The organism is Streptomyces sp. NPDC005962, from assembly GCF_040629205.1.
In the GTDB taxonomy this organism is placed as follows: domain Bacteria; phylum Actinomycetota; class Actinomycetes; order Streptomycetales; family Streptomycetaceae; genus Streptomyces.
Window position 1 is genome coordinate 226,915 of record NZ_JBEXVE010000011.1, and the last position, 56,842, is coordinate 283,756.

At 72.3% G+C, this 56,842-nt stretch carries 52 protein-coding genes (2 of these 52 running past the window's edge); 10 read left to right on the forward strand and 42 right to left on the reverse strand.

All coding sequences use genetic code 11. The annotated features are described in order from the left end of the window. The 9 genes from ABZ370_RS20655 to infC all read right to left on the reverse strand — a co-directional run. A protein-coding gene (locus ABZ370_RS20655) for a transcriptional regulator (RefSeq protein ID WP_358622718.1) crosses the window boundary here: on the reverse strand, positions 1-476 show its 5' portion. Its footprint begins 862 nt before the window's first position; 476 of the gene's 1,338 nt are visible here — the first part of the coding sequence; it begins with the start codon at positions 474-476; the stop codon falls past the left edge of the window. Between the two features lie 28 nt (positions 477-504). Beyond that, positions 505-1,503 carry a PP2C family protein-serine/threonine phosphatase gene (locus ABZ370_RS20660; RefSeq protein ID WP_358622721.1) on the reverse strand — a complete coding sequence of 333 codons (999 nt, stop codon included), beginning with the start codon at positions 1,501-1,503 and terminating at the stop codon, positions 505-507. 244 nt (positions 1,504-1,747) lie between these two features. After that, on the reverse strand, positions 1,748-4,258 hold the full coding sequence (gene pheT, locus ABZ370_RS20665; protein WP_358622724.1) for a phenylalanine--tRNA ligase subunit beta: 2,511 nt from the start codon (positions 4,256-4,258) through the stop codon (positions 1,748-1,750). Continuing rightward, complete coding sequence (pheS, locus tag ABZ370_RS20670) at positions 4,258-5,388, reverse strand: phenylalanine--tRNA ligase subunit alpha (RefSeq protein ID WP_358622727.1); 1,131 nt, start codon at positions 5,386-5,388, stop codon at positions 4,258-4,260. The genes pheT and pheS overlap by 1 nt, the downstream gene beginning before the upstream one ends. A gap of 158 nt (positions 5,389-5,546) precedes the next feature. Further along, the gene (locus ABZ370_RS20675; RefSeq protein ID WP_358622729.1) at positions 5,547-6,755 is read right to left on the reverse strand and encodes a HAMP domain-containing sensor histidine kinase; all 1,209 of its coding nucleotides are present in this window, start codon (positions 6,753-6,755) and stop codon (positions 5,547-5,549) included. Positions 6,756-6,796: 41 nt separating this feature from the next. Beyond that, positions 6,797-7,636 (reverse strand): RNA methyltransferase, encoded by an 840-nt coding sequence (locus tag ABZ370_RS20680; RefSeq protein WP_358622732.1) that lies wholly within the window; start codon positions 7,634-7,636, stop codon positions 6,797-6,799. A 364-nt stretch (positions 7,637-8,000) separates the two neighbouring features. Continuing rightward, on the reverse strand, positions 8,001-8,384 hold the full coding sequence (gene rplT, locus ABZ370_RS20685; protein ID WP_358622734.1) for a 50S ribosomal protein L20: 384 nt from the start codon (positions 8,382-8,384) through the stop codon (positions 8,001-8,003). A 105-nt stretch (positions 8,385-8,489) separates the two neighbouring features. Next, positions 8,490-8,684, reverse strand: coding sequence for a 50S ribosomal protein L35 (gene rpmI / locus ABZ370_RS20690; protein ID WP_358622737.1), 195 nt, complete (start codon positions 8,682-8,684; stop codon positions 8,490-8,492). 154 nt (positions 8,685-8,838) lie between these two features. After that, positions 8,839-9,468 (reverse strand): translation initiation factor IF-3, encoded by a 630-nt coding sequence (gene infC, locus ABZ370_RS20695; RefSeq protein ID WP_358622866.1) that lies wholly within the window; start codon positions 9,466-9,468, stop codon positions 8,839-8,841. Between the two features lie 409 nt (positions 9,469-9,877). Here infC and ABZ370_RS20700 point away from each other — a divergent pair, with 409 nt between their 5' ends. After that, a complete protein-coding gene (locus ABZ370_RS20700) occupies positions 9,878-10,240 on the forward strand; it encodes a DUF1844 domain-containing protein (RefSeq protein WP_358622739.1) in 363 nt (120 codons plus the stop codon). An 87-nt stretch (positions 10,241-10,327) separates the two neighbouring features. Here ABZ370_RS20700 and ABZ370_RS20705 read toward each other — a convergent pair whose 3' ends face one another. After that, positions 10,328-11,122, reverse strand: coding sequence for an MIP family channel protein (locus ABZ370_RS20705; RefSeq protein WP_358622741.1), 795 nt, complete (start codon positions 11,120-11,122; stop codon positions 10,328-10,330). 93 nt (positions 11,123-11,215) lie between these two features. Beyond that, entirely contained in the window at positions 11,216-11,950 is a 735-nt protein-coding gene (locus ABZ370_RS20710; RefSeq protein ID WP_358622744.1) for an SseB family protein, read from the reverse strand. A gap of 138 nt (positions 11,951-12,088) precedes the next feature. Between ABZ370_RS20710 and ABZ370_RS20715 the strand changes: the two genes are divergently transcribed. Beyond that, positions 12,089-13,060, forward strand: coding sequence for a serine hydrolase (locus ABZ370_RS20715; protein ID WP_358622746.1), 972 nt, complete (start codon positions 12,089-12,091; stop codon positions 13,058-13,060). Positions 13,061-13,855: 795 nt separating this feature from the next. Here the strand turns inward: ABZ370_RS20715 and mycP are convergent. Then, positions 13,856-15,076 carry a type VII secretion-associated serine protease mycosin gene (gene mycP, locus ABZ370_RS20720; protein ID WP_358622749.1) on the reverse strand — a complete coding sequence of 407 codons (1,221 nt, stop codon included), beginning with the start codon at positions 15,074-15,076 and terminating at the stop codon, positions 13,856-13,858. Further along, positions 15,073-16,185 (reverse strand): hypothetical protein, encoded by a 1,113-nt coding sequence (locus ABZ370_RS20725; RefSeq protein WP_358622751.1) that lies wholly within the window; start codon positions 16,183-16,185, stop codon positions 15,073-15,075. The genes mycP and ABZ370_RS20725 overlap by 4 nt, the downstream gene beginning before the upstream one ends. A 271-nt stretch (positions 16,186-16,456) precedes the next feature. Here ABZ370_RS20725 and ABZ370_RS20730 point away from each other — a divergent pair, with 271 nt between their 5' ends. Continuing rightward, on the forward strand, positions 16,457-17,653 hold the full coding sequence (locus ABZ370_RS20730) for an amino acid deaminase/aldolase (protein ID WP_358622753.1): 1,197 nt from the start codon (positions 16,457-16,459) through the stop codon (positions 17,651-17,653). 44 nt (positions 17,654-17,697) lie between these two features. Here the strand turns inward: ABZ370_RS20730 and ABZ370_RS20735 are convergent, their stop codons facing one another. From ABZ370_RS20735 to ABZ370_RS20745, 3 genes are all read right to left on the reverse strand, one after another. Continuing rightward, complete coding sequence (locus ABZ370_RS20735) at positions 17,698-18,648, reverse strand: DUF2510 domain-containing protein (RefSeq protein ID WP_358622869.1); 951 nt, start codon at positions 18,646-18,648, stop codon at positions 17,698-17,700. A 68-nt stretch (positions 18,649-18,716) separates the two neighbouring features. Then, positions 18,717-21,572: an AAA family ATPase gene (locus ABZ370_RS20740; protein ID WP_358622755.1), complete on the reverse strand. Its 2,856-nt coding sequence runs from the start codon at positions 21,570-21,572 to the stop codon at positions 18,717-18,719. Between the two features lie 47 nt (positions 21,573-21,619). Beyond that, entirely contained in the window at positions 21,620-22,288 is a 669-nt protein-coding gene (locus tag ABZ370_RS20745; RefSeq protein ID WP_358622757.1) for a TetR/AcrR family transcriptional regulator, read from the reverse strand. A gap of 70 nt (positions 22,289-22,358) precedes the next feature. On the opposite strand from ABZ370_RS20745, the gene ABZ370_RS20750 reads away from it, so the two are divergent. Together ABZ370_RS20750 and ABZ370_RS20755 are read left to right on the forward strand one after the other, a co-directional pair. After that, positions 22,359-23,840 (forward strand): MFS transporter, encoded by a 1,482-nt coding sequence (locus tag ABZ370_RS20750; protein WP_358622759.1) that lies wholly within the window; start codon positions 22,359-22,361, stop codon positions 23,838-23,840. Positions 23,841-23,895: 55 nt separating this feature from the next. Continuing rightward, a complete protein-coding gene (locus tag ABZ370_RS20755; protein ID WP_358622761.1) occupies positions 23,896-24,498 on the forward strand; it encodes an NAD(P)H-dependent oxidoreductase in 603 nt (200 codons plus the stop codon). A gap of 73 nt (positions 24,499-24,571) precedes the next feature. Here the strand turns inward: ABZ370_RS20755 and ABZ370_RS20760 are convergent, their stop codons facing one another. From ABZ370_RS20760 to ABZ370_RS20805, 10 genes are all read right to left on the reverse strand, one after another. Continuing rightward, positions 24,572-25,309 (reverse strand): class I SAM-dependent methyltransferase, encoded by a 738-nt coding sequence (locus tag ABZ370_RS20760; protein WP_358622763.1) that lies wholly within the window; start codon positions 25,307-25,309, stop codon positions 24,572-24,574. After that, positions 25,290-26,531, reverse strand: a complete 1,242-nt coding sequence (locus ABZ370_RS20765; protein ID WP_358622765.1) for a flavodoxin family protein — start codon at positions 26,529-26,531, stop codon at positions 25,290-25,292. The genes ABZ370_RS20760 and ABZ370_RS20765 overlap by 20 nt, the downstream gene beginning before the upstream one ends. Next, positions 26,528-27,634: a bifunctional diaminohydroxyphosphoribosylaminopyrimidine deaminase/5-amino-6-(5-phosphoribosylamino)uracil reductase RibD gene (gene ribD / locus ABZ370_RS20770; RefSeq protein ID WP_358622872.1), complete on the reverse strand. Its 1,107-nt coding sequence runs from the start codon at positions 27,632-27,634 to the stop codon at positions 26,528-26,530. The genes ABZ370_RS20765 and ribD overlap by 4 nt, the downstream gene beginning before the upstream one ends. A 14-nt stretch (positions 27,635-27,648) precedes the next feature. Further along, positions 27,649-28,614: an SUMF1/EgtB/PvdO family nonheme iron enzyme gene (locus tag ABZ370_RS20775; protein ID WP_358622874.1), complete on the reverse strand. Its 966-nt coding sequence runs from the start codon at positions 28,612-28,614 to the stop codon at positions 27,649-27,651. 70 nt (positions 28,615-28,684) lie between these two features. Further along, positions 28,685-29,404, reverse strand: coding sequence for a methyltransferase domain-containing protein (locus tag ABZ370_RS20780; protein WP_358622767.1), 720 nt, complete (start codon positions 29,402-29,404; stop codon positions 28,685-28,687). 128 nt (positions 29,405-29,532) lie between these two features. Beyond that, on the reverse strand, positions 29,533-31,221 hold the full coding sequence (locus ABZ370_RS20785) for a WD40 repeat domain-containing protein (protein ID WP_358622769.1): 1,689 nt from the start codon (positions 31,219-31,221) through the stop codon (positions 29,533-29,535). Next, positions 31,218-31,880: a GTP cyclohydrolase II gene (ribA, locus tag ABZ370_RS20790; RefSeq protein ID WP_358622876.1), complete on the reverse strand. Its 663-nt coding sequence runs from the start codon at positions 31,878-31,880 to the stop codon at positions 31,218-31,220. Before ribA ends, ABZ370_RS20785 begins: the two co-directional genes overlap by 4 nt. Positions 31,881-32,321: 441 nt before the next feature. Further along, entirely contained in the window at positions 32,322-33,116 is a 795-nt protein-coding gene (locus tag ABZ370_RS20795) for a 3-oxoacyl-ACP reductase (RefSeq protein ID WP_358622879.1), read from the reverse strand. A 13-nt stretch (positions 33,117-33,129) separates the two neighbouring features. Continuing rightward, positions 33,130-34,542, reverse strand: coding sequence for an aldehyde dehydrogenase family protein (locus ABZ370_RS20800; protein WP_358622772.1), 1,413 nt, complete (start codon positions 34,540-34,542; stop codon positions 33,130-33,132). A 14-nt stretch (positions 34,543-34,556) separates the two neighbouring features. Beyond that, positions 34,557-35,924, reverse strand: a complete 1,368-nt coding sequence (locus ABZ370_RS20805; protein WP_358622774.1) for a glutamine synthetase family protein — start codon at positions 35,922-35,924, stop codon at positions 34,557-34,559. A 97-nt stretch (positions 35,925-36,021) separates the two neighbouring features. Here ABZ370_RS20805 and ABZ370_RS20810 point away from each other — a divergent pair, with 97 nt between their 5' ends. From ABZ370_RS20810 to ABZ370_RS20820, 3 genes are all read left to right on the forward strand, one after another. Further along, positions 36,022-36,786: an FCD domain-containing protein gene (locus ABZ370_RS20810; RefSeq protein ID WP_358622776.1), complete on the forward strand. Its 765-nt coding sequence runs from the start codon at positions 36,022-36,024 to the stop codon at positions 36,784-36,786. 120 nt (positions 36,787-36,906) lie between these two features. Next, the gene (gene eat, locus ABZ370_RS20815; RefSeq protein ID WP_358622881.1) at positions 36,907-38,385 is read left to right on the forward strand and encodes an ethanolamine permease; all 1,479 of its coding nucleotides are present in this window, start codon (positions 36,907-36,909) and stop codon (positions 38,383-38,385) included. Between the two features lie 25 nt (positions 38,386-38,410). Then, positions 38,411-39,100, forward strand: coding sequence for a gamma-glutamyl-gamma-aminobutyrate hydrolase family protein (locus tag ABZ370_RS20820; protein ID WP_358622779.1), 690 nt, complete (start codon positions 38,411-38,413; stop codon positions 39,098-39,100). A gap of 96 nt (positions 39,101-39,196) precedes the next feature. Here the strand turns inward: ABZ370_RS20820 and ABZ370_RS20825 are convergent, their stop codons facing one another. The 7 genes from ABZ370_RS20825 to ABZ370_RS20855 all read right to left on the reverse strand — a co-directional run bounded on the left by ABZ370_RS20825 (position 39,197) and on the right by ABZ370_RS20855 (position 45,617). Further along, on the reverse strand, positions 39,197-40,057 hold the full coding sequence (locus ABZ370_RS20825) for a chitosanase (protein ID WP_358622782.1): 861 nt from the start codon (positions 40,055-40,057) through the stop codon (positions 39,197-39,199). A 98-nt stretch (positions 40,058-40,155) separates the two neighbouring features. Beyond that, on the reverse strand, positions 40,156-41,373 hold the full coding sequence (locus ABZ370_RS20830; protein WP_358622785.1) for an MBL fold metallo-hydrolase: 1,218 nt from the start codon (positions 41,371-41,373) through the stop codon (positions 40,156-40,158). Between the two features lie 144 nt (positions 41,374-41,517). Then, positions 41,518-42,393 (reverse strand): GNAT family N-acetyltransferase, encoded by an 876-nt coding sequence (locus tag ABZ370_RS20835; RefSeq protein ID WP_358622788.1) that lies wholly within the window; start codon positions 42,391-42,393, stop codon positions 41,518-41,520. A 63-nt stretch (positions 42,394-42,456) separates the two neighbouring features. Continuing rightward, complete coding sequence (locus ABZ370_RS20840; RefSeq protein WP_358622884.1) at positions 42,457-43,305, reverse strand: glycoside hydrolase family 19 protein; 849 nt, start codon at positions 43,303-43,305, stop codon at positions 42,457-42,459. Positions 43,306-43,541: 236 nt separating this feature from the next. Beyond that, on the reverse strand, positions 43,542-44,345 hold the full coding sequence (locus tag ABZ370_RS20845) for an SAM-dependent methyltransferase (protein WP_358622887.1): 804 nt from the start codon (positions 44,343-44,345) through the stop codon (positions 43,542-43,544). A 150-nt stretch (positions 44,346-44,495) separates the two neighbouring features. Then, entirely contained in the window at positions 44,496-44,747 is a 252-nt protein-coding gene (locus ABZ370_RS20850; RefSeq protein ID WP_358622791.1) for a DUF397 domain-containing protein, read from the reverse strand. A gap of 3 nt (positions 44,748-44,750) precedes the next feature. After that, positions 44,751-45,617, reverse strand: coding sequence for a helix-turn-helix transcriptional regulator (locus ABZ370_RS20855; RefSeq protein WP_358622793.1), 867 nt, complete (start codon positions 45,615-45,617; stop codon positions 44,751-44,753). A gap of 137 nt (positions 45,618-45,754) precedes the next feature. Here ABZ370_RS20855 and ABZ370_RS20860 point away from each other — a divergent pair, with 137 nt between their 5' ends. Further along, a complete protein-coding gene (locus ABZ370_RS20860; RefSeq protein WP_358622796.1) occupies positions 45,755-46,198 on the forward strand; it encodes an ATP-binding protein in 444 nt (147 codons plus the stop codon). 62 nt (positions 46,199-46,260) lie between these two features. Here the strand turns inward: ABZ370_RS20860 and ABZ370_RS20865 are convergent, their stop codons facing one another. Further along, positions 46,261-47,058, reverse strand: a complete 798-nt coding sequence (locus tag ABZ370_RS20865; protein ID WP_358622798.1) for an SGNH/GDSL hydrolase family protein — start codon at positions 47,056-47,058, stop codon at positions 46,261-46,263. A gap of 66 nt (positions 47,059-47,124) precedes the next feature. Continuing rightward, positions 47,125-49,266, reverse strand: coding sequence for an alpha-galactosidase (locus tag ABZ370_RS20870; protein ID WP_358622800.1), 2,142 nt, complete (start codon positions 49,264-49,266; stop codon positions 47,125-47,127). A 174-nt stretch (positions 49,267-49,440) separates the two neighbouring features. Between ABZ370_RS20870 and ABZ370_RS20875 the strand changes: the two genes are divergently transcribed. Then, complete coding sequence (locus ABZ370_RS20875; RefSeq protein ID WP_358622802.1) at positions 49,441-50,259, forward strand: tyrosine-protein phosphatase; 819 nt, start codon at positions 49,441-49,443, stop codon at positions 50,257-50,259. A gap of 9 nt (positions 50,260-50,268) precedes the next feature. On the opposite strand, the gene ABZ370_RS20880 is transcribed toward ABZ370_RS20875, so the two are convergent. The 7 genes in view from ABZ370_RS20880 to shc are tightly spaced (at most 23 nt apart) and all read right to left on the reverse strand, a layout consistent with a single transcriptional unit that may run on beyond the window. Next, positions 50,269-51,150: a serpin family protein gene (locus ABZ370_RS20880; protein WP_358622804.1), complete on the reverse strand. Its 882-nt coding sequence runs from the start codon at positions 51,148-51,150 to the stop codon at positions 50,269-50,271. Positions 51,151-51,162: 12 nt separating this feature from the next. Next, positions 51,163-51,489, reverse strand: coding sequence for a hypothetical protein (locus tag ABZ370_RS20885; RefSeq protein WP_358622807.1), 327 nt, complete (start codon positions 51,487-51,489; stop codon positions 51,163-51,165). Positions 51,490-51,503: 14 nt separating this feature from the next. Next, entirely contained in the window at positions 51,504-52,904 is a 1,401-nt protein-coding gene (locus ABZ370_RS20890; RefSeq protein WP_358622809.1) for an aspartate aminotransferase family protein, read from the reverse strand. Next, positions 52,901-54,811, reverse strand: a complete 1,911-nt coding sequence (gene dxs, locus ABZ370_RS20895) for a 1-deoxy-D-xylulose-5-phosphate synthase (protein ID WP_358622811.1) — start codon at positions 54,809-54,811, stop codon at positions 52,901-52,903. Before dxs ends, ABZ370_RS20890 begins: the two co-directional genes overlap by 4 nt. 23 nt (positions 54,812-54,834) lie before the next feature. Next, the gene (gene hpnH, locus ABZ370_RS20900; protein WP_358622813.1) at positions 54,835-55,851 is read right to left on the reverse strand and encodes an adenosyl-hopene transferase HpnH; all 1,017 of its coding nucleotides are present in this window, start codon (positions 55,849-55,851) and stop codon (positions 54,835-54,837) included. Beyond that, positions 55,802-56,548, reverse strand: a complete 747-nt coding sequence (locus ABZ370_RS20905; protein ID WP_358622816.1) for a 1-hydroxy-2-methyl-2-butenyl 4-diphosphate reductase — start codon at positions 56,546-56,548, stop codon at positions 55,802-55,804. Before ABZ370_RS20905 ends, hpnH begins: the two co-directional genes overlap by 50 nt. Then, a protein-coding gene (gene shc, locus ABZ370_RS20910; RefSeq protein WP_358622819.1) for a squalene--hopene cyclase crosses the window boundary here: on the reverse strand, positions 56,548-56,842 show its end. It continues 1,649 nt past the right edge of the window; the window shows 295 of its 1,944 coding nt (coding positions 1,650-1,944); its start codon lies beyond the right edge, outside the window; the stop codon is at positions 56,548-56,550. The genes ABZ370_RS20905 and shc overlap by 1 nt, the downstream gene beginning before the upstream one ends.

The following is a 56,842-nucleotide window of genomic DNA, read 5'->3' on the forward strand; positions in this document are numbered from 1 at the left end:
GCGGCGCGCAGCATCTCGACGTCGGTCATGGACACGCGCGTGAGGCCGTAACGGGAGACGTCGGAGTCCTCGGGCGGGTTCTCCCATTCCCACACCGGGATCACGGCGGGCGTGCCGGTGACCGCGGCGGCTCCTATGATGTGCGGGCGCTGCTGTTCGTCGGAGCGCCACAGCGCGGTGGCGCGCTCGACGAAACCGGAGAGCGAGGTGGCGGGGGCGCGCGGGGTGCCGGGGGTGCCGAGACCGATGTCGTCGAGGGTGAGGGCGCGGTGCAGCCGCTCGCCGAGCACCTCGCAGATGAGGTCCGGCACTTGGCCGCGCGGCCGCTGTCCCTTCAGCCAGCGCGCCACCGCGGTGTGTTCGTACCGCAGCTTCATGCCGCGGGCCCGGCCCGCCTCGTTGATGTGCGCGGCCAGCCCGGCGTGGGAGATTCCGGCCTCGTCGAGTACGGAGTCGAGCAGTGTGTTGGGCTCCATGTCGCCCTCCCGGTGGACTCTGCGCCTATCAGCGTAGTGAAGTCCGCTTCACACGGGGTGTGAAGGTCGCGGGCAGCGGGCAGCGGTCGTTGCGCAGCGCCACCAGGGCGATGTCGTCGGCGAGCCGCCCGCCGGTGTGGCGCAGCACCGCCGCCCGCACCGCCGCGACGACCGCCGCGGGGATGATGGGGCCGCTGCCCGCGGCCTCGCCGAGGGCGTGGCGCAGCGGGAAGAACGTGCCGTGGGCGTCGCGCGCGTCCTCGGCCCCGTCGGTGTGCAGGACGAGCGCGTCCCCGGGGCGCAGCGCGGTGCAGCGCGCCAGGGGCAGTTCGGCGGGCAGCGGGAAGAGGCCGAGCGGGGGCAGGACGTCGCCGGGCGTGATCTGCCGGGCCAGCGCCGGGCCCACGGGCTGCTCGTAGAGCCGGTACGGCCAGGGGTGGCCGCAGTTGAGCGCGGTCACCTCGCCGCCGGGGCCGATCTCCAGCAGCAGGACGGTCACGAACTCCTCGCCGCCGTCCGCGCCGAGATGGCGCCGCAGCGCCCGGTCCAGCCGCCTGAGCACACCGGCGAGTTCGGCCTCCTCGTGCGCCGCCTCGCGGAAGCTGCCGAGCACGGCGGCGACGGTGCCGATGGCGGCGAGGCCGTGCCCGCGTACGTCCCCGATGACGGCGCGGAGCCCGTGCGCGGTGGCCAGCACCTCGTACAGATCGCCGCCGACCGCGGCGCCGCGGCTGGCCGACAGATAGCCGCGCGCCATCTCGATCCCCTCCAGCCGGGACGGCAGCGGCCGCAGCACCACCTCCTGTGCGGCGGCGGCCACTTCGCGGACCCGCTCCAGCTCGCGCACCAGCCGTGAGCGGCGCCCCCGATACGCGTACGCGAAAGCCAGGGCGGGGACGGCTGACAGCAGCGGGACCAGCAGCGGATGGTGGGGGCAGTACCGCTGCCAGACGACGGCGCAGAGCAGCCACACAGCCGAAAGCGCGAGGCCCACCCTCCGCCCGCACACCGCCCTGGTCTTGATCATGCGCAGCCCCCACTCCCAGCCAACCGCAACGATTCTCGCGACAGCGACTGCCAAAAGGACCAGGAGCTTCCGATTCTCACCCGATCAGGTGAAGTTGTGGGCAATCGTTCCGCCGGGGGGCACCTCCCAGCGGTAGCTGGGGGAGGAACGGGTGGGCACAACCCACCCACCGGCCCGCACCCGGCAACGAAACGCCAAGGGGGCGCACCCCAAAGGGCGCGCCCCCTAAGGGCGTACGTCAACGTCAGGCGCCGCGCAAGGTGGCGCCGGTGCGTTCCGTGGCCACGGCCACCGCCGCGTCGCGGGCGGCCGCGGCCTCTTCGGCGGTCAGGGTGCGGTCCGGGGCGCGGAAGCGGAGCGCGTAGGCCAGGGACTTCTTGCCCTCGCCCAGCTGCTCGCCGGTGAAGACGTCGAACAGCCGGAGGGATTCGAGCAGTTCGCCCGCGCCCTCGCGCAGCGCCTTCTCGACGTCGGCCGCGGCGGCCGAGTCGTCGACGACGAGGGCGACATCCTGGGTGGCCACCGGGAAGGTGGACACGTGGGGGGACGTCACGGGGCCGCCGCTCGCCCGCTCCAGGCGGTCGAGTTCGAGCTCCATCGCGCAGGTGCGCTCCGGGATGCCGAGCGCCTTGGTGACGCGCGGGTGCAGCTCGCCCGCGTTGCCGACGAGGATCTCCTCACCGTCGACGACGGCGAGGAGCGCGGCGCAGCGGCCCGGGTGCCAGGGGGCCTGCTGGTCCTGGCGGACGATCAGCTCGACGCCCGCCTCGCGCGCCACGGTGCGGCCCGCCTCGACGGCGTCGGACCAGCTGACCGGGGTGCCCTCGCCCCACCAGCCCGCCTGCTGCCGCTCGCCCGCGAGGACCGTGGCGACGCGCCGCGGCTGGCTCGGGAGGGCGGCGTCGAGCCGGGCGATCTCCTCGTCCGTCGGCCGGTGGTCGACGGGGAGGCGGACGGCCGGGGGCTCGTCGCCGGTGGCGCGGAAGACCAGGCCGGTCTCGAAGAGCGCGAGGTCGTGCTCACCGCGCCCGGCGTTGCGGCGCAGCGCGGCGAGCAGCCCGGGCAGCAGGGTGGTGCGCAGCGCGGGTTCGGCGTCGGAGAGCGGGTTGACCAGGCGGACCAGGTCGCGCCGCGGGTCGTCGGCGGCGAGACCGAACTGGTTCAGCACCTCTTCGCCGATGAACGGGTAGTTCAGCGCCTCGACGTAGCCCGCCCCGGCCAGTGCCCGGCCGACCCGGCGGTGCAGCCGCTGACGCTCGGTCAGCCCGCGGCCGGAGGGCGGCTGGGGCAGGGTGGCGGGCAGGTTCTCGTAGCCCTCCAGCCGGATGACCTCCTCGGCGAGGTCGTTCGGGTCGCGCAGGTCGGGCCGCCAGCTGGGCACGGTGACGGTGAGGTCGTCCGCGCCGTAGACGTCGCAGCCGATCTGCTGGAGGCGCCGGACCACGGTCTCGCGGCCGTACGCGACGCCCGCGACCCGGTCCGGGTGGTCGGCGCGCAGCGTGATGGTGTGCGGGGCGCTGGGCGAGATGATCTCGGTGACGCCCGCCTCGGCGGAGCCGCCCGCGAGCAGCACCAGCAGGTCGACGGTGCGCTGCGCGGCCGCGGAGGTGGCCTCCGGGTCGACGCCGCGCTCGAACCGCTTGGACGCCTCGGAGGACAGCTTGTGGCGGCGGGCGGTGCGGGCGATCGAGACCGGGGCGAAGTGCGCGGCCTCGATGACGACCTCGGTGGTGCCCGCCTCCTCGGTGACGTCGGCGATCTCGGTGTCGGCTCCGCCCATGACACCGGCGAGGCCGATCGGCCCGCTGTCGTCGGTGATGACCAGGTCCTCGGCGTCCAGGACGCGCTGGGTGCCGTCGAGGGTGGTGAGCTTCTCGCCCGGCTCGGCGCGGCGTACGCCGATCGCGCCGGTCACCCGGGAGCGGTCGTAGGCGTGCAGCGGCTGACCGATCTCCAGCATCACGTAGTTGGTGATGTCGACGGTGAGCGAGACGGGCCGCAGGCCCGCCTTCTGCAGCCGCCGCCGCATCCAGATCGGGGAGTGCGCCTCGGGGTCGAGCCCGGTGACCGTACGGGCGGTGAAGCGGTCGCAGCCGACCGGGTCGGCGACCTTGACCGGGTAGCCGTGGCTGTTGGGCGCGGGCACGTCCAGCAGGGCCGGGTCGCGCAGCGGCAGCCCGTAGGCGGTGCCCGCCTCGCGGGCGATGCCGCGCATCGACAGGCAGTAGCTGCGGTCGGGGGTGACCGCGATGTCCAGGACCTCGTCGACGAGCTGCAGCAGCTCGATCGCGTCGGTTCCGACCTCGTACTCCGGCGGCAGGACGATGATGCCGCCGCTGCCGTCGTCGCCCATGCCCAGCTCGTCGCCGGAGCAGATCATGCCGTGCGAGGTCTTGCCGTAGGTCTTGCGCGCGGAGATCGCGAAACCGCCGGGCAGTTCGGCACCGGGCAGCACGACGACGACCTTGTCGCCGACGGCGAAGTTCCGGGCGCCGCAGACGATGTTCTGCTGCTCACCGGTGCCGTTGGCCTGGCCGACGTCCACCTGGCAGTAGCGGATGGGCTTCTTGAACCCCTCCAGCTCCTCGATGGCCAGCACCTGGCCGACGACCAGCGGGCCCTTGAGACCGGCACCGAGCTGCTCGACCGCCTCGACCTCAAGACCCGCCGCGACGAGTTTGGCCTGTACGTCGCGTCCGGTCTCACCGGCCGGCAGGTCGACGTATTCCCGCAGCCACGAAAGCGGGACCCGCATCAGATCTCCATCCCGAAGGGCCTGGTGAAGCGCACGTCACCCTCGACCATGTCTCGCATGTCTTCCACGTTGTGCCGGAACATCAGCATCCGCTCGATGCCGAAGCCGAAGGCGAACCCGCTGTACTTCTCCGGGTCGACGCCGCAGGCGATGAGCACCCGCGGGTTGACCATGCCGCAGCCGCCCAGCTCGATCCAGCCCTCGCTGGAGCAGGTGCGGCAGGGGCGGTCCGGGTTGCCGACGGACTCGCCGCGGCACACGTAGCACCGCATGTCCATCTCGGCGGACGGCTCGGTGAACGGGAAGAAGTTCGGCCGCAGCCGGGTGGTCATGCCCTCGCCGAACAGCGTCCGCACCATGTGGTCGAGCGTGCCCTTGAGGTCGGCCATGGTCAGGCCCTCGTCGATGGCCAGCAGCTCGACCTGGCTGAAGACGGGGGTGTGGGTGGCGTCCAGCTCATCGGTGCGGAAGGTGCGCCCCGGGCAGATCACATAGATCGGCGGCTTCCGCTCGATCATCGACCGGATCTGCACCGGCGAGGTGTGGGTGCGCAGCACCACCCCGGACGGCTCAGCCTCCTTGCCGTCCTTTGTTCCTCGGACGAAGAACGTGTCCTGCATCTCCCGGGCCGGGTGGTCCGGCGGAAAGTTGAGCGCGTCGAAGTTGAACCACTCCGCCTCGACCTCCGGGCCCTCGGCCACCTCGTAGCCCATGGCCACGAAGACGTCCTCGATGCGCTCGGAGAGCGTGGTGATCGGGTGGCGGGCACCGGCCGGGGTGCGGTCGTACGGCAGTGTGACGTCCACCGCCTCCTCGACCAGCACCCGGGCGTCGCGCTCCGCCTCCAGCTCCGCCTGCCGGGCCTTGAGGGCCTGGGTCACCTGGCCACGGGCCTGGCCGACGCGCTTGCCCGCGTCCGCCTTGGCGTGCGGCGGCAGGGCGCCGATCTCGCGGTTGGCCAGGGCGAGCGGCGAGCGGTCGCCGGTGTGGGCGACCTTCACCTCGCGCAGCGCTTCGAGATCCCCCGCGGCGGCGAGGGCGTCCAGCGCCTCGTCCCGCATCCGGGCGATCTCTTCCGGTTTCAGTGCCTCGACCTCGACAGGGTCGTACGACTTATTGGGTGCCGACATCTCTTCCCGTGTTTCCGAGTTGGCTGGCTGCGCTGCCCCGCTCGACGGCTGCGACGCTTGCGACCAGTAGACGACCGCCAGGGGACGCCATAGGTGCCAAAGCCCGAGTCTAAGGGGCGCGGGGTATCCGCTGTTGCGCGGGAAGCCCGTGGGGACGGTCAGGCCAGATAGGCCGGGGTGCCCACGGGCAGCGTAAATCGGAACTCGGCGCCGCCCCCGGCGGCCCGTCCGACGGTGATCGTCCCGCCGTGCGCCTCGACGATGCCCTTGACGATGTAGAGCCCGAGGCCGGTGCCGCCGCGCTTGCTGCCCCGCCAGAAACGGGTGAAGACGCGGCTCATCGACTCCTCCGGGATACCCGCGCCTTCGTCGCTCACGGTGATGGCGGTCCTTTCGACGACGGGGCCGTCCGCCGCGGGCCGGTGCGGTGCGGGGGCCACCTCGATGGTGACGGTTCCCTCGCCGTGGCGCACCGCGTTTTCCAGCAGGTTGCCCAGCACCTGGTCGATCTTGTCCGGATCGGCCCACAGACCGGGCAGCGGACCCCGCACCCGGATCAGGAACCGCTCGGCGGTCTGCCCGGTCGCGCTGAGCGCCTGCACATGGCGGCGTACGGCGGCCGCGGCGTCCACCGGCTGACGGCGCACCTCCAGCCGTCCGGAGTCGATCCGGGAGATGTCCAGCAGCTCGGCGATCAGGCGGGTGACGCGGTTGGCGTCGGAGTCGACCGTCTCCAGCATCAGCCGCTTCTGGTCGTCGGTGAACCGCTCCCACTTCGCCAGCAGGGTCGCCGTGAAACCTTTCACGGAGGTCAGCGGCGAGCGCAGCTCATGCGCCACGGTCGCGATCAGCTCGGCGTGGCTGCGCTCGGTGCGCCGCCGGGCCTCGGTGCCGCGCAGCGACACGACGAGGCGGCGCACCGGTCCGGTCGGCCGCTCACGTACGTAGCGGGCCGACACCAGGACCTCGTGGCCGCCGGGCAGCAGCAGATTGCGCTCGGGCTGGCCGACGCGGGTGGCCAGCCCTCCGTACGGATCGGTCAGCGCCCACCAGCGCCTTCCGTCCAGGTCTTCTAAGGGGAGCGCGCGCTCCAGCCGCTGCCCGATGGCGTCCGCCGGGCGGATCGCGGTGATGCGGGCCGCCGCCGCGTTGAAGCAGGTGACGTGGCCCGTCTCGTCGGCCACGACCAGGCCGTCGGGCAGATCGTCCGGGTGCAGGCCGAGCGCGGCCAGCGCCTCGTACGGGTCGGGCCCGCCGCGCCCCGTGCCGTCTTCCCGGCGGTCGTGTCCGCCGGGGCTCGGCACGGTCCGTCCGGGCGCGTGGGCATCGGCAGCGGCCGTCCCGGCGCCGGAGGTCCTGACGTCCATCCCCACACCCCCTCCTGGGCCTCGTGTGGGGGCAAACCCTACTAGGTCCCGGTCACGGAACGGCACCCTGCGGGAGCGCGCTGCGCACGAGCGGAGGCGTAGAGGCACACGGCGGCGGCCGTCGCGAGATTGAGGCTTTCGGCTCTGCCGTGGATCGGAACGCGCACCACCTCGTCCGCGAGTGCGCGGGTAGCCTCCGGCAGGCCCCAGGCCTCGTTGCCGAAGATCCAGGCGGTGGGCGCGCCGAGCACCCCGTCGTCCAGCTCCGCGTCCAGGTCGCGCTCCCCCGCCCCGTCCGCGGCCAGCACCCGCGCCCCGGCCTCCCTGAGGCCGCCGACGGCCTCCTCGACGGGTACGCCGGTGGCCACCGGGAGGTGGAAGAGCGAGCCCACGGAGGCGCGTACCGCCTTCGGGTTGTACGGGTCCACGGAGGCGTCCGTGAACACGACGGCGTCCGCCCCGGCGGCGTCCGCGCACCGCAGCACGGTCCCGGCGTTGCCCGGGTCGCGGACGTTCGCCAGCACGGCGACCAGCCGGGGGCGGGCCCGCAGGATCTCCTCGAACGGCGAGTCCAGGAAGCGGCAGAGGCCCACGATGCCCTGGGGGGTGACCGTGTCGGACATCTCCGCGATCACCTCGTCGGTCGCGGTGAGGACCGGGATGCGGGCGGCGCGGGCGGCCTCGACGATGCCGGTGTGGCGGGCCGCCGCCTCGGGGGTCGCGTACACCTCGACCAGGTGCGCGATCGCCTCGCGGACGGCCTGCGGGCCCTCCACGAGGAACCGGCGCTCCTTGCCGCGGAAGCTGCGCTTGGCGAGCCGTCTGGCCGCGGTGACGCGTGGCGATCGCAGGGACGTCAGCTCGGGGGCGGGGGTCGCCATGGGGTGCGCCTTCTGTGTTGTGCGGTCGTTGGGTGCGGCCCGGTTTGTACCCCCACCCCGCCCCTTCCCGAAACCGTGGGCAAGCCCCCGGACCCCCGGAGAGGGGTGCCGGGCCCGTGGGCGGGCAGGCCCGCCGATTGAGCATGGTTGTGGGCAATCGTTCCGCGGGGCGGAACGGGTGGGCACAACCCGGCCACCGGACCGCACCCGGCAACGAAACCCCAGGGAGACACCGGCGGACGCCGACACCCGGCCACCGGGGCGCACCCGGCAACGAAACCCCGGGAGGGTCATCGGCGGCGGGGGCGCCTACACGCGCGGACCCGCAGGTGCCCGGGGCACCTGCGGGTCCGTCGGCGTGAGGTCAGGCCGCCTTCGGGGCGTTGACGTCACTCGGCAGCGCCTTCTGCGCCGCCTCGACCAGCGCGGCGAACGCGTTGGCGTCGTTGACCGCGAGGTCGGCGAGGATCTTGCGGTCCACCTCGATGTTGGCGGCCTTCAGACCCTGGATGAGGCGGTTGTACGTCATGCCGTTGGCGCGGGCAGCAGCGTTGATGCGCTGAATCCACAGCTGCCGGAAGTCGCCCTTGCGCTTCTTACGGTCGTTGTAGTTGTAGACCAGAGAGTGGGTGACCTGCTCCTTGGCCTTGCGGTACAGGCGGGAGCGCTGGCCGCGGTAGCCGCTGGCCTGCTCGAGGATCGCCCGGCGCTTCTTGTGGGCGTTGACTGCCCGCTTGACGCGTGCCACTTGTTTAACTCCTTGTACGGGGCCGCGGGTGACTCACACGGCCCGGAAACGAATAGGTCCCGGTCGGCCTGACGCGCGCCCCGCCGGTTGGGCGGGGCGGGTGCGTCACTTGCCGAGAAGCTTCTTGATCTTCTTGGCGTCGGCCGGAGCCATCTCGACCTTGCCGGCCAGGCGGCGCGTCAGCGTGGACGGCTTGTGCTCGAGAAGGTGGCGGCGACCGGCGCGCTGGCGCATGACCTTGCCGGAGCCGGTGACCTTGAAACGCTTGCTGGCACCGCTGTGCGTCTTGTTCTTCGGCATGTCGCCGTTCACTCCTCGTCGGGGGCGCTGTCCGGGCGGCCGAAGGCGCGGGGGGTACCGCGATCCGGCGTACGGAAGCGTCAGGTATTTCGGTTGGTGTCCGGGACCGGCGGGGGTCCCGGGCGGGTGGGCGGTCGAGGCTCGCGCCTCGTTGTCACGCCTCGGCGGGCTCCTCGGCGGGCTCCTCGGCGATCTCCTCCGCGTGGCCGACGCCCTGGCGCTCGGCCTTGCGGGCGGCCTGGGCCTCACGGGCTTCGGCCATCGCCTCGGTCTTCTTCTTGTGCGGACCGAGAACCATGATCATGTTTCGGCCGTCCTGCTTGGGGTTGGACTCCACGAAGCCCAGCTCCTCGACGTCCTCGGCGAGCCGCTGCAACAGCCGGAAGCCCAGCTCGGGCCGGGACTGCTCACGGCCACGGAACATGATCGTGATCTTGACCTTGTCGCCCTGCTTGAGGAACCGGACGACGTGACCCTTCTTGGTGTCATAGTCGTGCGGGTCGATCTTCGGCCGGAGCTTCATCTCCTTGATGACCGTGTGCGCCTGGTTCTTGCGCGCTTCACGGGCCTTCATGGCCGACTCGTACTTGAACTTTCCGTAGTCCATGAGCTTGCAGACCGGCGGGCGAGCGGTCGCCGCCACCTCGACGAGGTCGAGGTCGTACTCCTGCGCAAGCTCCAGGGCTTTGGCAAGCGGCACAATGCCGACCTGCTCGCCACTGGGACCGACGAGTCGCACCTCGGGGACGCGAATCCGGTCGTTGATGCGGGGCTCGGCGCTAATGAATCCTCCTCGGTTGCACCACGCGACCGCCTGGCGGACTGCCGCGTTACGTCTGTATAGAGACCACCGAGCCGAGAAACACAAAAAGCCCCGGACGGTACACAGGCGGGGCTCCTCACTGACCGGGAGCACCGCCGCGATATCACCGCGGGGCGCAGCCTGACCGATGACCTGCCGACCTGAGGTCGGGAGGTGGGAGTGCGGAGCCTCCACTTGTGGGCCGGACACGCGAGTGACCGGCCGGTCGTTTATCTACGATACCAGGACCCGCGAGGGATGCTCACCGGGCGGTCGCCGGGGACCCGTCGTCCATGTCACACACCCGGTTCCCCCGTCCGGTACGAGCGGCCGGTGGGCGGCGTCCTAGGGTGGAGGCCATCATCCACCAGGAAGCGAGCCTCCGACCACCATGAGCGACGCCAACAGCGGGCAGCCGACCCCGGACTTCGACCGTATGACCCGTGACATCGCGGACGTACCCGCGGTCGAGGTGATCACGACGGTCGCGGTGCACCTGATGAGCGCCGCGGCGGTGAACCTGGGGCTGGCCGAGGAGGGCCCGCAGCACAAGGACCTGGACGAGGCGCGCAAGCTGATCAGCGCGCTCGCCGGTCTGATCACGGCGAGCGCCACCGAGATCAGCTCCTTCCACGCGGCCCCGCTGCGGGACGGCCTCAAGTCGCTGCAGCTCGCCTTCCGTGAGGCGTCGGCCGTCCCGGACGAGCCGGGCCAGGGGCCGGGCGAGAAGTTCACCGGGCCGGTCTTTTCGTAGGCCCGGTCTCCCCGTAGGCCCGGTCTCCCCGTAGGCCCAGCCTTCCCGTAGACCCGGTCTTCCCGTACGCCCCCGGCGCCCTCAGGGTCACGCCGCCTCCGGGCCCTTCGCCTCGGGCCCGCCCGTCTCGGGGCGGTGCCCGCCGCGCATCCGCCCCCACGGGCCGGGCCGCGGCTCCGTGGCCCGCTCCTCCGCCTGGGCCGCCGGGTGGACGTGGGTGAACCGGTGGACGACGGCCGCCAGCACCCCGCCGACCAGTGGCGCGACCAGGAACAGCCACAGCTGGGAGAGCGCCCCGCCGCCCGCGAACAGCGCCGGGCCGAGGCTGCGCGCCGGGTTGACGGAGGTCCAGGTCAGCGGAATGCCGACCAGGTTGACGGCGGCGAGCGCGAGCCCGATCGGCACCGGTTCGATACCGGACAGCGTCACCTTCTGGGTCACCGTGAGGAAGACGAAGACCAGCAGGAACGTGAGCAGCACCTCGGCGAGGAAGGCACCGCCCGCGCCGATGCCCACCGGGGACCGGCCGCCGTAGCCGTTGCTGCCGAACGCCTCGTACGTGCGCAGCCTCGGCACCTGCTTGGCGAGCAGATAGAGCACGGCGGCGCCGACGATCCCGCCGACCAGCTGCGCGACCCAGTACTGGACGGCCCTGCGGATGTCCATCCGCCCGGCCAGCAGCATGCCCAGGGTGACCGCCGGGTTGATGTGGCAGCCCGAGATGCGGCCGAACGCGTAGGCGAGCGCGATGAGGATGAAGCCGAACGCGAGCGAGATGCCGAGGGCGTTGATGTAGTCGCCTGCCAGGACCAGGGAACCGACGCCGAAGAGGACCAGCAGCGCGGTTCCGGTGAACTCCGATACGACCGTTCTCGTCTCCATGGCGTTCTCCTCGCATCGCTCGGACCGCCAGTTGCCCTATGCATTGTGGGGCGTATCGGGTGATTTCGCCTGTAGTGAACGCATCGCCGCTGATCAGCGGCTGAAGAGGGGCTCCCCGGGCACCGTCGCGTCCGGCGGCAGCAGCGCCAGGGTCAGCCCACGCACCAGCCTGGCCCGCAGCGTCTCATCGGCGGCCAGCGCGCCCGCCACCCGCTGCGCCGTCTCGCGCGCCGGGGCGTGCGGGGCCAGGGCGAGCGCCAGCATGCCGTCGGCGTCCGCGGCGGGGGCCAGATGGGCGCGGACCACCTCCGGTTCGGCGGCCAGGACGGTCCGTACCGCCTCGGCGACCGCGGGGTCGGCCAGCGGATCGGCGCTGGTACGGCCCTCGGCGAGGGCGATCAGGGCGGGCCCGGTGACCTGGTACGGCACCGGTCCGGCGAGGTCCAGCACGAGGGTGTCGGCCTTCTCGTGCGCGGCCGCCTCCAGCGCCTGCCGCAGCGGTACGGCGACGGGCCGGGCGTCCGGGCGCCAGCGGGCCAGGGACTCCAGGGAGGTGAAGGCGGGCAGGGCGCGGCGGCCGCCGGGGGCCTCCAGCGTCGGCACGGCCATGTCACTCGTCTTCTCGCGGCGCAGCCCGTCGGGCCCTTCCTCGACCTCGCCGAGGAGCGCCACCACAGGGACGAGCAGCCGCGCCTCGGTGAGCGCGGCCAGCACCTCGGGTTCGGCGGTGCGGTCGTCGGCCCAGGCGGCGAGCGCCGCGGTCAGGCGGGCGTCGGCGGAGCCGTCGTCGCCGGAGAAGCCGGGGTCGGGAATGTTCTTGAGCGCCACTCCATGAGGGTATCGGGGCCGCCGTGAGGTCTTTCTCATGGGTTGTTCATCACCTTGGCCCCCGTCGCGTGGCGGGGCCGTCTAGCCTCGCCCTCCATGAAGACGAACACGTCTGGGGGGATATCAGGGGGGATGGGGATGGACCGGGGCCGCGGCCCCTGTCGCAGAGCGCGCCGCCCGGCCGTGGTCGTGACCGTGGCGGCGCTCGCGGCGACCCTGCTGGGGTGCGGGGCGGCCACCAGTTCACCGGTGCGGGCCCAGCTGCGGCCGAGCGCCGGGCCGCGGTGCGCGGCGGGCGACATCCAGGGAGGCGGCGTGGAGCGGGTGACCGGGGCCGGGGCGCCCTCGACGGCATCGGCGGCACCGCCCGCCGCATCGGCTCGTACGCTGCGCACGGCGCTCAGCCACGCGCTGGCCCCGGTGACGCGCGACTGCGACGGGGAGTTCGCGGTGGCCCTCCTGGACACCCGGTCGGGCGCGAGCGCGGCGTACGGGAGCCGTACGTATGACACGGCGAGCATCGTCAAGGTCGGCATCCTCGCGGCGCTGCTGCTCAAGGCGCAGGACGAGCGGCGCGGGCTGACCGCGAAGGAGCGCGACACCGCCACCGTGATGATCGAGCACAGCGACAATGACGCGGCCACCGCGCTGTGGAAGGCGATCGGCGGCGCCGACGGGCTCGACGCGGCGCAGCACCGGCTGGGTCTCACCCGCACCCGGGGCGGCCGGGCGGGGCTGTGGGGGCTGACCCGGACCACCGCCGCCGATCAGCTGAAGCTGCTGCGCGCGGTGTTCGGAGACGCCTCGGCGCTGAACGCAAGCTCGCAGACGTACGTCCGGAAGCTCATGGGCCAGGTCACCACCGGCCAGGACTGGGGCGTCTCGGCCGCCGCGGACGCGGGCGCGGGTACCCGGCTGAAGAACGGCTGGCTGCCGCGCAGCACCACCGGGCTGTGGGACGTCAACAGCATCGGCCAGGTCACCGCGAGCGGACGGACCTATCTGGTGGCGGTGCTCTCCGACGGCAGCAAGAACATGAACACCGGCGTGGCCCTGGTAGAACAGGCCGCCCGAGCCGCCGTGGGAGCGGCCACGGAGCTGCGGGCGTAGACGGCCCGGCGTCACGGATCTGCCCGACGCGGAGGGGCCGTGGGCCGTGGCTCACCCGGAGCCCCCTGACGCCGACGCGCACGAGCGGCCTCCAGACGTGCGGCCCGGCGGCGCCCAGCCCGTACGGGGCACCCGCCGCGCCCTGCGGCGGGTGCCCCGTACGGGTGCCCCAAGGGCGCACGGCTGGTGCTCAACGCGGAGGCGGCGGGCGGCTCGTACCCTGGCGCGCGCGACGCACGGCGCCCAGCACGCCGAAGCCGCCAGCGCGTACGGAGGACCCGGTGCGCACCGGCCGCCCAGCCCGTATAGCCGCCCGGCGCGTCGTACGCGCGCCAGCGAGAACGGGCACCCACCGGCAGATGGGTGTCGCTCGGCGCGGAGACGGCGTACGGGTGGCCAGCACATCGCACAAGCGCCCGGCGCGTACGGGGCACCCGGCGCGCGTGGACGCCCAAGCGCGCGTGGATCGCGACGCGTCGCACGGCGCCCAGCGCGGTGGGGTGGGGTGGGCGACCGGGTGCCCGTGCGGCGCCCGGCGCACCCGGCAGCTGCGGGGCGCGCTCAGCGCGCAGGGGACGTACGGGGCGTACCGGGGCTCCCAGCGCGGCCCGTGGCGGGCGGCGCGTACGGTGCCCAGCACGGCGGGGTCGGCCGGTGCCCGTACGGCGCCCGGCCCACCCGGCGCCTCCGGGGGGCTCAACCGCGCAGGGGACGCAGGGGACGTATGGGGCCTACCGGAACGCCCAGCACCTGCGGTGGCGCGCGCGGCGTACGGCGGACAGCGCGCCCGGTAGGTCAGGGCAGAGGGGGCGTGCGCGGGGTGGTGACGCGGCGTAGGGCGTGGGGGGTGCGTAGGGGGCCCTTGCCGCGCCACAGGGCGATCGCGGCGGCCACCAGGCCTGCCCCGGCGAGTGCGGCGAACAGGGCCGTCCCGTTGACGCCGCCCTCGCCGCCGGAGGTCGGGGGCCGGGTGGGGCCGGTGCCGAAGAAGCGCCGCGGCGCGGCCTCGGCGGCGGGCTGCTGGGGCTCGGGTTTCACCTTCGCCGCCGCCTTGACGGCCGCCGCCGCGTCCACCACGCCCGCGCCCAGCTCGTCGCTGTGGCCGCCGGACGGGCGGCTCCGGGCGGTCTGTTCCAGCAGCCGGCGGACCTGGCGCGGGCTCAGGTCGGGGTGGGCGGAGCGGACGAGGGCGGCGGCGCCGGAGACGAAGGCGGCGGCGGCGCTGGTCCCCCAGCCCTCGTAGTAGCGCTTGTCGGGGTCGGCTATGACGACGTCGACGCCGGGTGCGGCGACGGTGGCGTACCAGCGGCGGGTGGAGAAGGCGGCGCGGCTGCCGTAGCGGTCGACGGCGGTCACGGCGATCACGCCGGGGTAGGCGGCCGGGTAGGAGACGCGGTCGCCCTTGTCGCCGCCGTTGCCCGCGGAGGCGACCACGACGGAGCCCTTGCGCAGCGCGTACTGCACGGCGGCGTCCTCGGCGGGCTCGGGGTGGGCCGACGCGCTGTCGTCGCCCAGGGACAGGTTGATCACGTCGGCGCCGTGGTCGGCGGCCCAGCGGATGCCCTTCGCGAGCGCGCCGCCCCGGGTACCGCGCGCCTTGGCGCGCTGCGGGTCGCCGTCCTCCAGGATCACCCGCACCGGCAGGATCTGGGCCTTGGGCGCGACGCCCATGACGCCCTCGCCGCCGCCCGAGCCGTGTCCGCTGCCCGCGACGATGCCCGCCATCGCGGTGCCGTGCCGGGCCCAGGGGCGGTCGCCGCGCCCGGCGCCGAAGCCGATGAGGTCCTTGCCGGGCAGCACGTGTCCCTTGAGGTCGGGGTGCTGGTCGTCGACGCCGGTGTCCAGGACGGCGACGGTTGTCCCCGCGCCCTTGGTGGTCTGCCACGCCTGGCGGGTGTGGAGGGCGTCGAGCGCCCACTCCTGGGCCTGGATGCCGTCGGCCTGTGCGGGGGCGACGGGCACCAGGGTCAGCCCGGCGGCGGCGAGGCTCACGGCGATGCGCCGCGCGGTCTTCATGAGCCGTTCCCCAGCTCGGGGGCCTCGGAGAGGGCGCGGCGGAAGGCGGCCTCGGTCGCGTCGGCGATGCCGCGGGCGTCGTTGGCCAGGCCGGACTGGGCGGGGGCGGAGGTCGCGCCGCGCCGGGTCGCCTCGTCCGCCGACTGCGGGTCGGTGACCTCGCGGCCGTCGGCGAAGCCGGAGACTGAGAAGACGATGGCGGGCGCGTCGGTGAGGACGCTGATGTGCCAGCTCGCGCGCTGGTCGTCGCCGAAGCGGGCCGCGGCGGTGCCCTTCCCCGCGTACGGACGGGGCATCAGATCGGTGCGTTCGGCCAGCTTGTCGGCGGTGAAGCGCTCCCGCAGGGCCTTCATCCCGGCGGGGTCGGCCGAGGTGATCAGCAGGCCGACGGTGGTCACGCTGGTGCTGGTGGCGTCGGTGTAGGTGGCGCGCAGCAGGCGTTCGCAGCCCACCGGGGAGAGCGCCTTGGCGAGCAGCGGGTCGAAGCCGCCGCCGCAGCTGCTGTCGGGGGCGACGGCGATCCGGGTCCAGACGCGGTCGGCGCCGCCGGGGCCGTCGCCCTTGCCGTTCAGGGTGCGGGGGAAGAGGTCGTCCACCGGGGCGCTGTGCCAGGCGGCGCGTGCGGTGGCGTAGCGGTCGGCGGCGGAGGGCGCGGCGTCGGGGCTGTCGCCCAGCCAGCTGCCCGCCGCGGCGCCGCCGAGCAGCCCGAGTCCGAGGATGAGGGCGATGGCGGCGGCCACCGTACGGCTGCGCGGGCGGTGGTGGCCGGTTCCGGCGCCCGGCGCCGCGGTGGGGCGCGGCGGGGCGGTGGGGAGCGGCGGCAGGCGGGTCGGGTCGGCGGCGGAGGCGTTCCGGCCGCCGGTACGGCCGGTGTTGTGGCCGGTGTTGTGGCCGGTGTGCTGGCCGCCGCGGGCGGTGCCCCGGGGGAAGGGGACCTTCGGCGGGACGCCGAGCACGGGGGTGTCCGGGTCCGGTACGAAGCCGGGCGGGCCGAACCCGGGCGGGCCGACGCGGGGCGGTGGCCCGAAGCCGGGCGGGGCGCTCGGTGGGGTGACGTTGCGCGCCGGGGGCGCGGACCGGGGCAGGGGCGCGGTGCGCGGAGGGTGCACAGGGCGAGGTGGGGGCGTACGACGAGAGGAGTGCGCCTGTTCCGCGTCCGCGCTCACCGGCACCCCCTCGCGCCCTTCGAGACCTGGTTCACGTCGCTCCGTCCGGTTCCCCGCGCCGCCCCACCGCCTTTCGGGCAGGCGGGCCCGAATACGGACATCACGCCGCTGACCTGCCGGTCGTGGCGTGCGCGACACTCTACGGGGCGCCGGGTACCCTCCGCATCGGCTGCCCTCTACCCAGCGGTAATCGCGGTCTGGCAAGCTTCACCGCATGTCCGCTTCCGCCGCTGACCGGGCCCGTTACGACCGGGCCACCGCCCATCTCGACGCGCCTGTGGCGATTGTCGACCTGAGGGCCTTCGACGACAACGCACGCGACCTGGTACGCCGGGCGGGAGGCAAGCCGATCCGGGTGGCCAGCAAGTCGGTGCGCTGCCGGGCGCTGCTGGAACGCGTCCTGGCCCGGGACGGCTTCGCAGGGCTGATGAGCTTCACGCTCGCGGAGTCCCTGTGGCTGGCCCGCGAGGGGTTCGACGACGTCCTGCTCGCCTATCCGTCCACCGACCGGGACGGCTACGCCACCCTGACCAGCGACCCCAAGCTGGCCGCCGCCGTGACCGTGATGGTGGACGACATCGGCCAGCTCGACCTGATCGAGAGTGTGCGCGCCGGAACCGAAGTGGTCCGGGTCTGCCTGGAGTTGGACACGTCGCTACGGATGCTGGGCGGCCGGATACGCGTCGGCGCCCTGCGCTCCCCGCTGCGCACCCCCGAGCAGCTGGCCGCCCTGGCGCGGGCGGTCGAGCGCCGCCCCGGCTTCCGGCTGGTCGGACTGATGGGCTACGAGGGCCATGTGGCCGGGGTCGGCGACGCGGTGACCGGCAGTCCGCTGCGTTCCCGCGCGATCCGGCTGATGCAGAGCACGGCCCGCCGGGAGCTGGCGGTCCGCCGGGCGGCGGCGGTCCGGGCGGTCCGCGCCGTGGCGGACCTGGAGTTCGTCAACGGCGGCGGCACGGGCAGCGTGCAGCACACCGCCGCCGAGGACGCGGTGACGGAGATCGCCGCCGGGTCCGGGCTCTACCAGCCGCGGCTGTTCGACAACTACACGTCCTTCCGCGGGCGCCCGGCCGCCCTCTTCGCCCAGCCGGTGGTGCGCCGCCCGGGCGTGGGCGTGGTGACCGTGCTGGGCGGCGGCTACCCGGCGTCCGGGGCGGCGGGCCGGGACCGGCTGCCGGTGCCGTATCTGCCGGAGGGGCTGGCTTACGACCCGCAGGAGGGCCCGGGCGAGGTGCAGACCCCGCTGCTGGGCACGCCCGCCGACGATCTGCTGATCGGCGACAAGGTGTGGTTCCGGCACGCCAAGGCCGGTGAGCTGTGTGAGCGGTTCGCGACGCTGCACCTCGTCGAGGACGACCGGGTGGTGGACTCCGTACCGACGTACCGGGGCGAGGGCCACACCTTCCTGTAGCCGGCCGGACAGGTAGCCAGAGGGACAGGTAGCCGGCCGGACAGCTATATGGACCGGCCGTCGCCCGCCAGTGCCTCGATACCCTTGACGATCTTGTCCATGTCGGCGACCGGCGGTGCCTTGTCGCTCACGTCGAAGCCGAAGCGCACCAGGACCATGGTGTCGGGGACGGTGGGCGACGGGAAGGCGAGGGACTGGACGTATCCGTCGTCGCCCTTCTTCGTCATCACCTTCCAGCGCACCAGATAGCCCTGCTCCCCCGCGACGTCGACCGCCTCCTCCTTGAGCCGCTTGTGCGAGGTGATCCCGCCGTACGCCTTGCGGTCGGTGTCGTCGTCCGTGCCGTAGGCCTGCTCGGCGTTCTGGGCTATGTCCTCCTCGGCGATGCCCTTGGCGGTGTCCGCCTTGAAGCCGCTCGCGGTGCGGGAGAAGGCGCCGCCGCGTACGCAGTCGGTGGAGGGGTCGTTGGGGCACGGGTAGCGCGAGGTGGTCACGCCCGCGCCGCCGGAGCTGCTGCGGCCCGCCTGCCAGCCCGTCAGCACGGGCAGGCTGATGCCGCTGGTGGCGTCCGGGGCGATGCTCGGATCGTCGGTGGGCGGCGCGCTGGGGCCGTCGGTGGGCAGGTCGGACGGGGCGTCCGAGGGGGCGTCGCCGCCGCCTCCGGGCGGGGCGGGGGCGGTTGGCAGCGGGTTCGCGCGGTCGCCCTCACCGTCGTCCCCGCTGTCGCCCAGCAGCACGATGCCGCCGATGATCGCGGCGACCACGGCGCCCACGGACAGCGCGAGCACCGCGACCCGGGGGCCCCGGCCGAGCCCCCGGCCGCCGTCCTGGCCGGGCGGATAGCCGGGCACGGGCGGCGGGCCGAAGGGCGGGTCCGCCGGGGCGGTGGCGTCGCGCGTGTACTCGGTCCAGGCGGAGCCGTCCCACCACCGGTGCGTGGCGGGGCCGCTGCCTGCGTAACCGGGATCGGGATACCAGCCCGGGGGCGTGTTCATGCTCACGCGGTCACCCTATGGCCACGGATCGGCTCCGTACACCGGATACCACCGGACCCGACAGGTCCTCACCTCAACCTGGGGAGGAGGGGGCCTACGACCGTCGACCGCACCGGCGCCGGGGCGGGTGACGGCGGTGCGGAGATCTCATCGGAGGTCTCGCCGGAGGTCTGGTCGGAGGTCACGACGGACAGATCGCGTCGATCCGAGATCGAGAGCTTCCGGTACACCCTGCTCAGGTGCATCTCCACCGTGCGGCGCGTCACGTACAGCCGGTTCGCGATCTCCCTGTTGGTCAGCCCCCGGGCCGCGAGCAGCGCGGTCCGGCGTTCGGCCGGGGTCAGGGACGCCGGCCCGATCTCGGTACCGCGACGCGGCCTCGCGCCGGCCTCCGCCAGGTCCTGCCCCAAGGTGCCCACGAGCCCCTCCGCTCCGCACTTCTGGGCAAGCCTCAGGGCCGCCCGCAGTTCGGTCCGGGCCTGCCGGGCCTTGCCCGTCCGCAGGAGTTCGCGGCCGAGGTCACGCACGGCGCGCGCTTCTTCGAGCGGGGCGTCGGCCTCCCGGAGTACTCCGACCGCCTCTTCCAGGAGGGCGGTCCGCTGGTCGCCACGGGCCAGGAGGCCGAGTGCGCGCAGGGCGACACCGATGGACGTCGGCGCCCCCCACTCGCGGGCGAGGTCGAGTTCCTCGCGCGCCAGCCGGTCCGCGGCGGCGGGGTCGCCGAGGCGTGCGTGGGCGAGGGCGGCCTCGGAGCGCCAGGGAAACACTGCGGGGTTCAGGCAGCCCCGCTGGGCCAGTAGCCGGCCGCACTCCTCCAGGTCGGCCAGCCCCGCGGCGGTCCACCCGACTTCGATCTGCAGTCTCCCCCGGTGGAACAGCAGCGTGGGAATCAGCACGTCCGGGGTGGTGCTCACGGTCCGGTCTTCGACGAGCAGTTCCTGGGCCTGGCCGACATCACCCGATTCGAGGAGTATGCCTCCCAGCCAGCAGCGGGCCTGCGCGGAACCCAGCCACGCGCGGCCACGGCCGTGCTCCAGCGCTTTGCGCGCCTCCTCCGCGGCCTCCTCGATGCGGCCCGCCCGGAAGGCACACTCGGCCAGCACCGACCGCGCCAGCGCCGCCATGGTGCTGGAGCCCGCGGCGGTCGCCTGGTCCACGATCGTCCGGCACTTCTCCACCGCCTCCGTCTGTTCACCCGCGCAGAAGAGGGCGAGGACGAGCCACAGGCGCGGCAGAACGTGGACGTGAACCTGGCCGGAGGTCTGGCCGAGCCCCAGACGCGCCCAGCGCACGGCCTCGGTGCGCCCTGTGCCGCGCCACTGGGCGCTCAGGGCCCACCAGGCCGCCTCAAGGCGTGTCACCCAGGGGGCGGTGGCACCGGTTCTCACCTCCGGGGGCACCGGCCGCACTCCTCCTCCGCCGTGCATGAGGGCCAGGACCCCGGCCGCGGCGCCGATGGCCCGGCGCGACTCCACGTCGGCGCCACGGTGCTCGAACTCCGTCAGGGCGCCCTCCGCGACGCGCGATGCCTCGGCGATGTCGCCGGTCAGCAGGATGGCCTGGAGGAGATCGAGGAGTACCAGGACGCGTGCCTCGCCTGTCCCCTCGAGGAGCCGCAGGCTGCCGCGGAGCGAGGCGATGGCCGCGTCGGGGTCGTCGATGAGGACGACGTGACCCAGCCGCCTCAGCAGTACGGCTTGCTCCGCCGGCCCGCACTCGTCCAGGGCACGCTCCAGGCAGGTCCTGGCCTTGTTCAGGTCGCCATCGGCCAGGGCGGAGTCGGCCGCATTGATGAGGAGCTGACAGGCCCAGGGTTCGCCGATCGGCGCGGCGACGACCAGATGCGCGATGACCTCGTCGCAGGGCGCGGCCTCCGCGTGCAGCGCCTTGGCGGTCTCCGCGTGCAGCCGCGCCCGCTCACTGGGTGGCATGGCCACCAGGAACGAAGCCCGGATCATGGGCTGGCTGAAGCCGATGCCCGCCGCGGTCTTCACCAGAATGCCGCAGCGGAGGAACGTGTACAGCATGTCGGCGGCCTCCTCGGAGGTGACGCCGATGAGCGGGGCCACGACGGCGCAGTGCCTGACCGGGCTCATGACGGCGACGATCTCGAGGACCCGGCCGACACCGGGGAACCACGGCTCGAGACGGGCGGCGAGCGTCTCCGCCACCTCCACCGAGCCGATGTCCGCGACGCGCTCGGCGGAGAGCTCGGCCAGGCCGGTGTCGCTGCGCCGCAGCTCGCGCTGGAGCGACTGCACGAGCAGGGGATTCCCACCGGTTGCCGCGCGACAGGCCCGGGCGATGTCCGTGCTCACCGGCTCGCCGAAGGTACGGGCCAGGAGATAGCCGACGCAGTCGGCGTTGAGCCCCTGCAGCAGGAAGCGCTGGTGGAAACCGGAAACGGCATCGGTCAGCGTGGCCGTGCCCAAAGACCGCTGCTCAGCGTCCCTGAGGTGCACGTAGTCACGCCCCAGAGCGCAGAGCAGCACGATGGGCAGCCCTTCGAGCCGCGCCATGAGGTGGCCGAGCCAGTGCAGCGATTCGGGGTCGGTCCACTGAAGGTCGTCCACGCACACCAGCAGCGGCGTCCGGTCGGTGAGCGCCACGACCAGCCGGTGCGTGGCGACGGCCGCGGAGGCGGGGACGCCCGGACGGGAGCCGAGTCCGCCGACGAGCGAGAGAAGCTGGTCGCGCAGGTGGTGCAGTACGCCACCCGGCAGCGCACGTTCGGGCTGCCGGGCGCGGGCGGAGATCACCTCGAAGTCTTTGCCACGTGCGAATTTTAAAGCGGTGCGCAGCATGAGTGACTTGCCGGTGCCGATGTCTCCTTCCAGCAGAAGGCTGACTCCCATCCCGGAAGCCGCCGAAGCCAGGGCCCCTTCCAGGGCTGACACTTCGCATTCTCGGCCCAGCAAAGCCATCCCTCATCCTTCGCGGTCAGGACGCCCCGGTACACCCCGGCACTCGGTCAAGTGCGGAGGCTCCCCTGGCGCCCATGCCGGACGTGCCACTGATCAGTCGCTACCCCGGCGAGGACGACTTCGACCACATCCTCGGCAAGGGTGGCCGTGACGGGCAGATGCCCGAAGAGCATCCGGTAGTACGTGGTCGACGCCAGCATGTCCAATAGCAAATCGACATCGGCGTCCGCCCGGATGTCCCCGCGGCTGATGCCCCGTCGCAGGGCCTCGGCCGTCGACGCGCGGCGGGGGGAGAAGAACTTCTCCAGGAAGGCCGCCTCCAGCTCCGGGTTCCCGGCCAGGTCGGCCACCAGGGCGGGGAGTACGCGCCGACCCATCGCGGCGGTGGTGGCCGCGTGCCCGAGGGTGCTCACCCCGGCGATGAGGTCGCAGTGCGTACAGCCGGTGTCGGGGGTGGGCTCGGTGCCGATGTGCTCGGCGAGCGCGTCCACCACGAGGTGCTGGCGGGACCGCCATCGGCGGCGCAGGGCGGGTTTGCTCGTACCGGCACGGGCGGCGACCGCTTCCAGGGTCAGGTTCCCGTAGCCCACCTCGTCCAGGATCTCCATCACCGCGCTGGGCACGGCCGTGTCGATGCGGGCGTCGCGCGGCCTGCCGGAGCGCTGACTGTTGACCGATTCCTCCGCGGGGGCCGGTGCTTCGGGGGGTTTCGCCATGGCAGCAGTATAGATATGGTTCACTTCCGTTCCGGAACGTAATGTAAATACTTCGGCGAGGAGTGAGGACATGTCCCAGCAGGCCGGCAAGACGACGGACGCCACCGAAGAGCCCCTCGCACCGCCGGGCACGGCGGAACCCCAGCCCGCGGAGAGCGTCTTCGCGGGTCCGTACCGGGCCCTGACGCTCGGCGTGATCCTCTCGGTCAGCATGGTCGCCTTCGAATCGCTCGGCGTGGCCACCGTGCTGCCGGGCATCGCCCGGAAACTGGACGGCCTCGGGGCCTACGGCTGGGGCCTGTCCGCGCTGATGCTGGCCAACATCATCGGCACCGTCCTCGCGGGCCGCTCCGCCGACCGGCGAGGCCCCTGGCGGCCCGCGGCGAGCGGCATGCTCGTCTTCGCCGCGGGCTGCGCGCTGGCGGGATCGGCCACCTCCTGGCCGCTGTTCCTGCTCGGCCGGTTCGCCCAGGGACTCGGTGTCGGCGCCGTCATGGCGATGGCGTATACGGTCATCGGACTCGCCTATCCCGCACACCTGCGGGCCCGTATGTTCGCGCTGCTCTCCTCCGCGTGGACCATCCCGTCCCTCATCGGCCCGGTCATCACCGGCACGCTCGCGGACCACACCACCTGGCGCGCTGTGTTCCTGCTCATGCTGCCGATCATCGCCGTCGCCGCGCTGCTGACCCTTCCTGGCCTGCGCCGCCTGAACCGCACCGGGGACGGCGAGACGGCCGCGGACACCGCCCCCGCCCTGCCCTGGTGGAAGGGGCCGCTGGCCGGCGCCGTCCTGCTCACCGCGGGCACCGGTCTGCTGCTCCAGGCGCTCCTGCTGGAGAACCTCGCCCTGCTCATCCCGCTCTCCCTGCTCGGCGTGGCCATCGCACTGCCCGCGCTGCGCCAGGTGACCCCGGAGGGCACCCTGACCGCGCGCGCCGGGCTCGGCGCCGGCACCGTCATCCGCGGCCTGCTGTGCGGCGCGTACTTCGGCAGCGAGGCGTACCTGCCGCTCGGCCTCCAGGAGTTGCACGGGATGAGCTCCACCACTGCGGGCCTGGGACTGTCCGCGGGCGCGATCACCTGGGTGCTGGGGTCCGCGCTCCAGGCGAAGCGGGACGGCAAGGGGCAGGGCAGCCGCACCGGTGGCGTCGCGCTCGGGTTCGCCGTCCTGCTGGCCGGTGTGGCGGTCATCGCGCTGGTCATCCTCACCCCCTCGATTCCGGGCTGGATCGCCATCGTGGGATGGGGAATCGGCGGCATCGGCATGGGCATCGCGTTCAACGCCTCCACCACCGAGACCATGGAGCAGGCACCGGCGGAGCGGCAGGGCGAGATCAGTGGCGCACTGCAACTCGCCCAGACCCTTGCCACCGGTGTGATCGCGGGGCTCGGCGGGGCGGCCATCGCCATCGCACAGCACTACGACGTCGGCACCCGTGCGGCGCTGTTCGGCCTCTTCGGGCTCACCGCGGCCCTCTCGCTGCTCGGCGTGCTCCTGTCCCGACGGCTCCGGGCAACGCCCGCCCCGGCCGGGCCCGGAGTGTCCTGAAGGACTCCCGGCCACCCTCACACGACGGCACAACGGGGAAGACCAGGAGGCGACCGTGAACCTCATCCAACTGCTGGGGCTCTGCGCGGGAACGGAGACGGACCCGTTCGGCGAGCCGCTGCTGAGAGCGCTCGCGGGGCCCGACTGCGACGGCCTGCGATGGGACGTGTACCCGGCCCGGGACGGACTGCCGCCGCACGGCGACCGCCCCGGGGACGCGCTGCCCACCGACGTCCGGGCCCTGCGCGCCCGGGCGGCCGCCGCGGACGCGCTGGTGCTCGCCGTACCGGAGCCGGCGGCCGGGCCGCCCGACGCCCTGCTCAACGCCCTGAACTGGCTCGTATGGCCCAGGGCCGGATCCCCGCTGGCCGACAAGCCGGTGGCCGTGCTGACCACGACCGCGGACGACGCCTCCGATCCGGCCGCGTTCACCGAGGTCGAGCAGTTGCTGCTCTGCTCGGCCTGCCAGAGCGTGGGGCCGCGCACCATCGTCCGGCACGCCGGGCGGCTCCTGCGGGAGGAGCCCGGCGGCCGGGTGTTCATCGCCGACCCCGCCGTGGCCATGCGACTGCTGCTCCACATCCGGCAGACCGAGACGGCGGCCCGCGCCGCCTCGTCCCCGCGGCGGTCCGGGGAGGACTCGATGCCCTGGCTGTGACCGGCGGCCGCCATGGCCCGCGCCCCGCCGCTCTACAGCGGCGGGGCGCGGGCGTTTCCGGCGGGTCTCGTCGTCAGGCGCGGCAGCGCAGCATGGCCAGCGGCGGGTTGGCCAGGAAGTCCGTCCAGAACGCCTTCCCCAGGGCCGCCTCGCCCTCCTCGGGCACCGTCAGCGGCACCCACTCCACCGGGCCGAAGCCGGCTGCCCGCAGAGCGCGCTCGTAGACCTCATGGGGCGGGCATCCCGCCACGAACTCGACCGGCGGGTCGAGGAGCGCCGTAATACGCATCAGCGGTCCGTTCCCGTTCTCTCCCTCCGCCTGGTACCGGAAGCCGTACTTGTCCGTGGACGGTCCGTCGAAGCGGAAGTCCGGGGCCTGGGTGAGCGCGTAGAAGTGGCCTCCGGGCACCAGGCTCCGGTGCGCTCCGCGGCACATCCGCTCCATCGCGGCCGCGTCCTCGGCGTAGTTGAGCAGATAGACGGCCGTGACCAAGTCGAAGGGCCGCTCGGGCGGCGGCAGTTCGGTGACGTCGCACACCTCGTAGCGCACCCCGAGCGGGCCGCGCTCCTCGATGCTCCGGGCGGCGGCCACCATCTCCCCCGAGATGTCGACCCCCAGCGCCTCCGCGGCGCCGAGCCGCTTGAGCTGCCGGGTGTAGAAGCCCGTACCGCAGGCCAGGTCGAGCACGGACCTGCCCCGGATGTCGCCCAGCATCCCGAGGAAGCCGGCCCGCTCCGGGTAGCGCGCCATCGGCAGCGACTTGACGCCCTCGTACTCCTCGCCGATCTCGTCATATTGCAGCGTGGTCATCCCGCAGTCCTCCCAGATTTCCGGTGTTCTCGTTGCCCCCGGCCCGCTCGCCCGGCCCGGGGTGAGGGGCCGCGGTCGGGCGGCGCAGCAGGTCGCCCGCCATCGCCGTGCGCCGCCCCTGGTACGCGACGGCCGCCAGGGCCGCGCTGGTCGGTACCGCGCTCGCGCTCCGCACGTCGCAGGTGCCGTACGGGTTCCCGCCCGCCTCGAAGACGGCCTGGTCGGTGAAGCCCGGCGGGACCACCACCGCGCCGCCGTTCAGCAGCAGATGGTGGAAGGCGAGCAGCGCCGACTCGCTGCCCGTGTGGGTGAGCGCGGTCGTGACGAACCCGCTCGCGGGCTTGCCCCACAGCGGCCCTCGCCCGTCGGCGGACGCCAGCGACTGGACGAAGTCCAGCAGTGGCGCGGCCATGCAGCCCAGCCGGGCCGGGGCGCCGAAGACCACCGCGTCCGCCCAGGCCACGTCCTCCCGCATGGCGGTGGCGGCCACGGGTCCCCGCCGCCGGCCCGCGCCCGCGACCCGCCGCAGCCGCACCCGCGCGCCCACGGAGCGGGCACCGGCCGCGCATTCCTGCGCCATCAGCCGCGCGCGACCGTCGTCCGCACAGTGCACCACGGTCACCTTGACGGGACCGGGTACGGCGGAGCCGGCCGGGCCCTCGGTGGACGGGCGTACCCGGGCGGTGAGGTCCGCCAGCCGGTGGCCCAGGCTCCGGGCCGCGCTGCGCGCCTCGGCGCCCGCCCCGTCCGGGCGGCTGTCCGCGGACACGCCGTACGGATTTCCGCCCGCGGGCCCGAAGACCGGGTCGGCCGGGTCCGCGCCGAGCACCCAGGAACCCCAGTGAAAGGCGGTCTGGTGGAGCGCCAGCAGCGTCGCCTCACGGCCCGCGTGAGTGCAGGTGGAGGAGGTCATGCCGGTCACGATGCGGTCGGCCAGCAGCCCCTTGCGCCACAGCGGGCTGGTGGTCTCCAGGAACCGTTTGAAATCGGCCGACACGTTCCCGAAGTACGTCGGGGTCGCCAGCACCAGGCCGTCCGCCCACAGCACGTCCTCCGGTTCCGCGACGCGCTCCGGCCACGCCATGACGGGCGGGTCGTCCTCCGCCACCCGCAGCAGCCGCACCGCCGCACCGCCGGCCCGGGCTCCCTCGGCGGCCAGTGCGGCCAGGGTGCGCATGGTGCCGCGCCGGCTGTGGTGAATGACCGCGACCCGGGGTGTCATCCCGCCTCCCCGGGCAGTGGCTCGGTACGGAGCACGAGCCGTACGTCGTCGCCCATCCGGCGTGCCTCGTCCAGATGCAGCCGCACGCCCTCGTCCAGCGTTCGCGCGCCGAAGCCGTCGAGGACCGGGCGCCCACCGGAGCCGAGCAGCATGGGTGCCAGATAGGCGACCACCCGGTCGAGCAGGCCCCGCGCGGCGAAATCCGCCGCCAGCCCGGCACCGCCCTCCAGGAGCAGCGAGCGCAGACCACGCCGGTACAACTCGTCGGCCAGCGCCGCGATGTCGAGCCCGGCATCGGTGACGGGCACCTCCAGCACCTCGTGGGGACCCGGCAGTCGCGGGTGCGGTGTGCCGTGGCCGATGACCACGAGGGTGGGCGCCGCGTCGTCGAGCACGCGCGCGTCGGACCGGATGGCGCCCGTGCGGTCCAGCACCACCCGCAGTGGCGGGTCGCCCTGCACCGCGTGGCGCAGCCCCAGATGGGGATCGTCGGCGCGCAGCGTCCCGGATCCCACCAGGACCGCGTCGTGCGCGGCGCGCAGGACGTGCACGTCCTCACGCGCGGATGGCCCGGTGATCCATCGGGAGGTTCCGTCCGGCGCCGCCGATCTGCCGTCGAGAGTGCCACCGAACTTCCAGGTGACGCAGGGCCGGGAGCGGCGGACCGCGGTGAGCCACAGCTCGTTGACCCGCTCGGCGTCCGTGCGCAGCACGCCGGGAACGACCTCCACCCCGGCCTCGTGCAGCCGGCGCGCGCCGCCCGCGGCCCCGGGGGTCGGATCGGGCACCGCGTACAGGACCCGGGCGACCCCCGCGTTCAGCAGGGCTTCGGCGCACGGTCCGGTACGTCCCCGGTGCGCGCAGGGTTCGAGGGTGACGACGGCGGTGGCACCCCGCGCCCGCCGGCCCGCGACGGTGAGCGCCTCGACCTCCGCGTGTGGGTGTCCGGCGCCGCGGTGGAAGCCCTCCGCGACCGTACGTCCGGCCGGGTCGAGGACGACGCAGCCGACGACGGGATTGGGGCTGGTGCGGCCCAGCGCGATGGCGGCGAGTTCGACGGCCCGGCGCATGGCGGTCTCCTCGGTGGGCGACACGCGCGCCATGATGTCGCCGGCCGTCACGGCGTCTCCGCGAGCCGGAAGCCCATGGCGTAGATGTCGCGCTCGTACCATCCGTGCCGCCGGCGGCAGCGGGCGAGATCGCCGAAGCGGGTGAAGCTGCCGCCGCGGGCGATGCGATAGGTGCCGCGGGTGAGCGCCAGGTCGTCGTCGACGACGGCCCCTCCCGGGTATGGGCGGTAGTCGTCGGCGGTGAACTCCTCGACGTTGCCCGCCATGTCGTGCACGCCGAACGGCGAGCGGCCGGCCGGGTGCACCCCGATGGGGGTGGTGGTCAGCGGGCCGTGCTCGACGGTGTTGGCCCGGTCGGCGGTGAACTCGTCGCCCCACGGGAACTCCGCTCCCGCGGGTCCGGCGGCCGCGTACTCCCACTCCGCCTCCGTCGGCAGCCGGAACGCCCGGCCCGTGCGGTTCGCGAGGCAGGCCGCGTAGGCGTCGGCGGCCTCGGCGGGCACGGTCCACACCGGGTGATTGCCGAGCGTTTCCGGGTAGCCGCCGAACCGCCAGGACGTGGGCAGCAGGGTGCTGCCGGTGTCTTCGAGGAAGCGGCGATATTCGGCGTTGGTGACCGGATGGAGCGCGATGCGGAAGGCCGCCAGGTCCGTCTCGTGGACGGGGCACTCCTTGGCGATCCAGTCCTCCTGCACCCCCGCGTGGCGCCAGCGTTCGGTGACGTCCCCGACCAGCTCCGGTGCCAGGCCGAGCCGGGCGCGGGCCGCCGGGATGTCGGCCATCGGCGGATCATCGGGACGTATGCGCGGGTCGCCGATGAGCCCCAGGACGGTCCCGGCGGCGTACCGCCGGAGGAAGGACTGGCCGGGGTCCTCCGCGACCGCGACGAGCAGGTCGGCGGGGGCGGCGAGCAGGTCGCGGTGGTCGCTCAGCGGCCAGGGGCCGAGACGGGCCGTGAAGATGTCGGGAAGGCCCATGGCCGCCCGGTCGGACAGGGTGTTGGGATTGGCCATGACCGCGGTCGAGGCGGCGGGGTGTGGGCTGGTGGTCACGAGAGTCTCCGGTCCGTGATCGGGGAAGGGCCTACGGTCGGCGCGGCGCCTGGCCTGGCTCCGTGCTGCGGAAGGTGCCCACCAGGTAGTTGAGGCCGGGCGTCGTGCGCGGCACCAGATGCGTGGCGACCGGTTCGAAGCCGTGTCCGGTGACGAGGGCGGTCAGTTCATCGGTGGTGAATTCCTGGTAGAGGCGGCTGGCATCGTTGACGAAGAGTCGGCCCCGCTCGTCCGCCGACTGGAACACCGAAACGGTGTACAGGCCGCCCGGCCGCAACAGGGCGCGGATCCGCCCCAGATAGGCGGGGTAGTCGTCGGGGTGCTGGTGATGCAGACAGCCGTTGTCCAGGACGGCGTCGTACTCCGCCGAGCCCGCGAGCTCCATCACGGAGGTGGTGAGGAAACGTGCCCGGTCGGACCGGTCGGCGGTGACGGCCGGCCACTCCGGGGAGGTGACGATGTCGATCCCGGTGACCCGGTGCCCGTGGTCGAGCAGGATGGCGGCGTCGCGGCCGTGTCCGGTGCCGATGTCGAGAACATGAGGAACATGGGCGGGCTGGGTCCCGCCGAGCGCTCGCATCAGCAGCAGCGGCGTCTCCCGCATGGCCCGCTCGGCGGTCCACACATCGCGTCCGTCGGCGTAATGGCCCTGAAAGTCGGAGTGGAGCACGGCGTGGTAGGCCGACCGGTCGGGCGGCGGCACCGCTGCGGGGGTGATCGTGTACTGGTCGGCTATCTCGTACCTGTCCATGGTGGTGCGCAGTCCTGTCCTGTGGGGATACGGCCACTGCCTGGAGATCCCGCGGCGATGCGCGGGCATGGGGCCGGGGAAGGCGGGACGGACCCGCTCTTCCCCGGCACGCCTCGGACGTCCGCGGTTCAGACGCCGATCGTGTACACCTGACCGTCGTAGGACGAGGCGGCGAACGCCTTGTTCACCGCGTCGTACGCGAGGGAGGAGATGCCCGCCGTGGTGGGCTTGGCGTTCTCCCGCCAGCTGCGGTCCGTCCGGTCGTACAGCGCGACCAGACCGTTGTAGCTGCCGGTGGCCACCACCCGGCCGTCGTCGGAGGCGGCCACGCACTTGATGGAGTGGGTGTGCGGCGTCGAAAGGGTCTCCGCGCGCAGTTCCGGGTCCCAGATGCGCAGCTTCAGGTCGCGGCTGACACTGGCGAACCAGCCCTCGCCCAGCCCCGCACAGCCGTTGGCGATCTTCTCGTGCACGTCGTCGACAGTGGCGGCCCGCTCCAGAGTGGAGATCCGGTACCAGGTGGCGGAGGCATCGGCGGCGACGGAGAAGAGGTAGTCCCCCGACACCGCGATTCCCTTGACGGCATTGGTATGCAATGGCAGGTCCATGACATGTTTGACACCACCGTCGCCGCCGAGTTTCAGCAACAGGCCCTCGCCCGTGTACGTCCCCACGACCGCGTACCGCTCACCATCGCGCTCGAAGGCGACTCCGCAGTTCAGCGGGGACCGGTGCTGGTACAGCTCACGCCCCGTCAAGGCGTCGAAGACCTTGCCGAGCTGCCCCCCGGTGAGGACCAGACCGCCCAGCGGGGTCAGGAAGTTGCAGAGACTGCCCGTCTCGGCCACCGCCCTTCCGTCGTCGCGCACCAGCCCCGCGTCGCCGACCGTGAGCGCGGTGCCGCCGTCGGCGGGCAGGACGGCGTTGACCCCACCGGTGGGCGGAACCACGCCGGTGTCCCAGGCCCGCGCCTCGTAGTCGTACCCGCGGTACCGCGCCCCGAAGGTGGCGAAGACCAGCCGCGAGCCGCCGGCGAACGCGCAGGAGCGCGGCCATACGTCGTCGGGCAGCTCCGTGGTGTCGCGCAGTTCGGGCAGGCCGGAGGAGACGCTCCACAGCCGCATGGTGCGGTCGTAGCTGAGGCTCACCAGCAAACCGCGGGAGTCGTCGAGCACCAGGCGCTTGATGCCGGCCTCGTGGGCGGGCATCACGGTCCGCTCCTTCGGCCCCACGACGATGATCTGGCCGTCGTCGTTGCCCGCGAAGATGACCCCGTCGGAGGAAATGGCGATGGTGTCGGTCTCCACCCCGTCCATGTCCAGGTCGGCGGCCATCCCGCCGGTCGCCAGCGACCAGCGCTTGATGGTGCCGTCATCGCTGGAGGAGATCAACTCATCGGCGTCGCGCGCCCACTCGACGGATATGACGTCCGCGGTGTGACCGGTGAAGGTGGTGACGAGGCGACCGGTGAAGTCGTACACCCGCACCCGGTGATCGCGAGAGGCGGTGGCGATCAGTTCCTTCGACGGATGGAACACCGACATCTCGACGTCGTCCTGCTGCTCGGCGAAGACCGCCACCAGGCGCAGGTCCGGCACGGTCCACAGCCGGGCCGTGTAGTCACTGGACGAGGTGAGCAGATACCGGCCATCCGGCGAGAACACGCACTGATTGGCCAGATGATCGTGGCTCGCCCGGGCCAGGGCCCGGCCGGTGCTCTGGTCCCAGCAGATGACCTGGTTGTCATACCCGGCGGTGGCCACGTACTCGGCCTGCCAGGCGGCGATGCCGCTGATCGGACCTCGATGCTGGATCATATGGACTCCCCTACGAGGGCGATGGTGTGCCCGCTTTGCTCGACTTTGGCGCGCAGATAGCCGTGATTACGTTCGGTCTTGAAGATGCCGGTCGGGATGACTTCCTCGATTTTGACCCCATGGGCGATCAATTGCCGTGCCTTATCCGGATTGTTGGTGCGCAGCCGGATGCGGGTCGCGCCCAGGGTGTGGAGCATCTGAGCGGCGGCGCGGTAATCGCGCGAGTCGTCCGAGAAGTTCAGCTCACGATTGGCGGCGAAGGTGTCGAGGCCCAGCTCGTCCTGGATGCGGTAGGCGTCCAGCTTGTTGTAGAGGCCGATACCGCGCCCCTCCTGACGGAGGTAGAGCAGGATGCCTCCCGACTCGGCGGCCAGTTGCAGCGACTCGGCGAGCTGTGGTCCGCAGTCACAACGACCGGAACCGAAGACATCGCCCGTCAGGCACTCCGAGTGGAGCCTCACCAGCGGGACGGCCGCCCCGGGGGCGAAGGACACCGCGATGTGCTCCTGCCCGTCGCCGAGTCCGGAGAATGTGATCGTTTCGGCAGTGTGCCATTCACCGTTGGCCAAACGTACCGGTACCTCGACCCGGGCCCGGATCCGCGCTGCTGAATCTGATGGATCAACTTTCTCTGGCGAATTATCACCGGTTGACGTGATGGACAAGGCTTCGTCCCTCCCGTGGAAACGGCGCGCCGTAGGTTCAGGCAGCGCCACGCAGTGCACAGCATGCACAACCGCAACTGCTGCGCACGACCCGGGACGCACCGATACGGAGACCGAAACGCTTTGTCTCGGCCACCGAATACCCGCCACCGTATTCCATATCGCGGAAGGCCATTCGAGACAGACCCCACCGGGCCCGAGCGGCAATGAGGACCGCATGTCCGAACGGCGACAAAATCACATCCCGCATTTCCGTTTCTTGCCGGGGGCATATTTCAGGGCAGAAAAAAAACCTCCGGCGCGCCAGAGAATCTGGCGCGCCGGTAAATGGGGTGTGTCCGGGCGGCAACGACGCGGCCGCCATGAGCCCGCAACGGAGCGGGAGTGCCGGCCGGCGGCCGCCCCGTGGTGCCCGCCGGCCACCGTCCCCCGTGACTACAGAGGAGTGACGTACGCCCCGGCGATGCCGCCGTCCACCAGGAACTCGGCCGCGTTGACGAACGAGGAATCGTCGCTGGCCAGGAAGGCGACCGCGGACGCGATCTCCTCCGGCTCGGCGAACCGCCCGACCGGTACGTGCACCAGCCGCCGCGCCGCCCGCTCCGGGTCCTTGGCGAACAGCTCCTTCAGCAGCGGTGTGTTGACCGGCCCCGGGCACAGCGCGTTGACCCGGATGCCCTCGCGCGCGAACTGCACGCCCAGCTCGCGCGACATCGCCAGCACCCCGCCCTTGGAGGCGGTGTAGCTGATCTGCGAGGTCGCGGCGCCCATGACGGCCACGAAGGACGCCGTGTTGACGATGGACCCCCGGCCCTGGCGCCGCATATAGGGCAGCGCGGCCTTGCAGCACAGATAGACGGAGGTGAGGTTGACCTCCTGGACCCGCTTCCAGGCGTCGAGGCCGGTGGTGAGGATCGAGTCGTCGTCGGGCGGCGAGATGCCCGCGTTGTTGAACGCCACGTCGACCGAGCCGTAGGTGTCGTACGCGGTCTTGAACAGCGCCTCGACCTGCTCCGGATCGGTGACGTCCACCCGGACGTAGAGCCCGCCGACCTCGTCGGCCGCCGCCTTGCCCGCGGACTCGTCGATGTCGGCGCAGACGACGCGCGCGCCCTCGGAGGCGAGGCGGCGCGCGGTGGCCAGGCCGATGCCGCTGCCCGCGCCGGTGATGACGGCGGTACGGCCCACCAGGCGGCGGCAGACGGGGGTCTCGGCCACAGTTTCGGTCACGGTCTCGGTCACGTCACTGCTCCTCGGTGCTGTTCTCGGTGCCGTTCTCGGTGCTGTTCTCGGTGCTGATGAACACGTTCTTGGTCTCGGTGAAGGCGGTCAGGGCGTCGGGGCCCAGCTCCCGGCCGAGACCGGACTGCTTGTAGCCGCCGAACGGGGTCGCGTAGCGCACGCTGCTGTGCGAGTTGACCGACAGGTTCCCGGCGGCGACGGCGCGCGAGACGCGCACCGCGCGGCCCACGTCGCGGGTCCAGATCGAGCCGGAGAGGCCGTAGTCGGTCGCGTTCGCCAGCCGTACGGCGTCGGCCTCGTCCTCGAAGGGGAGGACGACGGCGACGGGGCCGAAGATCTCCTCCACGGCGGTCCGGCCACCGGGCGCGGTGGCCTCCAGGACGGTCGCCGGGTACCAGAAGCCCTTGCCACCGGGGGCTTCGCCGCGGATGGCGGCGGGCGCGTCCTCGGGGACGTAGGACCGTACGCGCTCGCGCTGCGCGGCCGAGATCAGCGGGCCCATGGCGGTGGCGGGGTCGGCCGGATCGCCGACCGCGAAGGACCGCACGGCGGGCTCCAGCAGCTCCATGAACCGGTCGTAGACGCCGCGCTGGACCAGGATGCGGCTGCGGGCACAGCAGTCCTGGCCGGTGTTGTCCAGGAACGAGCCGGGTGCCGCGGCCGCCGCCGCCTCGACATCGGCGTCGGCGAAGACGATGTTGGGGCTCTTGCCGCCGAGTTCGAGCGTCACGCGCTTCACGCCCACCGCGCACTTCGCCATGATCTCCTTGCCGACGGCCGTCGACCCAGTGAAGACGACCTTGGCGACGCCCGGGTGCTCGACCAGCGCGGCCCCGGCCACCGGCCCGGCGCCGGGCAGCACCTGGAACAGCCCCTCGGGCAGCCCGGCGGCGAGGGCGAGTTCGGCGAGCCGGAGGGCGGTCAGCGGGGTGGTCTCGGCGGGCTTGAGGAGGACGGCGTTGCCCGCGGCGAGGGCAGGCGCGGTGCCCCACCCGGCGATCGGCATCGGGAAGTTCCACGGCGCGATGACGGCGACCACGCCGAGCGGTTCGTGGAAGGTGATGTTCAGGCCGCCCGCGACGGGGATCTGGGCGCCGTTCAGCCGCTCCACTCCCCCGGCCGCGTACTCCAGCAGATCGCGGACGTTGCCCGCCTCCCAGCGGGCGTTGCCGATGGGGTGGCCCGCCTCGCGGACCTCCAGCGCGGCCAGTTCCTCGACGTGGTCGTCCACGGTGGCGGCGAAGCGGCGCAGCAGCCGGGCCCGGTCGGCGGGGGCGAGGACGGCCCAGCCGCGCTGGGCGGTGGCGGCGCGGGCGACGGCGGCGTCCACGTCCCCGGGGGTGGCGGCCGGGACGGTGGCGATGACCTCCTCGGTCGCCGGGTTGAGGATGTGGTGTTCGTGGGGGTGGGGCATGATCGCGTTCCTCATCACATGCGCTCGAAGGACCGGAAGCGTTCCCAGTCGGTGACGGCGGTGTCGTACGCCTCCTGCTCGACGCGGGCCATGTTGAGGTAGTGCTCGACCACCTCGTCGCCGAAGGCGGCCCGCGCTATGGGGCTGGCCTGCCACAGGTCGGCGGCGTCGCGCAGCGAGGTCGGCACGTGTGCGGCGTCGCCGGTGTAGGCGTTGCCGGTACAGACCTCCGGCAGCTCCAGCTCCTGTTCGATCCCGTACAGCCCGGCGGCCACCATTCCGGCGACGGCGAGGTACGGGTTGACGTCGCCGCCGGGGAGCCGGTTCTCCAGCCGGTGCGCCTGGCCGTGGCCGATGACGCGCAGCGCACAGGTGCGGTTGTCCGGCCCCCAGGCGACGGCGGTGGGCGCGAAGGAGCCGGGCCGGAAGCGCTTGTAGGAGTTGATGTTGGGGGCGTAGAGGAGGGTGAAGTCGCGCATCGCGGCCATCTGCCCGGCCAGGAAGTGGCGCATGGTCTTGGACATGCCGTACGTGCCGTCGTCGTCGGCGAGCACGGGGTGTCCGGCCTCGTCGCGCAGCGAGAGGTGGATGTGGCAGGAGTTGCCCTCGCGCTCGTCGTACTTGGCCATGAAGGTGAGCGCCATGTCCTCCTGGGAGGCGATTTCCTTGGCGCCGGTCTTGTAGATGACGTGCTGGTCGCAGGTGGTCAGCGCGTCGTCGTAGCGGAAGGCGATCTCGTGCTGGCCGAGGTTGCACTCGCCCTTGGCCGACTCCACGGTCATTCCGGCGGCGCCCATCTCGTTGCGGATGCGGCGCAACAGGGGCTCGACGCGGCCGGTACCGAGGATGGAGTAGTCGACGTTGTACTGGTTGGCGGGGGTGAGCCCGCGGTAGGCGCTGTCCCAGGCCTGTTCATAGGTGTTCCGGAAGACCATGAACTCCAGCTCGGTCCCGGCGTACGCGGTCCAGCCGCGCTCGGCGAGCCGGTCGAGCTGGCGGCGCAGGATCTGCCGCGGGGAGGCGACCACGGGCGAGCCGCCGTGCCACGACAGGTCCGCGGTGAGCATCGCGGTGCCGGGGTTCCAGGGGGTGCGGCGCAGGGTGGCGGTGTCGCCGCGCAGGGCGAAGTCGCCGTAGCCGCGCTCCCAGGAGGACATGGCGTAGCCGCCGACGGTGTTCATGTCGGCGTCGACGGCGAGCAGGTAGTTGCAGCCCTCGGTGCCGTGTTCCAGGGCATCGTCGAGGAAGAAGCGGGCGGCGAAGCGCTTGCCCTGCAGTCTTCCCTGCATATCGGTGAAGGCCAGGACGACGGTGTCGATCTCCCCGGCGGCGACGAGCCTGGTCAGCTCGTCGACCGAGAGTGGGGGCGTGCGGTCTGCCACGGTGGTGCCTCCTGGCTTCGGACGGGTGTGGAGGACGCGGGGTGGCCTTAAGGTAATACCGCAGACCATTGATTGGGAAGGAGGTGCGGACGCTTCGATGAACGAGACACATGGCGCCGGGACACACGGCGGAACATACGGCGGCGGTGGCGACCGGCTGGCGCCGGTGTTGCGCCCGGTGCGCGCCGGGAACGGCTTCGAGGAGGCGCTGGAGCAGATACTCCAGGTCGTACGGCTGGGGCTGGTCCCCGACGGCGACCGCCTCCCGGCCGAGCGCGAGCTCGCGGAGCGGCTGCGGATCAGCCGGGTGACTCTGCGCGAGGTGCTGAAGGTGCTCCAGGACCAGGGGATCGTGGAGAGCCGCCGCGGCCGGTACGGCGGCACGTTCGTACGGGCCCGGCCGGAGCCCGCCGCGGGCGGCGGGGACGAGCTGCGGCGGCGGGTCGAGGCGGTGGACGTCGAGGACACGCTGCGCTTCCGGGAGGTCCTGGAGGTCGGCGCGGCCGGGCTGTGCGCCACCCACGGCCTGGACGAGGGCCGGGCCGCGCGGCTGCGCGCCGCCCTCGACGCCACGCGCGACGCCCCGCCCGCCGACTACCGCCGCCTGGACACGATGCTGCACCTGACCCTGGCCGAGCTGGCGGGCTCACCGTCGCTGGCCGCCCAGTACGCGGCCGTCCGCGCCACCGTCAACGACCTGCTGGACTGCATCCCGCTGCTGGTACGGAACCTGGAGCACTCCCAGGCCCAGCACGGCGCGCTGGTCGAGGCGGTGTTGGACGGGGACGCGGACGGGGCGCGCGAGGTGATGCGGGAGCACTGCGAGGGCACGGCGGCGCTGCTGCGCGGGTTCCTGCGGTAACCCCTGTTTCTCGCGGAGGGTCTTGCGCGGACCCTCCCCGTACGGCAAAGGTATGCGGCTACACCAATCCCCACCCCGTGCCCGTCCCCTCGTGCGAAGCCAGGAGTGCCCATGGCTGACATGGCCGAAGGAACCGAGACCGCCCGCACCTCCCCCGACCCCGGTGAACCCGGCGCATCCGGTGAACCCGGCACATCCGGCTATCTGGAGCGGCGCACCCTGCGGCGCGGCAGCGCGGGCCCGTTGCTGCTCACCGGCCTCGGCGTCGCCTATGTGGTCTCCGGCGACTTCTCCGGCTGGAACTTCGGCCTCGCGGAGGGCGGCTTCGGCGGGCTGGCCATCGCCGCCGTGCTCATGGGCCTGATGTACACGTGCATGGTCTTCGCCCTCGCCGAACTGGCCGCGATCCTCCCCACCGCGGGCGGCGGCTACGGCTTCGCGCGGCGCGCCCTCGGCCCCTGGGGCGGGTTCCTCACCGGCACGGCGATCCTCATCGAATACGTCCTCGCGCCCGCCGCCATCTCCATCTTCATCGGCGACTACGTCGAATCGCTCGGCCTCTTCGGCCTGGAGTCCGGCTGGCCGGTCTATCTCGCCTGCTTCGCGATCTTCATCGGTATCCATCTGTGGGGCGTGGGCGAAGCGCTGCGGTTCAGCCTCGTCGTGACCGTCATCGCCGTCGCCGCGCTGCTGATCTTCGCCGCCGCCGCCTTCACCGAGTTCGACTCGGGCTCGCTGAACGACATCGCCGTCGACCACTCGGCGTTCGGCGCCAACTCCTGGCTGCCGTTCGGACTGCTCGGCATCTGGGCGGCGTTCCCCTTCGGCATGTGGTTCTTCCTGGGCGTGGAGGGCGTTCCGCTCGCGGCCGAGGAGACCCGTGAGCCTGCCCGCACCCTGCCCAAGGCCATGGCCTGTTCGATGGGCATCCTGCTGCTCCTGGCGCTGCTCACGTTCCTCGCGGCCACCGGCGCCCGCGGCCCGGACGCCGTGCAGGCGGCGGGCAACCCGCTGGTCGAGGCGCTCCAGCCGGACGGTGAGCCCACCGCGCTCTCCCGCGTCGTCAACTACGCCGGTCTCGCCGGTCTGGTGGCCTCCTTCTTCTCCCTGATCTTCGCCGGTTCGCGGCAGCTGTTCGCCCTCTCCCGGGCCGGTTACCTCCCCCGCTTCCTCTCCCTGACCAGCCGCCGCAAGGCCCCCTACCTGGGCCTGCTCGTGCCCGGCGCCATCGGCTTCGGCCTCGCCGCCTGGTCGGGCGACGGCGCCCGGATGCTGAACGTCGCGGTCTTCGGCGCCACCATCTCGTACGCCCTGATGTCGCTCTCCCACATCGTGCTGCGGCGCCGCGAGCCGGGCCTCGACCGCCCGTACCGCACCCCCGGCGGCGTCGTGACCTCGTCCATCGCCTTCGTCCTGGCCTGCGCGGCGCTGCTGGCCACCTTCCTGGTGGACCAGGACGCGGCCTTCATCGCCCTCGGCGTCTACGCCGTGGCGCTCGCCTACTTCGCCTTCTACAGCCGCCACCGTCTGGTCGCGTCGGCGCCGGAGGAGGAGTTCGCGGCGCTGGCGGAGGCCGAGGCCGAACTGTCCCGCGACTGAGAGAACTTGAGAGATCGGAACGACCGTGCCCCCTCTGATCGGCATCAGCACCTACCTCGAAGCCACGGCGCACTGGGGCGTCTGGAACCTCCCCGCCGCCCTCCTCCCCACCGGGTACCACCGACTCGTCCAGCGCGCCGGGGGCCTGGCCGCGATGCTGCCCCCGGACCCCGCCGCGGGCTCGGCGGCCGCCGTGGTCTCCCGTCTCGACGCGGTCGTGATCTCCGGCGGCCCGGATGTGGAGCCCGTACGGTACGGCGCCGAGCCCGACCCCCGGACGGGCCCACCCGCCCGGGAGCGCGACGCCTGGGAACTCGCCCTGATCGAGGCGGCGTTGGCGGCCGGGGTGCCGCTGCTGGGCATCTGCCGGGGTCACCAGCTCCTCAACGTGGCGCTGGGCGGCACCCTCCACCAGCACCTGGACGCCCACGCGGGCGCGCCCGGCGTCTTCGAACGGCACGAGATCAAGCCGGTCCCCGGCACCCTGCTGGCCGAGGCACTACCGGAGCCCCTCTCCGTCCCGACCTTCCACCACCAGTCAGTGGACCGCCTCGGCGAGGGCCTGATCGCGAGCGCGTACGCGTCCGGCGACGGCACGGTGGAGGCGGTGGAGCTGCCGGGCGCCGACGGCTTCGTACTGGGCGTCCAGTGGCACCCGGAGGCGGGCGACGACCTGCGCGTCATGCGGGCGCTGGTGACGGCCGCGGGCCGCTGACCTCCGGCCCGGGCATCGGCGAGCGGGTGCGCGAAGCGAGCCTCCGCCTCGCGCACCCGGTGAGGGCGAGGGCGCCGCGCCGGGTCTCGGACGCGGTCAGGACTTGATCTCGAAGGACTCGCCGTAGACCTTCCACTTCAGCGGCGGGTTCAGATCGAAGTTGCTCGCGTTGAGGAAGACGCGCTGCGCGGTGTCGACCCGGCTGGTGTCGCTGTGCGCCTCCTCGCTCTGCATGGCCTTCTTGCGGGCGTCGAGGAAGGCGTTCAGATACGTTGTCTGGCTGCCGCCCTGCGCCGGGGTCTTGGCCTTGGACATGGCCGTCTTGCGGATGCCGCCGAAGCTGTACTTGCTGTCGCCGGGGCCGTGCATGACGATCGCGTCGTAGTAGATGAACTGGCCGAGCGCGCCGAGCCCGTCGTCCTTGCCCTGCTTGACGGACGGGTTGAAGTAGACGCGGTCGCGCTCGTGTTCCTGGGCGTCCTGGAAGGCCTTGTCGGCGGCGGCCGTCTTCCAGTCCTTGGTGAAGTTGGGGTCGAGGCCGCTGTGGGAGTCGCCGCCGTTGACCTTGCGCAGGGCGGGGAGGTACTTGGCCAGGACGTTGCCCGGCTTCTGCGCGGTGTAGTACTCGACGAGTTCCAGCATGTCGCCGGTGCCGGAGCAGAAGCCGATGATGCCCGCGGTGTAGCCGCGGCCGTCGCCGATGTCCTCGATGTACTTGAACTGGCCGCGCCAGTCCAGGGAGGAGTTCTCGGCGCTGGAGACCAGCTTCATGGCGATCTCCTTCTTGGCCGGATCGTCCAGGTTGACCGCCGCGGCGGCCTGGTGAGCCGGGGGCTGTACGGGGGCGGCGGCCGGGTGCACGACCGTCGCCTGGCCCACGCCGACTCCGATGCCGGTGAACACGAGCGCGGCGGGTAACACCACGGCCGCCGCCGTCAGACCGATCCTTCTGGACATGGGGGACTCCTCGCTTGAGCCGGTCCGTTAGGAATGTTTCCTAACCATTCAAGCGAGCACGCCACACCACCCACAAGGCTTTCGGCTCAACTGGCGTACTACGGCTGCGGAATGGGCACCGCCGGGTCGGTGTCGCCACCCGCCGTGGCGACCGGAGCCGTGGGCGGGCGCACCTCCTCGGCGAGATCCGGGTAGACCGTCGCCGACGGGGCCGCCACCGCCCGCCACCAGGGCTCCAGCGGAAGCCCGCGGTCCGGCTCGAACGGCTGCCCCGGACGCGGCACCGCCACGCTCGCCCCCGCGGCCCGGGCCGCGGTGACGGTGCCCTCGGCGGGCTCCTCCCACGGGTGCGGGGCCAGGTTGAAGGTGCCCCAGTGGATCGGCAGCATGATCCCCCGGGTGGGCTCGCCGCCCTGGAGGTCGAGGTGGGCGCGTATGCCCTCCTCGGGCGTCATATGGATGTCGGTCCAGAACTCGCTGTAGGCACCGATCTGGATCATGGTCGCGTCGAACGGCCCGTACCTCGTCCCGATCTCCGCGAAGCCGGGGAAGTACCCCGTGTCCCCGCTGTGGTAGATCCGGTGCTCGGGCCCGGCCACCACCCAGGAAGCCCACAGGGTGTGCTGGGTGTTGCGCAGTCCGCGGCCGCAGAAGTGGCGGGCGGGGGTGGCGGTGAGCAGCAGCCCGGCCACATCGGTGGACTCGTGCCAGTCCAGCTCGGTCATCCGGTCCGCCGGGACGCCCCAGCGCTCCAGATGCGCGCCGACCCCGAGCGGTACGACGAACATCGTGCCGGTGCGTACCAGCGCGCGGATCGTGGGGAGGTCGAGGTGGTCGTAGTGGTCATGGGAGATGACCACCGCGTCCACCGGCCCCAGCTCCCGGAGCGGCACCGGGACCGGGTGCAGCCGCTTGGGCCCGACGCCCGCGAAGGGCGAACAGCGCTGACCCCACACCGGGTCGAACAGCACCCGCCGCCCGTCGATCTCGGCGAGCACACTGGAGTGGCCCATCCAGGTCAGCCGCAGCCCGGAGGCGGGCGGCGCGGCCAGTTCGGCGAGGGTGGTGGGGTACACCGGAATGGTCCCGGACGGGGCCCGGCGTACGCGATTCTCCTTACGGAAGTACGTCGGCAGGAACTTCAGCATCGAGCCGGAGGGGGCCGTGCGGCCACCGCCGGGGTTGGTGAACACACCGTTCGCGAAGTTCGGGGACCGCCGGATGCGCTCCATCCGCTCCCCGGCCGGGTCCGCGCCGAAGGCGACGGGGCGCAGGGTTGTGGCGAGCCGGGCACGCTGACGGCTGGAACCGGTCACGGCACCTCCTGGGTGAAGGGGAGCGACGGGGCACCCCGTGTCCTGTGCTGTTGTGCTGCTGCACTGTGACAACTCTCCCGAGCGGTGACCTTGTTCCGGAAGTGGGCTCCAGGTCTGCTCAGGCCGTTCTCAGGGGCGTGAACGTCAGTGCACGTCCGTGAACGTCATCAGCAGGTGGTCCTCGACCGGGCGGAAGCCGATCCGCTGGTAGAGCGCGTTGCTGGTGGGGTTGGCGAGGTCCGCGAAGAGCAGCACCCGCTCGGCTCCCGCGGTCCGCGCCGCCCGGCTCACGGCCGCCGTGACCGCACCCGCGTAGCCGTGTCCGCGCAGCTCGGGCGGGGTGTAGACGAGCGAGACCCGGACGGTGGCCGCGACCGTGCGGCTCACCGCGGCGGTGGCGACCGGTTCGCCGTCCACCTCCCACAGCAGGGCGCCGCGGTGGCTGAGCCGGTCGTCCACCGCGCGGGCGGCCTCGTCCTCGGGCAGTGCCCCGGTGTCGCGGCCGAACGCTTCGTACCAGCTCAGCAGCAGCTCGCGGTCGGTGGTGGTGGCCGTCCGGGCCCGCCCCCGTGGTACGGGCCCGGACGGGGTCAGGGTGTCGAGCCGGTACAGCCGCTGGACGTGGCCGGTCCCGCTGGTCTCCCCGGTGTGCCGCTGCCAGGCGTCCGCGAAGGCCTCGGCGACCGGGCGGGCGCCGTTCACCCCGGTGATCCGCGACTGCTCCACCGCCTGCCGGTCCGCCCCCGCGAGGGTGCGGGCCAGCGCGTCCGCCGCCTCGGCGGACATGGCGGAGAGCAGCGGCGGACGGGGCGGGGTGCGGACGTACGCACCGTCGACCTCGCCCGAGGGCGTCCGCCACCAGCCGTAGACCGGTGGCTGGTCGCCGTAGCGGCCACGTCCCGCCGCCGCCAGCGAGGAGACGACGGTCAGGAGAAGGGTGTGCCGGACCGGGCGGGCGCGCAGGAACGCGCCCGCGGCGGCCCGGAACTCATCGAGATCGTCGGTCGTCGTCCACGCCATGCGTACCAGGCTGGCGCGCGCGGCCCGTCCGGCGCATCTCATTTATCCCGGGAGATCAGCGGATCAGCAGCTCAGGTTCGAGCCGGGGGTGGTGCCGAGTATCCGGACAAAGTTCTGGTACGCGTTGATCCGGCTCTGCACCTGGCCCGGGTTGCCGCCGTTGCACTCCAGGCTGCCGTTGATGCTGCGGATGGTCTCGCCGAAGCCGCGCTGGTTGACCATGGCGTTGTGCGGGGTCATGGTGCCCGGGCCGGTCTGGGTGTTCCAGTACCACAGGGCGGTCTTCCAGGACACCGCGGCGTCGTTCTGCACCAGCCAGGGGTTGCCCAGCAGGTCGATGCCGAGCGCGTCGCCCGCGGCCTTGTAGTTGAAGTTCCAGCTGAGCTGGATCGGTCCGCGGCCGTAGTACGCGGCCTGGCCCGCGGGGCAGCCGTAGGGCTGGTTCCAGTCGCAGTAGTGCGGGTAGTTCGCCTGGTTCTGCTCGACGATGTGGACGAGACCGCCGGTCTCATGGCTGACGTTGGCGAGGAAGGCGGCGGCCTCCTGCTTCTTCACGGTGTCGCTGCCGGTGTTCGCGAAGCCGGGGTAGGCGCTCAGGGCGGCGGTCAGGCCCTGGTAGCTGTAGAAGCCGTTCCGGCTCGGGAACATCTGGTTGAACTGCGCCTCGCTCACGACGAAGCCGCTCGGGTTGCCGCTCCCGCCGCAGTCGTACGGCTCCCAGTACCAGGTGCTGATCACCGGGTCGTAGCCCGGGTTGTCGTGCTCGGCGCGGTAGTACTTGCCGTCGGTGTACCGGACGATGTCACCGGTCACGTACGACTTGCCCGCGACCCAGTTCGGGTAGCTACAGGCCGCGCGCGGGGTCGTGTCCGCCGTACCCGCCGCATCCGCCGACGCGGAGGCCACGGGCATACCGAACAGCACCGCGCACACGGCCGCCAGCGCGGCGAACCACGTCATGGCGCGTCTTCTCCACATGAGACCACCCCAATCCTCGTGTTGTCGGAGGACACTCAATCGGCTTGGTCTATACCAGTCAAGGTCCAGACCAAGCCGATATGGGGTGCGGGCGTCCGCAACTCCCGCCGGGGCGGCTGTCGGTGGCGCTTGGTACAACTCTTCGCACACCGTCGGGAATCAAGGCCGACTCAGCCCTTGCGGCCGACACCGCCGTAGATGCCGACGGATTCGAGGGCCCCGGCATCGGGCGGCGGTCCGTCCGGGCGCCACAGCGGCGCCCGCACCAGCCCCGGATCGAGCATCGTGAACCCGTCGAAGAACGGGACGATCCCGGCGTGGGCGCGCAGGCTCAGCTGGGCGCTGGACTTCCGGTACACCTCGTCGGCCACCCGGTCGGGGCCATGGAAGTCCAGGGTGCCGTGGCTGATGACCAGATGGCTGCCGACGGCCATCGGCTCGGTCAGGGTGGCGATGGTCCCCGCCGGGTCCTCCGCGTCCGAGACGAAGTGGAGGACGGCTACCAGCAGCAGCGCCACGGGTTCGGTGAAGTCGATGCCGTCGCGTACCGCCGGGTGCGCCAGGATGTCGGCGGGTCTGCGCGCGTCGGCCAGCGCGAAGTGGGTTCCCGGGGTGTTGGTCAGTTTGGCGTCCGCGTGCGCGGCGACGATCGGGTCGTTGTCGATGTACACCACGCGGGTGTCCGGGGCGATCTCCCGGGCCGCTTCATGGGTGTTGGGCGAGGTCGGTATGCCCGTCCCGATGTCGATGATCTGCCGTATGCCGCCGGTCACCACCGTACGGACGGCGCGCAGCAGGAACTCGCGGTTGGCGCGGGCGCTGTCGAGGATGTCCGGGGACTGCCCGATGATGCGCTCGGCGGCCTCGCGGTCGATCTCGTAGTTGTCCTTTCCCCCCAGGTAGTAGTCGTACATCCGGGCCGGATGCGGTCTGCTGGTGTCGATGTCCTGGCCGGATACCCGCGTACCGGATATGCGTGAGGCGGATAATCGCCGGCCGGATAATCGCTGGTCGGTCACGCCATTCCCCTTGTCCGTCCCCCTCGTTCCCCATCGTTCCCGTTTTTCCCCGTTGTTGCCTGTTGCTGCCCGTCGTCCCCGTTTTCCCCGTCGGTCGCGCGGGCGTCACAGGAGCAGGAAGTCGGCCTCTCCGGACTTCGCTCCCTGAATGAAGCGCTTCATCTCCAGGTCGGTGTAGATCAGAGCCGGGCCGTCCGGGTCGGTCGACTGGCGCAGTGCCACCCGGCCGTCCTTCAGCCTCATCGCCTCGACGCAGCTTCCCCCGTTGCCACCGCTCCACGGCTTGTGCCAGCCTTCGGAACCGAGGTCCCTGGCAGGCATGCCGCTGTAGGCGCGGCTCCCGCATATGCGATCCATCGTTCAGATCTCCTTGCGAATGCCACTCAGAATGGCCTGAGTGGTCTGTGCAGGCGCGGCCTGCGCGCACATCCGGTCCAGGGCCTCCAGGAACGCCGAGACGTCATCGCGCTGGTCGAAGTAGGAGCCGCTCACGAGCGTCTCCGTATACGCGATGTCGGGCAGCTCCGGGATCGGGAACCGGAAGATATGGAAGGGGCCGTACATCGCCGGGTGCGGACCGGCGTCGAACGGCATGACCTGCAGTCTGATCTGGGGTGAGTCGGCGACCTCGATCAGGCGGCCGATCTGGGCCCGCATGGTCTCGGACCCGCCGATCGGGCGGCGCAGCACCGTCTCGTCCATCACCACCCACAGCATGGGCGGATCGGGGCGGCGCAGCAGGGCCTGCCGCTCCAGGCGCAGCGCGACGTTGCGCTCGATCTCGGTCTCGGGGGCGTGCGGCATGCCCGCGCGGAGCACCGCGCGGGTGTAGTCCTCGGTCTGCAGCAGCCCGGGGATGTAGTGCGGCTCGTAGGCCCGGATGAGGTTGGCTTCCACCTCAAGGCTCACGAATGTGTTGAACCAGTCGGGCAGGACGTCCCGGAACCGGTGCCACCAGCCGTTCTTGTTGGCCTCCCGCGCGAGGGAGAGGAAGCCCTCGACTTCTTCGGGGTCGGTGACGCCGTAGGTGCGCAGCAGTTTCTCGACGTAGGGGAGCTTCAGGCCGACTTCGGCCTTCTCCATGCGCCGGATCGTGGCATGGGTGACGTCAAGGGCTCGCCCGGCCTGTTCGAAGGACAGTCCGGATTTCTCGCGAAGGTCCTGGAGCCGCTTACCGAGCACGACCCGCAGGACGGTCGGGGCACCGCCCGACCGCGCATCCGCCACTATCGTCCCCCTCCACTTACTGTCACAGCACAGCAGTCTGGCACGGGCTCAGCTTTCGGAACAGTCTGTCCTTGCGATTCTGTAATTTACAGACTGAACCTTGTCACAAGCGATCGTGACAGAGCATAGTGTCCGGTGTGGCTCCTTCCTACGAGGCTCTCCGGTTAGGGCACAGCGGCTCAGCAGTCGCTGCGTGCCTTCAGGACGCGTTTCGTCTCCCGGCGCTGAGCACGTCCGTCGCGGAGGCGAGAAGGCATGTCGTCCTGCGGCTGCGCTCATGGGGTGTCGATCAGGACACCCTCGACAGCGCCGAATTGGTGGTCTCCGAGCTGTTCACCAACGCGGTACGGCACACGTCCAGCGATGAGGTGCGCTGCTCGTTGCAGCTGATGGGAACCCGGCTGCGGCTCGAAGTGGCCGACCAGGGCTGCGCGCGCACAGTGCCGCAGGCGCGGGCGTCGGTGAGCGTGGACCAGGAGGGCGGGCGCGGGCTGATGCTCGTGGAGGCCCTGTCCCAGGCCTGGGGCGTACGGCCCCACACGGGCGGCGCGGGCCGCGCCGTCTGGGCCTACCTGGCCTGAAGGACCAGCCCAGCTTCACCCATACGGAGTAGCGCGGCGCACCGCTTGAGGCGCGCGGCGGCTCAGTGGCGCAGTGGCAGCAGGTCCGGGCGCTTGGGCTCCACATGGTCTCCGGAGGACACCCCGCGCAGCCGTCGGCCGATCCAGGGCACCAGATACTCGCGCGCCCAGTGGATGTTGTCCCGGCGCACCTCGGCGGGGGTGCGCCGGCCGTCGTCCGGCCACGGCTGGTCGGGGTCGGCGGGCACCTCGATGCCGAGGACCTGACCGGCCCGCAGCGCGACCCGGGTGTGTCCGTCGGCCGACAGATGGAGCCGGTCGTCGTCCCAGGCCCGCCGGTCCTGCACCGAGCGCAGCGACCACAGGTCGAGCACCGGGCAGTCGTAGCGGTCGGCGATCGCCCGCACATGAGCCGTATAGGTGGCGATCTTGCCCCGCAGATGGCGGAGCACCGGGATGCCACGGGTGTCGAAGCCGGTGCACAACAGCACGGTGGGCACCTGGGACTTAAGGTCCGCGACGGCGGCCTCGTAGCGCCGGGCGACATCGTCGGGGTCGCTGCCGGGCCGCAGGATGTCGTTGCCGCCCGCGCAGAAGGTGACCAGGTCGGGCCCGAGGCCGATCGCCCGCTCCACCTGCTCCTCGACGATCTGGTCCAGGAGCCGGCCGCGCACGGCGAGGTTGGCGTAGCGGAACTCGTCTTCGGGCCGCCGGTCGGAGAGAAGGACGGCGAGCCGGTCGGCCCATCCGATGAACACACCGTCCGGTCCGGGATCGCCGACGCCCTCGGTGAAGCTGTCCCCGATGGCTGCGTACGACCCGATCACGTCATGCTTGAGTCTTTGCGAATCGTCTGCCACATCCGGACATCCTTCACCCCGACTCGTGACCTACGCCACCGTAACCACCCCTTGACCAGGGGTGAGTTATCCCACCTGGTCAGTTCGGCGGAGGTGGAATACGACGGCGTCCAGGTCGCCGTGCAGTCCGGTGCGCAGCCCGTGATGACTGAGCACCGCGCCACGGTGGACGGTTCCGGTGGCCAGGTCCTCGTACGCCGAGGCCGGGTCCAGGCCGCGCAGCCGCAGCGGGGGCTGGGGTTCGCCGTAACTCTGCGCGTGCAGCCACGCCAGCACGACCGTCTCCTCGCCGCGTACGTACTGCACCGCGCTGAGCCCGCCGCCGCCCGGTGGCCGCAGCCGGTACTGCTCACCGTGCTGGACGACGGGGCGAATCCGCTGGTAGAGCGCCACCCAGTCGCGGGCCTCGGTGAGTTCGGCCTCGCTCCACTTCGTCAGGTCGCCGCCGACGCCCAGCACCCCGGCCATCGCGCTGACGAAGCGGAAGCGGAGCCCGCTGGTGCGCTGGTTGCCCATGACGTTGGGGCTGTCGGTGACCCAGGCGGCCATCACCCGGGCCGGGTGCAGCTGGCTGAAGCCGTGCTGGATGGCGAGGCGGTCCAGCGGGTCGGTGTTGTCCGAGGTCCACACCTGGTCGGTGAGGCCGAGGATGCCCAGGTCGATCCGGCCGCCGCCGCCCGAGCAGGACTCGAACGCGACCCCGGGGTGGGCGGCGCGCAGCCGCCCCAGCAGCTCGTACAGCCCCCGGACATGCTCGATGCCCAGCCGCTGCGGATACGGGTCGCCGGGCCAGCCGGGGTCGGTGAAGGAGCGGTTGAAGTCCCATTTCACATAGTCGATGGGCGCGTCGCTCAGCAGAGTGTCCAGCCGTTCCCACAGATACGCGCGGACATCGGGCCGGGCGAGGTTGAGCACCAGCTGATTGCGGAACTCGGTGCGGGTGCGGCCGGGGTGGTGCTGCACCCAGTCCGGGTGGGCGCGGTAGAGGTCGCTGTCGGCGTTGACCATCTCCGGTTCGACCCAGATGCCGAACCGCATGCCCAGCGCGTGCACCTCGTCGGCGAGGGGCCCCAGCCCCTGCGGGAAGCGGTCCGGATTGGGGGTCCAGTCGCCGAGCCCGGCCCGGTCGCTGGTGCGGGACCCGAACCAGCCGTCGTCCACGACGAACAGCTCGACGCCGAGCCCGGCGGCGAGCCGGGCGAGTGAGCGCTGCTGCTCCTCGCTCACCTCGAACTCGGTGGCCTCCCAGGAGTTGTAGAGGACCGGCCGGTCCCGGTCAGCGCCGGGGATGACGTGGGCGAGCTGCCAGGCGTGCCATGCGCGGCTCGCGGCCCCGAAGCCGCCGTCGGTCCACAGCCCCGCGAAGACGGGGGTGGTGAAGGATTCGCCGGGGGCGAGGAGCAGCAGCCCGGCGTCGTCGTGACCGGCGCCGCCGACGGTCTGTACGGTGCCGTCGGCGAGTTGCTGGACGGCGATCCGCCAGGACCCGGACCAGGCGAGGGCGCAGCTGTGCACCTCGCCGCTCTCCTCGGTGGCCGTTCCGTCGTCGAGCGCGATCCAGGGCAGATGCTGGTGGCTGGTGTGGCCGCGGCGGCTGCCGATGACCTTCTCGCCGGGGGTGAGGTCGGTGCGGGCGAGTTGGCTCTCGGCGGCCCACCGCCCGTACAGATGGCTCAGCCGGTGGCGGTCGCGGGTCGGCAGCGACCAGGCGGCGGAGTCGGCGCGCAGCAGTTCCAGCGGGGCGTCGTCCGGGGTGCCGGTAGGGGCGAGGGTGTGGGTGAGGGTGTGGGTGAGGGTGGTCCAGCGCTCGATGACGTCGCCGTCGTCCCGCATCCGGTAGTGGAGGGTGATGTCGAGGTGGTGGAGCGGGTCGTGGAAGCGCAGCCGCAGCTCATCGCCGGTGTCGCCGACGGTGGCGCTCTCGAAGCGCCACTCGGTGCCCCGTACGCCCGCCGCGCGGACGGACAGGGCGGGGCGCACGAAGCGCGGGCCGCCCTCCACCGGGTACTCCTCGCGCCCGTCCCACGGCGATTCGAACCCTCGATCAGCGGGCAGAGGTTCGGCGGCGAGGGCCTCGGCATCCGGGACCGTGAGGCGCGGGCCCCAGTGGAGATGGAGCAGGGTGTCCTCGTCGGTGAGGTGCAGGGCGTAGCTGCTGCGTCGCCCCGAGAGCAGCCAGAGCCGACCGTTTTCGCCGATTTCAATCATCACGCATCCCCAATTCCCCACAGGTAGCAACATCATCGGGCAGGGTTCCGCGCACGGCAATGGCTCCGTACCGCGCGGTCGGAAGAACTGATTGCAGCAGGAACTCAATGTCGTATGGTCAGCAGATCCCGCCTCGTCGACGAGCGGCGTGGCGGCCGAACGTGAGGAGCGCCCGTGACGCAGCCGTCGCCGCAGGTCCCGCAGGCCGAGCCCGAGCTGGTGGGGGTACGCAACTTCCGCGACGTCGGCGGTCTGCCGACCTCCGACGGCCGGCGGTTGCGGCCCGGCATGCTGTTCCGCAGCGGGCACCTCGCCCATGCCACCGACAGCGACGCGGCCTTCCTCGACTCGCTCGGCCTGCACACGGTCTTCGACTTCCGCAACGCGGCGGACATCAAGCTGGAGGGCCCGGACGTCTCCCTCACGGGCGTGCGGAACGTGAACCTTCCGCTGTCCGACCCGGCCGACGGCGCCGGGTTCTGGACGATGGTGCGCGAGGGCGACCTCAACACCCTGCGGGAGCTGCTGGACGACGGACGCGCCGAGCGGCGGATGATCAACGCCTACCGGGCCATCATCACCAGCCGCATCGTCGAGCACGGCCGGGTGCTCAGTGCGATGGCGGAGGACAGCTCCCCTGTGCTGATGCACTGTTCCGCGGGCAAGGACCGGGCCGGTATCTCGGTCGCGGTGACCCTGCTCGCGCTCGGGGTCGAGCGGGAGGCCATCGAGGCCGACTATCTGGAGTCGGCCGCCGCCCACCGGCGTTACAAGATCTGGCGCAAGGGCAATCCCGCGGACGGGTCCGACCCCATGTCCCCGGAGGTGCTGGAGCTGCTGGGCCCGCTCTTCGACGCGCGCTCCGCCTATCTGGGGGCGGCCTTCGAGACGATAAAGGAGACCTGGGGCGGCGCCGAGCGCTATCTCACCGAAGGGCTGGGGCTGACCGCCCCGCAGCGGGAACGGCTGCGGGAGCGGATGCTCACCGGCTGACGCGCCGGGTCAGCGCCCCGGCAGCCCCCACGGGTTGTCGGCACCGGCCTCGGGCTCGGTGACCCAGCCCGCCGTCAGCACCAGACCGCTGGCCCGGTGCACGGCCAGGAAGCCGAACGGGCGGTCGTACCTCACCGAGATCCGCTTCGCCGTCCGCTGCGGCGGGCCCCCGCCCGGCGCCATGGCCAGCGCGGTCACGGCCGCCGCCCAGAAACCCTCGGCGCTGAACGAAGCGGTCATGGACTGCTGGCCGGAGGAGATCGCCAGCGGGCTCGGGCTGATCCCCGGGAAGTGGCCACGGGCGGTGTCCTGCGCGGTGCGCAGCCCGAACAGCTCCGCGTGCCGCAGCAGATCGTGCCGGGCATCGACGGTGAACTGCGGGGTGGTGAGGGCGACCGACGGGGTGTCGTCCCAGCTGGCGACCGACATGACCGTCACGCCGGGCCCCGTCTCGCCGTCCAGCAGCGCCCGGCCTCCCCGCCCCGGGTACCGTCCGGCCACCGCGCCGATTCCGGCCTCCAGCACCTCGCCGCCCGGAACGCCCTCGGTGCCGAGGACCAGATGCACATCGAGCCCGTTGTCGCCCGCGACCCCCGACAGGGTGAGCGGCCCGGCCGGGGTGTCGGGGACGACCCGCAGCACCCCGTCGAGGTCGCCCGTCGTCCGGCTGAGACCGGCCAGTGCCCGGCCCTGCCACGGCCCGTCCTTCGGCGTCAGCATCCCCGGCTGGAACGGCTCGCGCCAGGCCGTCTTCACCGTGAGCGCCCCGGCCAGTACCAGCTGGGTGGTGGGCGTCAGCGGCACCGGCATCTCGGCGATCGCGCCCCCGGTGTGCCGGGAGGCCCACGCGTCCAGCTCCTTGCCGTCGCGCTCGGTGTCACCGGTCAGCACGCCGCGTACGCCCTACGGAAGCTCCGCTTCCCATGCGGACCGCACCGGCAGGTCGTGACGGGTCCACAGCCCGGTGGCGGCGTCGACGCCGTCGATCGCGGCCAGCGCCTCGACGGCCGCGCGGCCGAGCGCCGTCGCACCGTCCGCGCCTTCCGCGCCGACGCCGAGCGCGCCCTCCAGTTCCCCGCGGGCCGGGCCGTCGGCGGCGCCCGCGAGCAGCGCCAGCAACGGCCAGACCCCGGCGCCGGTGAAGACGGTGCCCTCGTCGTCCGTCACCGCGGCCCGCGCCCAGCGCCCGGTGAGCGCGTTGACGGCCCGCACGACACTCGTGTCGGTCATGCTCCCCCATCTCGTCAGCGGTGGGCGACCGCCTGCTTGACGAGAGTCCTCCCGAACTCCCACATCAGGCCCCCGCCACCGTGTGCGTCGTCCATGACCGCGGTGAACGCCTCGACGAAACGGTCCACTTCCCGCTCGCCGATGATCAGCGGCGGAATCAGCTTAATGACCTCCAGATGGTCGCCGGAGACCTGGGTGAGGATGCGATGGCGCTGGAGCAGCGGCGCCACGACCATCTGCGCGAACAGGCCCTTGCGCGCGGTCTGCAGCATCGCCCAGCGGCTGCGCAGCCCGAGCGAGGACGGTCTGCCGAACTCGATGCCGATCATCAGCCCGCGGCCGCGTACGTCGTGCAGCAGCTCGTAGCGGTCGATGAGCGCGGTGAGCCGGTCGCGCAGCAGGTCGCCGGTGCGGCGGGCGTTCGCGACGATCTGCTCGTCCTCCATGACGGCGAGGACGGCGAGCCCCGCCGCCATGGCCTGGGCGTTGGCCCCGAAGCTGGCGGAGTGCACCAGCACCCGGTCCATGGAGGAGTAGACCTTTTTGAAGATCCAGTCCTTGCCGAGGGTCGCGCCGACCGGCACATAGCCGCCGGACAGCGCCTTGGCCACGCACACCAGGTCCGGTTCGACGCCGTCCTCGTGGCGGTAGGCGAAGAAGTCCCCGGTACGGCCCAGCCCGGTCTGTACCTCGTCGGCGATGAGCAGCGCCTTGTGGCGGTGCAGCAGCTCCTGCGCGGCCCGCAGGAAACCCGGCGGCGCCTCGTGCACCCCCTTGCCCTGGATCGGTTCGACGACGAACCCGGCGACGTCCCCGCGCGCCAGTTCCCGTTCCAGCGCGCCCAGGTCGCCCATCGCGATCGCGGTGTCGGGCAGCAGCGGCGCGAAGCCGTCGCGGAAGCCGTCCTCGCCGTTGACCGACAGCGAGCCGGTGGTGAGCCCGTGGAAGGCGTGCTCGCAGTACAGGACGCGCGGCTTGCGGGTCGCGTAGCGGGCGAACTTCAGCGCGGTCTCGACGGCCTCCGTACCGCTGTTGCCGAAGAAGACCCGGTCCAGGTGCGGGGCGTGGCCGAGCAGCTTCTCGGCGAGCAGCCCGGGCAGCGGTTGGCAGTCGAAGCGGGTCAGATCGGCGAGCGAGGCGTCCAGCACGTCGTGCAGCGCCTGGCGGACGACGGGGTGGTGGCGGCCCAGGCCCATCACCCCGAACCCGGCGAGCATGTCCAGGTAGTCCTGGCCCTCGTCGTCCCAGAAGTACGCGCCCTCGGCCCGCTCGTAGACCTTGTCGAAGCCGATGGTGCGCAGCATCCGCGGCAGCTGGTGATTGAGGTAGCGGGCGTGCAGGTCGTAGCGCTCGGACCCGCGCCCGGCCAGGAGCTTGCCCAGGTCGAAACCCGTGCGCTGCTCGGCTGCTGTCATGCGTCCCTCTCCTTGGCGGCGGCCTCCCCGGCGGCGGTGCGCGCGTCGGTACGGGTGAGGACCGCACCGATGCGGCCCGCGATCTCGGCGGGGGTGAGTCCGATGTCGGCGAGCACCTCGCCGCGCTTGGCGTGCGGCAGGAACGCCTCGGGGATGCCGAAGTTCCGCAGCGGCAGGTCGACGCCCGCGTCCCGCAGCGCCTGGCCGATGGACGCGCCCACCCCGCCGCTGCGCACGTTGTCCTCGACGACGGCCACCGCGCGGTGGCGGGCCGCGAGCGCGGGCAGCTCCGGGTCGACGGGCTTGACCCAGCGCGGGTCGACCACCGTGCAGCCGATGCCGCGCTCGGCCAGCAGTTCGGCGGCGCGCAGCCCGACCGGCGCCATGACCCCGGCCACCACGAGCAGTACGTCCTCGCCCTCGCGCAGCACGTCCATGCCGCCGACCCGGGCGAGTGCCGGAATCGGTGGCCCCACCGACTCCTTGGGGAAGCGGACGACGGTCGGCGCGTCGTCCACGTCGACCGCCTCCCTCAGCTGGGCGCGCAGCTGGTCCGCGTCGCGCGGGGCGGCGATCCGCAGACCCGGCACCACCTGGAGGACGGACATGTCCCACATGCCGTTGTGGCTGGCCCCGTCGGTGCCGGTGACACCGGCCCGGTCGAGGACGAACGTCACCCCGCACCGGTGCAGGGCGACATCCATCAACAGCTGGTCGAAGGCGCGGTTCAGGAACGTCGCGTAGACGGCGAAGACCGGATGCAGCCCGCCGGTGGCGAGCCCGGCCGCCGAGACCGCCGCGTGCTGCTCGGCGATGCCGACGTCCCACACCCGGTCCGGGTACGCCTCGGCGAAGCCCGCGAGGCCTACGGGATCGAGCATGGCGGCGGTCAGGGCCACCACCTCGGGCCGCTCGGCCCCGATCCGCACCATCTCCTCGCCGAACACCGACGTCCACGACCGGCCGCCGGAGGGGATGAGGGGCGCGCAGGTGAGCGGGTCCATCGCGGCGACGGTGTGGAAGCGGTCGGCGTCGTCCTCCAGGGCTGGCCGGTAGCCCCGCCCCTTCTCGGTGAGGCAGTGGACCAGGACGGGGCCGTGGAACCGCTTGGCGCGGCGCAGCGCCCCCTCGACCGCCTCCAGGTCGTGCCCGTCGATCGGGCCCACGTACTTCAGCCCCAGGTCCTCGAACATGCCCTGCGGCGCGAAGGTCTCCTTGAACCCCTTCTTGGCGCCGTGCAGCGATCCGTACAGCGGCTGTCCGACGACGGGGGTGCGCTGGAGGACGTCCTTGCCCCAGGCCAGAAAGCGTTCGTAGCCGTCGGTGGTGCGGAGGGTGGCGAGGTGTCCGGCGAGGCCGCCGATGGTGGGCGCGTAGGAGCGTTCGTTGTCGTTGACGACGATGATCAGCGGGCGGTCGCGGGCGGCGGCGATGTTGTTCAGCGCCTCCCAGGCCATGCCGCCGGTGAGCGCGCCGTCACCGATGACCGCGACCACGTGGTCGGTACGGCCGCGGATCTCGTTGGCCTTGGCGAGGCCGTCGGCCCAGCCGAGCACGGTGGAGGCGTGGCTGTTCTCGATGACGTCGTGCTCGGACTCGGCGCGCGACGGATATCCGGAGAGCCCTCCCTTCCCCCGGAGCTTGGAGAAGTCCTGGCGGCCGGTGAGCAGCTTGTGGACGTAGGACTGGTGGCCGGTGTCCCACAGGACGCGGTCCACCGGCGAGTCGAAGACCCGGTGCAGGGCTATGGACAGCTCGACGACGCCCAGGTTGGGGCCGAGGTGGCCGCCGGTCCTGGCGACCGCGGTGATCAGGAACTCTCTGATCTCCTGGGCGAGTGCGGCCAGCTCCTCCCCGGTCAGCGCCTTGAGGTCGTGCGGGCCCCGGATGTTCTCCAGCATCGGCATGCGCGGTTCCCCTCCTCGGTGTGTCAGCCCGCGGCGGTCTCGCGGGCCGCGCGCAGCGACTCCTTGAGCGAGCCCATGGTGGCCAGGACGGCGGTGGGTTCGTAGCCGCAGTGGGCCATGCAGTTGTCACAGCGCGGGTCCTTGCCCCGGCCGTACTTGTCCCAGTCGGTCTCCTCGACCAGCTGGCGGTAGGTGGGGACGTGTCCGTCGCTCATCAGGTAGCAGGGCCGCTGCCAGCCGAAGAGCGAGTAGTTGGGGATGCCCCAGGCGGTGCACGGGAAGTCGGTCCTGCCCTCCAGGAAGTCCAGGAAGAGCGGGCTGTGGTTGAGCCGCCAGCGCCGCCGGTTGCCGTTCGCGAACGCCTTCCGGAACAGCTCGCGGGTCTGCTCGACCCCGAGGAAGTGCTCCTGGTCGGGTGCCTTCTCGTAGGCGTAGGCGGGCGAGATCATCATCTCGTCCACCTTGAGGTCGTCATTGAGGAAGTCGAGTACCTCGACGACGGTCTGCGGGGTGTCGGTGTTGAAGAAGGTGGAGTTTGTGGTGACCCGGAAGCCACGCCGCTTGGCCTCCTTGATCGCCGCCACCGCCTCGTCGAACACGCCCTCCTGCGCCACCGATTCGTCGTGCCGCTCGCGCAGCCCGTCGATGTGCACGGCGAACGCGAAGTACGGGGAGGGCGTGAAGTTCTCGATCTTCTTCCGCAGCAGCATCGCGTTGGTGCACAGGAAGACGTACTTCCGGCGCGCCACCAGCTGCCGGACGATCTCGTCGATCTGCGGATGCATCAGGGGCTCGCCGCCCGCGATGGAGACCATCGGAGCCCCCGACTCCAGGACCGCGCCGACGGCCTGCGCGACCGGCATGCGCTGCTTCAGCACCCCCGCCGGATGCTGGATCTTGCCGCAGCCCTCGCACTTGAGATTGCAGGCGAAGAGCGGTTCCAACTCCACGATCAGCGGGAACTTGTCCCGCCGCTTGATCACCTTCTGGTCAAAGAGATACGTCGCGACCCGGATGGTCTGGCGGAGCGGCATGGCCATCTAGCTCATCTCCTGAGAGGAAAGAGGAACGGTGCCAGTCGAAGAAAGCGGGAAGAACAGTTCGTAGTACCCGGAAAGCTGATATTCCACCGCGCAGCGTCCCGATGCGGACGAGCTCATGTTCAGGAGCGTCCACGATCACCCGGACGGCCGCAACCGGGCGTCCGCCGCCGCGTACCGCGCTGCGCAGCGTGGCGGCGGACTCCATGTCGACCGCGATGGCCCCGGTGGCGTGCAGCTCGGCCCGCTCCGCGCCCCGCACCACATGGTTGGAGCCGGCCACGGGCCCGATGTGCACGGTGCGCCCGGCGCCGCCGCGGGCCCGCCGGGCATGGCGGGCCAGCGCCTCGGCGAGGACCCGGCTGCCGTCGCACGGGGTGCGCCCGGCCGGGTCGCGGGTCTCGTCGGCCACCACCAGATCCCCCGGGTGCATCCCGGGAGCCAGCCCGGCGCAGAAACCGGTGGCGACGACGGCGGTACGGACCCAGGGCACCGGCCGTGCCCCGGCCCGCTCCCCGGCCAGCGCGCGGCTCACCGCCCGCTCGGCCGCCTGCGGTCCCATGCCGGTACGCACCACCGTCACCGGCCCGGCGGCGCCGCCGGGACCGGCCCCCCGCAGCGCGAACCGCTCGATGCCGAGAGCGCAGGCGATCAGCAGCGGGGCACCGCCGGGGTCCGGGGCCGGTCCGGAGGCCATCACGTCCTCCGCGGCCGCGCCCCGGTGGCCTCACCGCTCACATAGCGCCCCAGCGCGGTGAGCGGGAAGACCAGCCGGTACAGGTGGTAGTTGATGGAGAAGTCCCAGGGGAAGCCGGTGCCGGTGAAGTACGGCTCGTCCCAGGAACCGTCCTGGTCCTGCGTGGTCGCGAGCCAGCCGACCGCGCGCTCGACCGCCTTGCTCTCCCGCTCCCCCGCCGCCAGCAGCGCGAGCAGCGCCCACGCGGTCTGCGAGGCGGTGGAGGCGCCGCGCCCCATCCACTCGGGGTCGGGA

Coding starts and splice junctions, on each gene's coding strand:
- ABZ370_RS20660 (WP_358622721.1), bottom strand. CDS start 1,503: ATGATCAAGACCAGGGCGGTGTGCGGGCGGAGGGTGGGCCTCGCGCTT.
- pheT (WP_358622724.1), bottom strand. CDS start 4,258: ATGCGGGTCCCGCTTTCGTGGCTGCGGGAATACGTCGACCTGCCGGCC.
- pheS (WP_358622727.1), bottom strand. CDS start 5,388: ATGTCGGCACCCAATAAGTCGTACGACCCTGTCGAGGTCGAGGCACTG.
- ABZ370_RS20675 (WP_358622729.1), bottom strand. CDS start 6,755: ATGGACGTCAGGACCTCCGGCGCCGGGACGGCCGCTGCCGATGCCCAC.
- ABZ370_RS20680 (WP_358622732.1), bottom strand. CDS start 7,636: ATGGCGACCCCCGCCCCCGAGCTGACGTCCCTGCGATCGCCACGCGTC.
- rpmI (WP_358622737.1), bottom strand. CDS start 8,684: ATGCCGAAGAACAAGACGCACAGCGGTGCCAGCAAGCGTTTCAAGGTC.
- ABZ370_RS20700 (WP_358622739.1), top strand. CDS start 9,878: ATGAGCGACGCCAACAGCGGGCAGCCGACCCCGGACTTCGACCGTATG.
- ABZ370_RS20705 (WP_358622741.1), bottom strand. CDS start 11,122: ATGGAGACGAGAACGGTCGTATCGGAGTTCACCGGAACCGCGCTGCTG.
- ABZ370_RS20715 (WP_358622746.1), top strand. CDS start 12,089: ATGGACCGGGGCCGCGGCCCCTGTCGCAGAGCGCGCCGCCCGGCCGTG.
- mycP (WP_358622749.1), bottom strand. CDS start 15,076: ATGAAGACCGCGCGGCGCATCGCCGTGAGCCTCGCCGCCGCCGGGCTG.
- ABZ370_RS20730 (WP_358622753.1), top strand. CDS start 16,457: ATGTCCGCTTCCGCCGCTGACCGGGCCCGTTACGACCGGGCCACCGCC.
- ABZ370_RS20735 (WP_358622869.1), bottom strand. CDS start 18,648: ATGAACACGCCCCCGGGCTGGTATCCCGATCCCGGTTACGCAGGCAGC.
- ABZ370_RS20740 (WP_358622755.1), bottom strand. CDS start 21,572: ATGGCTTTGCTGGGCCGAGAATGCGAAGTGTCAGCCCTGGAAGGGGCC.
- ABZ370_RS20745 (WP_358622757.1), bottom strand. CDS start 22,288: ATGGCGAAACCCCCCGAAGCACCGGCCCCCGCGGAGGAATCGGTCAAC.
- ABZ370_RS20750 (WP_358622759.1), top strand. CDS start 22,359: ATGTCCCAGCAGGCCGGCAAGACGACGGACGCCACCGAAGAGCCCCTC.
- ABZ370_RS20760 (WP_358622763.1), bottom strand. CDS start 25,309: ATGACCACGCTGCAATATGACGAGATCGGCGAGGAGTACGAGGGCGTC.
- ABZ370_RS20765 (WP_358622765.1), bottom strand. CDS start 26,531: ATGACACCCCGGGTCGCGGTCATTCACCACAGCCGGCGCGGCACCATG.
- ribD (WP_358622872.1), bottom strand. CDS start 27,634: ATGGCGCGCGTGTCGCCCACCGAGGAGACCGCCATGCGCCGGGCCGTC.
- ABZ370_RS20775 (WP_358622874.1), bottom strand. CDS start 28,614: ATGGCCAATCCCAACACCCTGTCCGACCGGGCGGCCATGGGCCTTCCC.
- ABZ370_RS20780 (WP_358622767.1), bottom strand. CDS start 29,404: ATGGACAGGTACGAGATAGCCGACCAGTACACGATCACCCCCGCAGCG.
- ABZ370_RS20785 (WP_358622769.1), bottom strand. CDS start 31,221: ATGATCCAGCATCGAGGTCCGATCAGCGGCATCGCCGCCTGGCAGGCC.
- ABZ370_RS20800 (WP_358622772.1), bottom strand. CDS start 34,542: ATGCCCCACCCCCACGAACACCACATCCTCAACCCGGCGACCGAGGAG.
- ABZ370_RS20810 (WP_358622776.1), top strand. CDS start 36,022: ATGAACGAGACACATGGCGCCGGGACACACGGCGGAACATACGGCGGC.
- eat (WP_358622881.1), top strand. CDS start 36,907: ATGGCCGAAGGAACCGAGACCGCCCGCACCTCCCCCGACCCCGGTGAA.
- ABZ370_RS20825 (WP_358622782.1), bottom strand. CDS start 40,057: ATGTCCAGAAGGATCGGTCTGACGGCGGCGGCCGTGGTGTTACCCGCC.
- ABZ370_RS20835 (WP_358622788.1), bottom strand. CDS start 42,393: ATGGCGTGGACGACGACCGACGATCTCGATGAGTTCCGGGCCGCCGCG.
- ABZ370_RS20840 (WP_358622884.1), bottom strand. CDS start 43,305: ATGCCCGTGGCCTCCGCGTCGGCGGATGCGGCGGGTACGGCGGACACG.
- ABZ370_RS20850 (WP_358622791.1), bottom strand. CDS start 44,747: ATGGATCGCATATGCGGGAGCCGCGCCTACAGCGGCATGCCTGCCAGG.
- ABZ370_RS20870 (WP_358622800.1), bottom strand. CDS start 49,266: ATGATTGAAATCGGCGAAAACGGTCGGCTCTGGCTGCTCTCGGGGCGA.
- ABZ370_RS20885 (WP_358622807.1), bottom strand. CDS start 51,489: ATGACCGACACGAGTGTCGTGCGGGCCGTCAACGCGCTCACCGGGCGC.
- ABZ370_RS20890 (WP_358622809.1), bottom strand. CDS start 52,904: ATGACAGCAGCCGAGCAGCGCACGGGTTTCGACCTGGGCAAGCTCCTG.
- dxs (WP_358622811.1), bottom strand. CDS start 54,811: ATGCCGATGCTGGAGAACATCCGGGGCCCGCACGACCTCAAGGCGCTG.
- hpnH (WP_358622813.1), bottom strand. CDS start 55,851: ATGGCCATGCCGCTCCGCCAGACCATCCGGGTCGCGACGTATCTCTTT.
- ABZ370_RS20905 (WP_358622816.1), bottom strand. CDS start 56,548: ATGGCCTCCGGACCGGCCCCGGACCCCGGCGGTGCCCCGCTGCTGATC.